Here is a 54,347-nt window from a genome sequence, read left to right as displayed (position 1 = left end):
GCCGCAGGCCCATGCTGTACAGGGCAAAGAAATACACGCGGTAGCGCAGCCGATAGACACTGTTGATCAAACGCTGTACTTCCTCCCGTGTGGGAATATCAGGCAACGATCTGGAGTTGGGTGGCTTGATGATCTCCACCCACTCCATCGGTTGGCCAAGGACTTGTCGAAAGAAGAACGACAACCCCCAGAGATCCACCTTGACGCTGCTCCAGGAGTAGTTCTCCACCATCCAGGCGAAGTAGGTTTTCAGATCAGCGGCTGTGAGGTTGTCAGGGCAGCGGTTGAAGAAGCCTGCGATGCGGCGTACAGCCCTGGCATAGCCGTCGATCGTCTTGCCCCGTTTGCCCTGCAGCGTGAGGGCCTGCAGGTGCTGGGCATAGAGCTGGTCGAATCGCTCCTGTTCGTGTTGTTCCATGGTGAGGTTCCTCCCCAAGGGGATGGAAGAAATGACACACACTTGAGGGTGTGCATCCTTCACTGTGGAACTGAGCAATCGACTGGCGATCGAGTCTGCTGCTACAGCCCAGGCTGCCCGCCAATCAGCTCATCAGTTTCTGGCCGTCTTGCATGACTCTGGCTATGCTGGCTTTGAATCTGCCGCGCAGCGGCTTAGTCCAACATGCCATTGCAGCCGCAGGCGCGTGCTTGCTATAAACGAACATCACGGGAAGGGAACTGTCGCGGTGCAGGTTCACCGTGAGGGTCACCCCCGGCCGGAACGCAAAGGTCTGTCCCGGCTGCATGATGTCGTCCCCAGCCATCGCTTCCATGTTCGGTCTTGGCGTTCGCCTGCTACAGGACAAGCAGGCAAAGCGGATGGGGAGATCGCCACGGAAGCTGGCCGGATCACCCGAAAGAGACTTAGCCGGTAGGGTGAACTAAGTCAGTTCTAAGAATGGGCTTCTTCCGGGGAAAGCCGAGATCACGGCTGATCTCAAGGCTGATTTCAGCGCCGACATCGAGGCGATGTTCGGTTGATGGAGCCTTCGGCTCCGCTCCTGCTCGACACCCATTTGCTCCTTTGGTGGGCTGTTGAACCCGAACGGCTCCTAGGCCCACTCAGGCAGGAACTCAGCGACAGGCGGCAACCGCTCCTGTTCAGTGTGGCGAGCCTGTGGGAAGTGGCGATTAAAGCCTCCCTTGATCGTCCCGGCTTTCAGGTGGATGCCCAGGCGTTGCGGCAAGGCTTGCTGCGGGAGGGCTCACCCTGCTCAGCGCCGATCGCACCCTGCTGGCCTACGGGCCTGAGGTGAGGCTGGCTGCCCTTTGAGAGCATGGGCTGATCTTCCATCGCCCAACGTGACCGAGGCCTCCCTGCCCAAGACCTACGACCCGGCCGGCACGGAAGCCCGCTGGCAGGCCGCCTGGGAGGCCGCCGGCGCTTTCCACCCCGACCCCAACGCCCCCGGCGAGCCGTTCAGCGTGGTGATCCCGCCGCCGAACGTGACCGGCAGCCTGCACATGGGCCACGGCTTCGAGACGGCCCTGATCGACACGATCGTGCGCTTCCAGCGCCTCCAGGGCAAGAACGTGCTCTGCCTGCCTGGCACCGACCACGCCTCGATCGCGGTGCAGTCGATCCTGGAGAAACAGATCAAGGCCGAGGGCGGCAGCAAGGACGACCTGGGCCGCGACGCCTTCCTGGAGCGCGCCTGGGCCTGGAAGGCAGGCAGCGGCGGCACGATCGTGGGCCAGCTGCGGCGGCTGGGCTACTCGGTGGATTGGCGGCGTGAGCGCTTCACGCTCGATCCCGGCCTCAACAAAGCTGTGGTGGAGGCCTTCGTGCGCCTGCACGAGCAGGGGCTGATCTACCGGGGCGAATACCTGGTGAACTGGTGTCCGGCTTCGGGATCGGCGGTGAGCGATCTGGAAGTGGAGATGAAGGAGCTCGACGGGCACCTCTGGCACTTCCGATACCCCTTGAGTGATGGTGCGGCCTCCGATGGCACTGCCTCCGCTGGAATTGACCATCTGGTGGTGGCCACCACCCGTCCCGAGACCCTTCTGGGCGACACCGGCGTGGCCGTGCACCCGGGTGACGCCCGCTATGCGGCCCTGATTGGCCAGACAATCACCCTGCCCCTGGTGGGTCGCCAGATCCCGATCGTGGCCGATGAGCACGTGGATCCGGTCTTCGGCACCGGCTGCGTCAAGGTCACCCCCGCCCACGACCCCAACGACTTCGCGATCGGTGCCCGCCACGGTCTGCCGCTGATCACGGTGATGGCCAAGGACGGCACGATGAATGCGGCGGCCGGACGTTTTGCCGGGCTGGATCGCTTCGAGGCACGGGCGGCGGTGGTGGCGGCGATGGAGGCGGAGGGCTATCTGGTGAAGGTGGAGCCCCACCGCCACAGCGTGCCGTTCTCGGACCGCGGCAAGGTGCCGGTGGAGCCGCTGCTCTCCACCCAGTGGTTTGTGCAGGCCGAGCCGCTGGCAGCCCGCTGCCGTGAAGCGCTAGATCAGGGCGAGCCCCGCTTCGTGCCGCAGCGCTGGGAGAAGGTCTACCGCGACTGGCTCACGGGCATCCGCGACTGGTGCATCAGCCGCCAGCTCTGGTGGGGCCACCGCATCCCCGCCTGGTTCGTGGTGAGTGAAACGGGTGGCGTGATCAGCGAGGCCACCCCCTATGTGGTGGCGCGCGATGCCGAGGAGGCCCGCGCCAAGGCGGAGGCCCAGTTCGGTGACGCCAGCCGGGCGGTGGGCCGCCAGCTGCAGCTGGAGCAGGACCCCGACGTGCTCGACACCTGGTTCTCCAGCGGCCTCTGGCCCTTCTCCACCCTGGGCTGGCCCGATGAGAACGCCGCCGATCTGGCCACCTGGTATCCCACCAGCGTGCTGGTGACCGGCTTCGACATCATCTTCTTCTGGGTGGCGCGGATGACGATGCTCGCCGGCGCCTTTCTGCAGGAGGACGGCGTGCCGGTGGGCGGCCGCGACACCTGGATCCCCTTCCGCGACGTAATGATCCACGGCCTGGTGCGCGATGAGAACAACCGCAAGATGAGCAAGAGCGCCGGCAATGGCATCGATCCGTTGCCGCTGATCGAGCGCTACGGCGCCGATGCCCTGCGCTTCGCCCTGGTGCGGGAAGTGGCCGGCGCCGGCCAGGACATCCGCCTTGACTACGACCGCGCCAGCGGTAGCTCGGCCACGGTGGAGGGTGCGCGCAACTTCGCCAACAAGCTCTGGAACGCCACGCGGTTCGCGCTGATGAACCTGGGTGGTGAAACGCCAGCCAGCCTGGGGGAACCCGATCCGGCGGCCCTCACCCTGGCCGACCGCTGGATCCTCTCGCGGCTGGCACGGGTGAACCAGGAAACGGCCCAGCGCTACGGCAGCTATGCCCTGGGTGAGGCGGCCAAGGGGCTTTACGAGTTCGCCTGGAACGAGGTCTGCGACTGGACGATCGAGCTGCTGAAACGGCGGCTCAATCCCCGCCCTTCCTCAGACGGCGAGGCGCTCAGCCCTGAAGCCCTGGCCGACCAGCGGGTCGCTCGGCAGGTGCTGGCCAAGGTGCTCAATGAGCTGCTGGTGCTGCTGCATCCGCTGATGCCCCACCTGAGCGAGGAGCTCTGGCACGGCCTCACCGGCGCGCCCGAAGCCACCTTCCTGGCCCTGCAGCCCTGGCCAGTGGTTGATGAGCCCGCCCTCAACGCCCCCCTGGAAGCCCAGTTCGCTGAGCTGATCGAGGCGATCCGGGTGGTGCGCAACCTGCGGGCCGTGGCAGGCCTCAAGCCGTCACAGGCAGCGCCGGTGGTGTTCGTCACCGGCCGGCCGGAGCTAGCGGCGGTGCTGCGGGAGGCCACCGGAGACATCACCGCTCTCACCCGCGCCGCCTCGGTGGAGGTGCGCGAGACCAACGCCAGCGCCGCCGTCGATGCGGCCGGAAGCACGCCGGTGAACGCCCGCTGCCTGGCGGCGGTGAGCGGCGAACTGCAGGTGCTGCTGCCGATCGAGGGACTTGTCGACCTCGACGCCCTGCGCGGCCGCCTGGAGAAGGACATCGCCAAGGCCGAGAAGGAGATCAAGGAACTGAGCGGCCGCCTGGCCAATCCCAACTTCGCGGGCAAGGCCCCACCGGAGGTGGTGGCCGAATGCCAGGCCAACCTGGCGGAAGCCGAAGCCCAGGCGGCGCTGGCGCGAGGACGGCTGGAGGGGCTGGGCTGAGCGGTCGCCGCCGATCAGCTCCGCGCTGCCCCTACAGCCCCTTGCGGTCCAGAGCATCCGCCAGGTGGGTCACCGCCGAGGCCAGCTGGGCCTGCACGTCGGGGGCTGCCACCGCCTCTTCCTTACGCTTGCTGGCCTCGATTGCCCGCACGATCAGGTACACCACGAAGGCAATCACCACGAAATTGATCAGCGCCACGATCACGGCACCGGCCGGCCAGGCATTGATCGAATCGACGTTGGCCGCCTTGAGCGCGGGGGTGAGCAGACTGCCCATCACCAGGCTCACCACCGCGTCGACCACCTTGCCGAAGGCGCCGCCGATCACCACCGCCACGGCGAGGTCGACCACATTGCCCTTGTTGATGAACGCCTGGAAATCGGCGAGGAAACTGGATCGGCGGGCCATGGCCAGATGAACAATTAATCCGGCCACCCTGCGCCTGTGTAGTCGGGCACTCAGTTCCATCAAAGCGGTGAGGCCTGAGTGAGGTGATGATGACCAGGGACTGGATCGTCTCCCGATCAGCTCCAAGATTGTTGCTGAGGCCTTCCCTGTATGGATGTTCCGATTCTCTGGAATTTCGTGATCACATCCTTCGCCCTGATGAATCCGCTGGGCATGGTGCCAATTTTCCTCACCTTGACAGCAGGTGAGCGGAAAGACGTTCAGCGGCTGGTGGCGTTGTTCGTTGCGATCACGGTGCTGGCGCTGCTGCTGGTTTTCATGTTCCTGGGAACGCCCATCCTCAACTTCTTCGGGATCTCGCTCGATTCCTTCCGGATCGCAGGTGGCATTCTGCTGCTTGGAATCGGGATCAACATTGTCAACGGCGTGGAGGTGAATCCATCGCGGACATTGATCAACAAAGGGGCTGAAGCTGGAAGCTGGGCCGAGGCCAGATCTGTCTACCAACAGATTGTGATCCCGATGGCGATGCCGCTGCTGGTAGGGCCTGGAGTGATTGCCAATGTCATCCTCTATGCCAATGAGATCGAATCCATGAAGCAAGACCTGCTCAACTTCAAGCTGGTGGGCGGAACGCTTCTGCTGAGCCTGGCCGTCCTGTTGATCTTCTGTTCGGGGAAATGGCTGCAGTTGGTGTTGGGCGACGTTGGGATGAGCATTCTGCAGCGCGTGATGGGCCTGTTCGTTGCGGCGATGGGGGTTCAGTTCATTGCTACTGGTTCTGTCAACACCATTCTCAAGCAGCTGGTTCCGGCGTTCCGTTAGGCCACAAAGGCTGATCGGGACGAACCCCCCGGATGCAGGCCGTGTTAACTACGGCCGAATTCGCCTCCCAGTGCAGCGATGTCGAGTTGGTGATCCACCGGCTCAAGCTGGGGAGCCGGCGGCCGCTCCTCCGCCTCACCGGCCTTCACCTCCAGGGCCTGCTCGATCACACGGTCGGTAAGGGTGTCGAAGTAGGCCGTCAGGGTCTGCTGCAGTTCCAGGAATTCCGGCCAGAGGGTTTCATTCACAAAGCTGCGGCTCAGGCGCGCCATCACGGTGGTGCGTCGCTGGCCGCGGTAGCGGTAGGGGGTGATGCCATAGCGCCGCATCAGCGCCACGAACAGATGGCGCGACCACTGATCGGCGAGGGAGAAGCGGAACTCCACTGGCGGCTCCTCGGATGCCAGCTGGGCGAGGCGGGCCTGGATCCGCTCGCGGGCCCGCTCGGCCGCCACCCGTTCACCTTCGCTGCCGGGCCTGGCGAACAGCGCCTCAATGCGGCGCAGCTTGTCCACAAGCTGGTCTTCCGGGCTGCCCGGAGGGGCGCTGACGGTTCGGATGCGGCGGGCGATGGGGCTTCTCTCCGGGGCGCTGGCCTGCCAACGTAAGGCTGTCTGCCGGGTCAGTCGCCCTTCGTCCGAGGCACTTGACGTTGGTCACGCGGCCCAGCCCAGGGTGTTGGCGATAACCCCCGGGGCAGGTAGAGCGGGTGCGTCGGATGGCCACCCTTGCTGAGGCGAAGACAGTGCAGGCCAGGCAGGCGCGCTGCCAGCTCGGCGTCGCGGCCCAGATGGCGGCCGTGCACTCCCCAGGCGGCCAGCTTCAGAGCGGCCTGGCTGGCTATGGCCAGTAGATGGAGATCGTTCTCAGGGCCAACAGGATCAGCTGCCGCCTTCATGGCTTCAGGACGCCTCGCCCGAAAGGCGAACAGGTTGGTGAGACACAACCCTCCATAGCCCCAGTCCTTCGCGTAACCGATGCAGCGCCGCACGGTTGGATCGTCGCTCTGGGCGTCGGCCGTGCTGGGGTTCAGGCCGATGACCATCACCAAGGCCCCGGCAGGCTCCCACCGCCGCCAGAGGCTGTAGCGGTAGTGGCCACATGGGCTGAAAACAGCGCTCCTCTGCATGGGTCCATCCTCCGGCCATTCCAGCGCCCATCCGGCTCGCTCCGCTCTGGACCTGCGCCTTCCGTGCCTTCAACCTGCCAGTGTTGGGCCATCCGCGCGGTCCTGCTTGTGGACCTCTCCCCCTGGCTTGAGGGGCTGCTGCCAGCCCTGCGTTCACCAGCCGGCGCCGTGGCTTTCGTGCCGCTCTATGCCCTCTGGGTGACGCTGCTGCTGCCCGGTGTCTGGGCTTCGATGCTGGCCGGTGCGCTCTACGGCGCCCTCTGGGGCAGCCTGATCGTGTTCGTGGGGGCGTCGCTGGGCGCCATGGCCGTTTTCATGCTGGGCCGGCACTGGCTGCGCGCCTGGACCCGCCGCCGGCTGCAGGCTTTCCCGAAGCTGTTGGCGATCGAGCGGGCAGTGAGCCGGGAGGGCCTCAAGCTGGTTCTGCTAACCCGGCTGTCGCCGGCCTTTCCGTTCAGCCTGCTCAACCTGGCCTATGGCCTGAGCGAGGTGAGCCTGCGTGATTACGTGATCGGGCTCATCGCGATCCTGCCCGGCACGGTGCTGTTCTGCGCCCTGGGAGATCTGGCCGGCGATGTGGCCCGCTTCGGCGATGTGCTCCATGGCGAGGCCGATGCCGGCACCTGGGCGCTGCGGAGCCTGGGCCTGATCGCCACCGTGAGCTCGATCTGGCTGGCCGGTCGAGCAGCGCAGCGGGCGCTGGAGCGGTTGGATCCGGGCTGAGAGCAATCTTGACGAGCCCTTGCCCGGACCTTATCCGGGTCTTGACCTGTGCATGGCGAACCAAACGGACAGTGGGGACGACTTCTCTCCTGCCAGGGACCTCCACCACCCATGTCCGTTCTCCTCAAGCAGATCACCGGCGTCGATGGTGAGATCACAGCCTTCGCACGAGTTGGCTCCGGCTCCTATCTGGTGAGCGTGGGTGGGGGGAGCACCCTCACGGTCAGCACCATCACCAACGTGGCCAGTGCTGCCGTGCTGGGCACAACGTCGCTGTTCGGGTTCTCAGCCCAGTCGGTGGCCGTGTTCGGCGATCTGGTGGCGGTGGCGCTGCAACCCACCAGCAGTGCGATGGTCCCAGGAACGGTGCGCTTCTACCGGATCGCCGCCAACGGCAGCCTGACCTTCCTCAAGGATCAGGCAGTGGGGGTGCTGCCCGACAGCCTGGCCTTCTCCGCCGACGGCTCCAAGCTCGTGGTGGCCAACGAAGGCCAGCCCAATGCCACTTACTCCTTTGATCCGCTCGGCTCGATCAGCGTGATCAACGTGGCCGATGCTGGCGGCCCCAATCCCGCCAATCTGGGACTCGATGCCGCCCTTCTCGATTTCACGGGCTTCGCGCCGCCGCCCAGCGGTGTGGTCGACGGCACGGCCCTGCGCTTCAGCAGCAGCGTCCCCTTCAGCACCACCTTCGCCCAGGACCTGGAGCCCGAGGCGATTGCCATTTCCGGCAATCGCGCCTACGTGACCCTGCAGGAAAACAACGGGGTGGCGGTGGTGGACCTGGCCACCAGAACCATCATCGAGCTGCTGCCCCTGGGGGCCGTCAACTACAGCGAGCAGTTCGTTGATCTCACCGACGGCAGCGGCATAGCCCCCAAGTTTGGCAATCGCCTCACGCCTGGCAGCGACATCCTCGGCCTGCGCATGCCGGATGGCATCGCCAGCTTCGTGGCCAACGGACAGACCTACTTCCTTACTGCCAACGAGGGGGATAGCCGCACCGACTACGGCTCTACCTTCAACGACGAATTCGTCGCGCCGATCTCAACCAACGACCCTGACGTCAGCACCATCCGCAACGGCACCGCCCCCGGTGGCACTGCCAGCACCACCGCCTTCGGCAGCCGCAGCCTCAGCCTGTTCAGCGCCTCCGGTGAGCTGATCTGGGACAGCGGCGTGCAGTTGCAGAGCTCCGCGATCGGCGCTGGGGTCTACGCCGACTCCCGCAGCGACGCCAAGGGCGTGGAGCCGGAGATGGTGACGCTCGGTCACCTCAATGGGCGCACCTATGCCTTTGTGGGACTGGAGCGCACCACCAGCTCGATGGTGTCGGTGTTTGACGTGAGCGACCCCAGCGCTGTCGATTTCGTCACCAGCGTGGTGCTGCAGGGCAGCACCAGGCCCGAGGGTCTGCTGTTCATCGATCCGGCCAGCAGTCCTTCCGGTCAGGCACTGCTGGTGGTGGCCAATGAAGGCACCAACACCATCGACATCCTCGATGCCGGTGCTCTGGTGGCCCAGGACGCCGACCGCAACCCTGCCGGGACCTACGCCACCTCGATGCTCCGCGATGGGGCTGTGGATCTGAGCTTTAAGCCCCTGTTCACCGTGGGCGAGAGCACCAGGTTGCTGGAAGCCGGCGACAAGTGGAATGGGCAGAACCGCGCGGTCCTGAACAAGGATGACAAGACCAACCGGGGTCAGGCGCCCCAGACGCAGAGCGAGGCCAGCTACGTGCCTCCCGGGATCCTCGATGGCCTAGGCGCCTACGACAACGGCGACGGCACCTACACGGTGCTGGCCAATCATGAACTGGGCAGCACAGCCGGCTATGGCTACGCACTGAAGGATTTCGCTGCCGGAGAAGAGCTCCGGGGAGCCCGGATCAGCCGCTTCATTGTTGATAAGGACATCGACGACAACGCCAGCAATGGATTTCAATCGAAAGTGCTGGCCGCTGGGTTGGCCTACGAGCGCATCTTCGATGCCAAGGGCCAACTGGTCACCGGCGCCGATCAGCTCGGCGGCGGCCTCAGCCGATTCTGCTCCTCCACCTACCTGGAGGCCCGCAGCTTCGGACAGGGCCGGGGTTTCCGCGACGACATCTACCTCACCGGCGAGGAAACGTCGGAAGGTCTGATGTATGCCCTCGACGTGAAGACGGCCGAGCTGCATGCGGTGCCGGCCCTCGGACGCGCCGGCTGGGAGAACGCCACCCTGATCGACACCGGCAAAAGCAAGACGGTGGCGCTGCTGCTGGCCGACGACAACACCGCTGGGCTCTTGCTCTGGGTGGGTACCAAGGGGGGCAATGGCTTCCTCGCCCAGAACGGCATGGCAGCGGAGAGCGGCAGCCTCTACACCTGGAAGCCTGCCGCCGGCGGAATCGGTTCGGCGGGGGGGGCTCCAGGGATCCCGGATTCCGCCGATCTGGCCGTCACCGCCATCGGCTCCTCCCAGGCAGGCTCCTGGGTGAAGGTGGGTTCAGGTAGTGAAGTGGCCAGCTGGTCGGAGGATCAGCTCAAGGCCAAGGTGGTCGATGTGGGTGGCCTGCAGCTCAGCCGCATCGAAGACATCCATACCAATCCACTCAACGGCCGCCAGGCGGTGGTGGCCACCACGGGCAATGGTGATTTCGGCGCTGCTGATCTCTACGGCAACCTTCTCACCCTTGATTTCAGTGGTGCCTTCGATCGCAAGGGCCTGCTGGCGACTGCCAACACCACCTCCCTGCGGGTGATTTACGACGGCGACGAGCTCACGGGAGGCGCGCCCCAGGCGGGCGTCCGCAACCCCGACAACCTGGTCTGGTCGGCCGATGGCTTCATCTACGTCCAGGAAGACCGCTCCGTTCCCGGAGGTGCCGGGGTGGGTCAGTTCGGCTCCAATGAGGCCGCGATCTGGAAGCTAAACCCGCTTGATCCGATCACCAACCCCTCCCAGGGGGTGGCCGCCCAACGCTGGGCCGAGATCGATCCCAGCACCGCTCCGGCTGCCTTCGGCCAGACCAACCTGAGCCCCTCCACTATCTCCGCCAACGTGGGCAACTGGGAGTCGTCCGGGATCATCGATGTGTCGTCGTTGTATGGAACCGCCGCCGGCACGTTCTTCCTGGCGGATGTGCAGGCCCACAGCCTGCGCGACGGCAACCTCGGTGGCGCCAGCTACCTCACCGAGGGCGGCCAGCTCACCTTGATCGGCACCCCCGCGCTGGCCTTCGGTTGAGAGGTTGAGGCCTGAGCCCCCGCTTAAGGCAGCTCAGGCGCCACTTCGCCAGTGGGCTGCTGCAGCCGGCCACCTGCGCGAGGATGGAACCGATCCGCCACCGCTGCGCCAGTTTTCCTGTGCTTCCACGACCCACCGGTTGTCGGGCGGCCCTGGTCTTTGCACCTCTACTGCTCCAACCTGTTGTGCTGGCCTCTCCGGCCATCGGTCCAGCCCCGGTGCTGGCCACCAGCTTCCAGGCCCTTTGTGGTGGCAGTCCATGCGCGATCGTGCTTGACCAGCGTGGGATTGCCGGACCGGCGGGCTTCATTCCCGCTGCGGGGATCCGCCGCTGGATCACCACCGGGGCGGGGGGAGATCCTCCGGGCCTGGGGGAGGTGGTGGGCGCCAGCACGATGAACACGATGAAATCGGCGGCGGCCTTCGTGGTGCCGGTATATATCACCGCGCCCTTGGGCTTGCTCGGTGGTCTGCTGCGCGGGGCTGGTGCCAACCGCGAGGGGGAGGATGGACCGCGCCGCTTCATGGTGGTGGGCCAGGACCGAGACGGGCGGACGATCGAACACCAATTCGAGTTCGTGAACCAGAAGCCGGCCCGCCAGGTGCGCATCGCCCTGGCGATGGTGAGCGGGCTTGCCATGGGTGAAACCCGCCGCCCGGCGGATGAACCGCTGCCATTGGAGGGAACTGTGGCCTCTCCCAGCGGCAGCGGCGACTGGCCGGCCTACCTGCAGGACCGCGGCCTGGTGGAGTGGGCCGCCAGTAACCCGCAACTGGCCGAGGCGTTGCGGCAACGGCTGTTCCCGGCACCCTGAATTCCGCGTCGGACTGGGACTTACCAGCAGAGCGATCTCCACGCATTGCGCACACCTATGTGCACCGCAGCCTTGAGTCCCCTATTACTTCCGCTGGGTGACTCTGTTGCTGCTGGAATAGGCAAGTACTTCAATGCTGGCTCGGCTCCCTTTGCGCCACCTGGCTGGGCAACCGCGAATCGCGGATTGCGGCGATCAGCACAAACCTGGCCAGCCGCAGCTTCGCTGCCAGCCCAGGGCGGGAGGCGAGTTCGGCGTACTTGGCGCGGCCACACTCTGATTTGATCCAGCGGTGAATGGCCGGTTCGCTGAGAGGAGCGCTCATGGGGATATTCGACTCGGGAATAGGGCCTGCTCTTTGCTGGAGTCTGGCTTTTGGACCACTCTGGCGTGCGCCACCCCTGCTCTGGGCAGACCCTTGGCAGTTCCGGCAGGATGCGGCCACCTGCCTGCGGCTGGAATCAGCCCCGACTCCTGGTGCGCCTCCGCTCAGCTGCCCTCGTCGTTCTGCTGGCGCCGGCACCGGCGCTTGCGACCCCATACGCGGCCCTCTGCGGCGACGGGCCGTGCACGATCCGCCTCGATGCCAGCGGCATCGAAGGGCCTTCGGGGTTCATCCCGGCGGGCCGTATTGCCCAGTGGTTCGGCGACAGCGTGCAGCGTCGCGGCAACGGGGTCGGGAATGCGGTCGCAGGCACAGGCAACCTGCTGGTGACGTCCGCGGCCTACGCGGCACCACTGGCCCTGGGCTCCACGTATGTGGCGGCACCGGTGGGTCTGGTCAGCGGCCTGGTGCGTGGGATGTTCTCGGGCTTCCGTTCGGGCGGCAGCCCTGTTTTGAGCTTCAACGTCGTTGGTTATGACCCCAGCGGGCAAAAGATCACCCATCAGTTCCGCTTCGTGAACCCGAAGCCGGCTGGCCGCGTGCAGGCCGCGTTGCCTGTCGTCAGCGGGCTGGCGATGGGGCAGACCAGGTCACTCGATGCACTGCGTCTGGCTGGCACCACCGCGGGGACCGATTCCCTGCTGCCTGATCGGCTCGATTTGATCGACCCGGCTGCCGCTCCTTTCCCCGATCCCGCCTCAGTTCCAGCCCCTGCGCCAGCGTTACGGCCCGTTGACCAGCAACGCCCGTAGCCCCGCTTCATCCAGCACCTGCACCCCCAGGCCTTCGGCTTTGGTGAGCTTGCTGCCGGCTTCCTCGCCGGCCACTAAGTAGCTCGTCTTCTTGCTCACGGATCCGGTCACCTTGCCGCCGGCCGCTTCGATCAGCGCCTGGGCCTGGCTGCGGCTGAGGCTGGGAAGGGTTCCGGTGAGCACGAAGGTGAGACCGGCGAGCGCTGCCCCACCATCCACGCCCGTGGCCTCCACGCCGCCGTTCGCACTGGCCGCCAGCTCTCCTTCGCCGGCGGCCATGGAGAAGCCCAGCTGCTTGAGGTGGTTCAGCAACCCCTGGTTGGAGGGGATGGCGAACCACTGCTGCAGCGACTGGGCGATTTCGCCGCCGATGCCGTGGATGGCGGTGATCCGCTCGGGTGTCTGCTGGGCCGCGCAGGAGAGCTCAGCCGCGCTCGGGAAGCCCTTCGCTAGCAGCTTGGCGTTCACCGCACCCACATGGTGGATGCCGAGGCCGTAGAGCTGGCGATGCCAGGCCTGCTGCTTCGAGGCCTCCAGAGCCGCCACCAGATTCGCCGCCGACTTCTCCCCCATCCGCTCCAGGCTGGCCAGCAACGCCGCGTCGAGGCGGTAGAGATCGGCGATCGAGGCCACCAGGCCCCGGTCCACCAGCTGTTCAATCAATTTGCCGCCGAGGCCGTCCACATCCAGGGCCCCCTTGCTCACCCAGTGGCGCAGCGAGCCGCGCAGGATCGCCGGGCAGCTGCTGTTCACGCAGCGGGTGGCGGCCTCACCCTGCTCGCGTACCAGCGTTGAGCCACATTCCGGGCAGGCGTGGGGCAGCTGCAGCCGCCGGGCGCCGTGGGGCCGCAGCTCGCTCAGTACCCGCACCACCTCCGGGATGATCTCGCCGGCCTTGCGGACCACCACCGTGTCGCCGGCATGGAGATCGAGCTCCTCGAGCCGGTCGGCGTTGTGCAGCGTGGCGCGGCTCACGGTGGTGCCGGCCAGAGGCACCGGCTCGAACTCCGCCACCGGTGTCACCACCCCCGTTCGCCCCACCTGGGCCACCAGGCGCAGCAGCTTGCTTGGCGCTTCCTCGGCGGCGTACTTGAGCGCGATCGCCCAGCGCGGCGCCTTCTGGGTGAAGCCGGCGTCGGCCTGCAGACGCAGGTCGTCGAGTTTCACCACCACCCCGTCGGTGGCATAGGCGAGCTGCGCCCGGCGCGTCTCCCAGTCGCTGAAGAAGGCCTCCACAGCCGCCAGATCGGGGCAGAGGTCGGCATTCGGATTCACCCTGAAGCCGGCGGCGGCCAGCCATGCCAGCGATTCCCACTGGCTGCGGGGCCGCGCCGGGTCGGCCCCGACCGGATTCCAGTCGTCCGGCAGGTGGAGCGTGTAGGCGAAGAAATCGAGCCGCCGGCTGGCCACCACGCCCGGATCGAGCTGGCGCAGGGTGCCGGCGCAGGCGTTGCGCGGGTTGGCGAAGAGGGGCTCGCCGCGGGCCTCCCGTTCGGCATTGATCGCCGCGAAGGTGCCGTCCGGGATGAAGGCCTCGCCGCGCACCTCCACCCACGCCGGCGGCCGCTCCAGCTGCAGCCGCAGCGGCACGGCCTGGATCGTGCGCACGTTGGCGGTGATCTCCTCGCCGCGCTCGCCGTCGCCGCGGGTGGCGGCCCGCACCAGCACACCCTGCTCGTAGCTGAGCGCCAGGGCGTTGCCGTCGATCTTCAGCTCCCCCACCATCGGCAGGGGCGGCAGGGGCTCGCCTGCCTCCGGGGTCCGGTCCAGGACCTTCAGCAGCCGGGCAAACCAGGCTTCGAGCTCTTCGCTGGAGAAGGCGTTGTCGAGGCTGAGCAGAGGGATCCGGTGCTCCAAAGTGCGGAAGCCGTCGGCCGGTGCGCCGCCCACCCTCCGGGTGGGGCTTTCGGGACTGACCAGCTCCGGATGGGCCACCTCGAGATCGAGCAGCTCGCGGTAGAGCCGGTCGTAGACCGGATCCTCCATCTCTGGGGCGTCGAGCACGTAGTAGGCGTGAGCGGCACGGTTGAGCAGGCGACGGAGCTCCTCGGCCCGGCTCGAGTCTGCGGCGGTGGGCGGCATGGCAGGCCGGCGCCCCGGTCTCAGGCCGCGGCCAGTTTCTGGATCCGCTCCACCCGCCAGTTTTCTTCCACCTTCACGAAGGTGAAATCCAGGGGCAGTTCATCCTTGGCTTCGGATTTGAGCTTCACGGTGAGGATGATCTGGCCCTCCTGCAGCCGGGGCCGGCCCGATTTGAGGTTGCGGTACTTGTTGAGCTGCAGCCCCGCCAGGAAGCGGATGAACTGCTGACGGTTCACGTGCGAGCGGTAGTTCTTGGTGGTGAGCAGATAGGCGCCGTCGATCTGACCCGAGGCCACCTGGGTGAAGAACTGCTTGAGCAGCGGGTTGATGCCGCGGGCGCTGATCACCAGGCGCACGGCGGTGTAGGTCCAATAGAGGAGCAGGGCGGTCGCTCCGGCCAGCAGGGCCTTGGTGCCGATCGTTTGGGCCAGACCCCAGTCCATCGTCTGCATACGCACGTTCAGGTTTGAGAGTCTGACCGACGGCCCCGCCGCCTCGGTGGCGAACCCTGCACACTGGGCGCACGGTTGAGTCACCCGTCCGCGGCATGCCCCTGGCGCCCCTGCTGCCCCTGTTCCATCGCCTCGACCGGGAACACTTCGGCGGCGACCTGGCTCCGGGCGGCCGCGCCCTGCTGGATCTGCGCTGGAGCGACGGGCGCATGAGCCGCACCGCCGGTCTCTACCGCCGCGGCCGCCGGCGTGATGGCTCCAGCCTGTGCGAGATCGTGCTCTCCCGGCCGGTCCTGGCGCCCCTGCCCGCCAGCGCCACCCTGGGCACCCTCTGCCACGAGATGATCCACGCCTGGATCGACCGGGTGCTGCAGTCCTCTGAGGTGCACGGTCCCCACTTCCGCGCGGCCATGGCCCGGATCAACGCCGCCCAGGGTGAATTCGAGGTGAGCCTGCGCCACCACTACCCTTTGCCGCTGACATCGGCCCCCTGGATCGCCCGTTGCCCCTGCTGCGGCGTCAGTGCGGCCTACCGCCGCAGGGTGCGGGGCCTGGCCTGCCGGCTCTGCTGCGAGCGGCTCCATGGCGGCCGCTGGGATGCCAGCTGTGCCCTGGTGTACGAAGCGCCTGCGGCCTAGGGTTCCAGCAACCGGCTGGGGCCCTTGGATCTGTTTCTTTGGGTGCTGCAGGGAGGGGGTGTCTCGATCGCCCTGCTGGGCCTGGGGCGAGAGCGCTGGATGCGGGCCCACCGCCTGGGACTGGCTGATTCGTGCGGGCGGCCGGCCGTCGGCCGTTGAGTGGCCGTTAAGGTCGGATCACATCGATTGCGATGGCACAGGCGAGGGCCATGAACGGTTCGGGTGATCCTCCCCGCCGGGGACGCCGCCGCAGCGGCGGTTCTCTGGATCAATGGATTTCGGCGGGTCGGCAACTGGTCGATGGAGTGGCCGGGGCTCGCCCTGGCTCGCGTCCCCAGGCCCGCGGAGCCGAGCGTGGAGCCGGTGGCCGCCCGGGCCTGGAGGGTCTGGGCCGCTGGGTGGAGAACCGCATCGACTGGTTCCTCGAAGGCGACGACGACTGGCCGGAGCCCTGGCAGGAGCGGGCTGAGATTCCAGAGCGCAGGAGGCCCCCGCTGAACTCAGACGCGGCGCCCTGGCAACCCCGGAGCGGGCGTCAACCGACATCGATATCGCCATTGCCATCTCAACCGCAACCCCAGCCGCCGGTCCGGGCATCGGCACCTGTGGAAGGGACCCGCCGTCCCCTGGAGGCCATCTCCCGCCGCACGGCCCCCCTGCTGCCTCCGTCCCGGGTCCAGTCCTCCGTTCAGCTGCCGCCGGCGCAGTTCGAGCCGCCACCGCAGCCGGAGACCAGCGGGGGAATCCCCCCCGGAGCCCGGCCTCTGCCTCGCTCCAGCCGGCAGCCCCGGCGTGAGTGAAGCCCTAGCCTGGGACCCAGTTCCGTCATTCCCCAGCGTCCATGAGCAACCTGATCGTGGTGGGTTTTCCCAAGGTTGATGAGGCCGAAGCCGTGCGCAAGGAGCTGGTCGCCATCCAGCAGGAGCACCTGATCTCCCTGGAAGACGCAGTGGTGGTGGAGCGTGATGCCGATGGCCAGGTGCAACTGCGCCAGGCGATCAACCTCACCGCCGCTGGCGCCCTGGGCGGTGGTTTCTGGGGGTCGTTGGTTGGGCTGCTGTTCCTCAATCCCCTGCTCGGTGCCGCCGTCGGCGCCGGCATGGGGGCGGCTTCAGGGGCGCTCAGCGATCTGGGCATCAATGACGGCTTCCTGCGGGAGCTCGGTGAAACCTTGCCCAAGGGCAGTGCCGCTCTCTGCCTGCTGGTGCGCGATGCCACGCCTGATCGCGTGGTAGAGCGCCTGCGCAGCTTCGCGCCCCACGCCAAGTTGCTGCGCACCAGCCTCAGCCACACCGATGAGGCCCAGCTCAACGAGCTGCTGGAGAGCAGCCGCAAACAGGCAGAAGCCCTGCGCCTGGGCTGAGCGCCCCGGAGCAGGACTGACTATCAGCGCTCAACGGCTATGGCGCACCCTGCTGCGGCCAGGGGCCATCTGGCTGTGGTGCTGGGCGCTCTGCTGTGGCCTGGAGGGATGGTGGCTCACCTGGAAGTCCCAGCCCTTGTCCTGCAGTTGACGGTTCACGGCCCCCACCAGCTCATGGGGGAGATCTTCCGCCATCTGCTCAGCGGAGGTGATGATTGAGGGAGAGCCCTGCTTCAGGGCCCAGAGCAGTTCCGCCCACTGCTCCACCAGGGTTGGCTGAACTACCTGCCCTTGAGAGTCACCCTCAAGGACGGCAGCGCAGCCGCTCTGCTGCCAGAGGGTGGCACGACCCCGCTGCAGGCCCTGGCCACTTGCCTGGGCCAGACCTAGTTGGAGTGCCCGCTCGGTGGGGCGGCCATCAAGCTGGCGCAGCCCGGCCTGAATCAGCAGGCGGCCGCAGCTCACGGCTGAAAGGCCGAGGGAGCGCCCCAGGTCGGTGAGGGAGATCCACCGATCCCCGGATTCGTCGGGCCCGTGCCCGCCTGGGGTCCCAGGCATGGCGGTCGTCATCGTTGAACAGGTGAAACAGATGCCGCCATCCTGTTCAGATTGCCCGAAAGCGCAAGTTGTCAAGTGGAAACCGCCACAGATCGTGCCGATTTCATAAAACTTTATGGAGATCTGCGTTGTGCTGGCTGGGGCCGAGCCAGCGCTCCAGTGCTGGTGAGAACACTTCCCGGATCACCGTGAGTTCCCGTCCCTGCCTGAAAAAGCTGTAGTGGCGGCTCCAGAAGGGACCCTGGGCGGCGAATCCCCGCTCCAGCCAGTCGGCGTTCACCTGGGCCAGGCCGTCCACTTCCCGAAACAGCTCCGCCCGCTCACTGGTCAGGCTCAACCAGATGGGCTGCTGCCGATCGCGCAGAGACTCCTCTGCCTCTTCCTGATTCCACCAGCTCTCGGCCCAGGCCAGAGCCTGGCCGTTGCAGCGCAGCCACACCTGCCGCAGCAGCAGGGGTGGGACCAGCTCAGACACTTCGGCGGGCCGAGTCTGGGCAGTATCAGGGCCTGGTCCTGGACGCCGGAGTTCCTGCTCTGGCCCCATGGCGATCAGATCGATCGTGACCGGCCTGCCGGTGAGCAGGTGCAGATGGCGGGTGGGACTGCCGTCGCCCAGGAGCAGCAGTTTCCAGGCGCCGCTGAGCTGGGCTCCGGCCCGGGCGTTGAGCACCTCGCTGATCGGGGCTTCCCAGAGCGGTGTCGGGGAGACCGATGGCCTGGTGAGCAGGGAGTCAGCCATCAGGCTCAGCTCGGGTCATTCAGGCTAAGGAGTGCCGAGAGGGCACTGGGACTACTGGCCGGGAGCCTGAGCTGCGACGAGGCTGGCCGCGAGCCTGACCCTCAGAAGCCTCCGCTGATGCTCACTCGTTGCTGTTGGCCGTTGCGCTCGATCACGACGGAGTTGCCGCTGGCCGAGCGCAGGCGCCATCCGGTGGAGCCGATCGCGTCCCCCACCGCTGCGCTGGTGGAGCTGCCGCCCATCTGGAAGATCGCGGAGCCGCTCTGGCCAGGTACCTGGACAACACCAACCAGCTCGGGGGAGCCGCTCTCCGCCTCAGCCCCGCCGGCCTCACCTGAGGGACCTGAACCGCTGGATGCTCCGGCTGCCTGTATGGAGGGGGCTGGTGGAGCTTTGCGGGTGATGGTGCCGCTGACTGGAACCCGCAGCGGCGGTGCGGATAAGGCACGGGAGGTGCTCTCCAGTGGCTCCAGTTCCTGCACCCAGGCGTCCTCAGGAGGCGGAGGCGGCAGGCCGTTGACGGCGCCATCGACCCCTTCGCCTGGAGGCTGGGTGGCGGCGGCGGCCGTGGTTCCAGGCTCGGATGCCCCCAGGGGTCCCACCGAGCGCAACCGCTCCAACAGTTGCAGGGTGCGCTCCTGTTGAAGGGCGATGCTCGCCTGGGTCCAGCCCCGCCACACCAGCAGGGTGCTGCCGGCCCCCAGCACTGACAGGAGTGCCATTGCTACCAGCAGTGGACACTGCTGTGGTGACCGTACCGCTGCTGAAGAAGGAGCTGTGGAGCTTCGGGCCCTTGCCACGGATCGGCTCCCGGGCCTGGCTGCCTGCCGCAGGCGCGGTGGGGCGTCGTGCACCACCACATCGATGGCTGCGGGATCGCAGCCAGGCTCCATGGCCAGGTTCGGCTCCGGCTGGTGAGGGTCGCGGCTGTAGCCCTCGAGGGTCATCCGCCCCCCAGAGTGGAGCCCCAGGGCAGGCAGACCGGCTGAAAACACGCGGTCCATCACCTGCTCGGCTTTCAGCTCCCAGTACGCGCGGGACGAGGAGATGGGACGCGGATCACCTCCCATGGCCGATGGGCTCAGGAGTCAAGTTCGGAGAGATTACCGGCGGTTTGCTGATTGGACAATCGTTCCTGCTGAGCACCGCGGCGGCGGCGCAGCTCCAGCCACAGCAGCAGGGCGGTGGTATCCGCCGGGCTCACTCCAGGGATGCGGGAGGCCTGCCCGAGGTTGAGCGGTTGCACGACGGCGAGCTTCTCGCGGGCTTCCTTGGAGAGGGTGGCGATGTTTGTGTAGTCGATGCCCCCCGGGATCGGCCTGTGGTCCTGCTTGCGCACCTGATCGATCTGTTGTTGCTGGCGGGCCAGGTAGCCGCTGTATTTGAGGTCGATCTCCGCCCCCTCACGCACCCCATTCGGCAAGCTGGCCTCCGCCAGGCCCAGCTCCACCAGATCTTTGCTGTGAAAGCCGGAACGGCGGAGCAGATCGGCGAGTGTGATCGATCCCTTGATCGGTGCGCCCGAGCGAGCCTCCACCTCAGGCGCCACCGGGTCACTGACCTTGAGCCGCACCGTCTCGAGGCGCTGCTTTTCGGCGGCGATGGCGGCCTGCTTGGCCTCGAACAATCCCCAGCGGCGGTCGTCGATCAAGCCCAGCTCACGGCCCAGCGGTGTGAGGCGTCGGTCGGCGTTGTCACCGCGCAGCACCAGGCGGTATTCGCTGCGGCTGGTGAGCACCCGGTAGGGCTCATGCAGGTCCTTGGTGACCAGGTCGTCGATCATGGTGCCGATGTAGCTGCCCTCCCGGGGGAAATGCACCGGTTCCTGGCTTCGCAGCAGCCGGGCGGCGTTGAGGCCGGCCACCAGCCCCTGGGCGGCGGCCTCCTCGTAGCCGGTGGTGCCATTGAGCTGGCCGGCGCTGAACAGACCCCGGACCCGCTTGGTCATCAGCGAGGGCAGGCACTGGGTGGCAGGTAAGTAGTCGTACTCGACCGCGTAGGCCGGACGCAGCATCACGCAGTGCTCAAGGCCGGGGAGGGTGCGCAGCAGCTCCAGCTGCAGCCGCTCCGGCAGGCCGGTGGAGAAGCCCTGGATGTAGAGCTCAGGGGTGTCGCGGCCCTCCGGCTCCAGGAAGATCTGGTGGCTCTCCTTGTCTTTGAAGCGCACGATCTTGTCTTCGATCGAGGGGCAGTAACGCGGGCCCTTGCTGTCGATGAAGCCGCCGTAGATGGGGGTGAGGTGGAGGTTGTCGCGGATGAGCTGGTGGGTGGCGGCGGTGGTGCGGGTGAGATGGCAGGCCATCGGCTCACCGCTCACCCAGGCGGCTGGATCGAAGGAGAAGAAACGGCCATCGGCGTCGCTGGGCTGCTCTTCGAGCTGATCGAGGCGGACGCTACGGCGATCCACCCGGGCCGGTGTGCCGGTCTTGAGGCGGTCGGTGTGGAAGCCGAGGGCCTGCAGCGCTTCGGTGAGCCCAACAGCTGCCTGCTCGCCGGCGCGGCCGGCGCTCATCGACTGGTTGCCCACCCAGATCTGGCCCCCCAGGAAGGTCCCGGCGGTGAGGATCACGGCCGGCGCGGCATAGACGCTGCCGAAATAAGTGCGTACGCCGGTGATCCGGCCCACCGCTCCGTGCCCTGCCACGCTGGGGTCGTCTCCCTCCAGCTCCACCTCCAGCCCCGTGATCATCGCCTCGCGCAGCTGCAGGTTGGGTGTGTGCTGAAGCAGCTGCAGCATCTGGCGGGCGTACTGGCGCTTGTCGGTCTGGGCGCGCAGGGCCCAGACGGCCGGGCCGCGGCTGGCGTTGAGCACCCGCTTCTGCAGGGTGGTGGCATCGGCGAGGCGGCCGATCACCCCGCCGAGCGCATCCACTTCATGCACCAGCTGGCTCTTGGCCGGACCCCCCACCGCCGGGTTGCAAGGTTGCCAGGCAATGCGATCGATATTCAGGCTGAACAGGGCCGTGGAGATCCCCAGCCGCGCCGCGGTGAGCGCCGCCTCACAGCCGGCATGACCGCCGCCGACCACGATCAGCTCGAAGGTTTCGCTTGGGACTGCACTGAGGGCCATCAGGTCAATGTATGGCGCTCAGATCGTTGGAGGGCTCCATGGCGTCGTCGTAGCTGGAATCTTCGGTGCCGCCGACCCTGTCCCAGAGCGTGAAGTAGAGCCCGAAGTGCACACCCGGATGGCGATGGTGCAGCGAATGGTGGGCAGGTCCGATCACCCAGCGGCCCAGCCAGTGGTGGGGGAAGCCGCTGGGCAGACGGTCAAGGCCGAGGTGATTGACGATCGCCCAGATCGTCATGGTGCTCAGAACAGCCATCAGGGTGATCAGGTGCAGCGGCACCAGCATCACGAGGAGCACCAGCACCAGCGCCTGCAGGATGGCTTCGGGGAGATCGAAGGCGAAGGAAGTCCAGGGGGTGGGCTGGCGCGTGCGGTGATGACCGTGGTGGCACCAGGAATAAAGCCAGCGGTGGTGGATGAGGCGATGGATGGCGTAATAGATCCCGTCCTGAAGGATCAGCACCACGCCGTAGCTCAAAGCGAGGTACCACCAGCCGTAGGTGTCAGGCCTGGCATAGAGGCGGGTGAGCCCATGGCTCTGGAGCGCCAGCACGGTGATGGTGGCCAGAGCGAACACGGCGGCGGAGAGCACCGAAAGGCAAATGTCGGCGCCGATGCCATTGGAGTCGTTGCGCTTCAGACGTTGTGTGGATCTGGAAGATGTCGCGGGGGAGCGGGCATACAGCCACCACCAGGATCCACCGGCCAGCAGAAAGTAGCGGGCCAGGATGATGCCGAAGAAAACAAGTCCGTAGAACACGAAGGAGTGATCACCAAGTGAACGAACTAGTATTTCGGTGTCGATCTGGGCGATCGGCATGGACTGGTTGCCCTGTCGGCGGCGTGAATACTCAGCCTAGGGACCCCGCAGCTCACGACTGATGGATATGGACCAGTTGCGGCACTCACTGCGTGGTTACTCCGGCCGTTCGCTCGAGCAGCGTGCCGCCTGGTATGGCCCTGCCGCCGAGGCCTATGCAAGGGCTCGCCCCGCCTACGACCCCACCCTGCTCGGCCAGGTGATCACGGCTGCTGGCCTGACGGCCTCTTCCCGTGTGCTGGAGCTGGGCTGTGGCCCGGGTACGGCCACGGCGGGGTTGGCGCCCCTCGGCTGCTCCATGCTCTGCCTCGAGCCCAATCCCGCCTTTTGCTGCCTGGCCAGGCAGCATTGCGGCTCCTTCTCCAACGTCACGGTCGAACCGGTGGCGTTTGAGGACTGGCCGCTGCAGCCCGAGGCGTTCGATGTGGTGCTGGCCGCCAGCTCCTTCCACTGGATCGATCCAGCCGTGGCCTGCGCCAAGGCGGCGGCGGCCCTGCGACCGGGTGGCGGCCTGATCCTGCTCTGGAACAAGGAACTTCAACCCAGCGAAGCATTCCAGCAACGCACCGCCGAGCTCTACGCGGAGCTCGCGCCCCAGCTCCATCGCCGCGAAGAGCGCGCCGACCAGGTGGCGATCCTGAACACCCTGGCTGAGGCGCTGATCGACAGGCGCCATTTTGAGCGTCCCTTGAGTGGTCTTGTGGACACAAGCTTCATCTATTCGGCGGAACGTTATCTGGATCTGCTCGACAGTTATTCCGGCTATCTGCAGCTGGACCCTGCCGTGCGCCAGCTCTTCTTTCAGCGCCTGCGCCTGCTGATCGCGAACGAATGGGAGGGGCGCCTGCCGCTCACGATGCTCTCGTCCTGGCAAGTGGCACGCAAGGCCAGCCCCAGCTGAGCAACTCAGCGGCGGGCAATGCCGCAGCTCAAGTGGTGCGGCCCTCGCTTCAAAAGCCGATGCGGATCCGACGGTGCTCCAGCTGATTGATCACGTTGGCCTCCACTTTCCCCTGCACGGTGGCTCCCACGTCGCCACGCACGGTTGCCCCCACATCACCGGCAACCTGGGCGTTCACCGTGCCACTGACCTTTGCTGTGACCGGGGTGCTGACTGTGGCTTCGACGGGACCCTTGACCGCGTGCCGATGCTACGGTTCAGCTCCGGCACGTTCACGGCCAGAGGAGATGCCACAGCGATCGGTTCCGCCATCGTCACCTTCGCGGTGATCGGAATGGTTTTGATCGGAGCGGTCCGGATCGGTGACTTGATCTCCTGGACCACCAACGGCGACTGAATCGAGCCCAGATCCACCTGACCTGACACCGGCAACGGGCTCTTCATCACCAGTTCGATCTTGATCGGCTCCTGCAGGATCCTGCCCAGGGAGACCGCTCCGATTCCCACCGCGGCCACCAGAGCAACAGGCCAGCGCAGGGCCAGGACCCAGCCCATCGAGGCCGGCGAAGGCCCGTGAGAGCCGACTCCCCCTTCGCTTTGGGGGCTGGACTGGCTGGTTGGGGGCTCGCTCATCGGATGGCGGAGGCGTTGGCCCCATGTTGATGGAGCTGCGGGCGAGTGAGGGTCAGGGCGCCGCCAGGTTGCGGAAGCGGGTGAACTGGGGCTCGAACAGCAGCTTCACCGTGCCCACTGGGCCGTTGCGGTGCTTGGTGACGATCACTTCGGTGATGCCCCGATCGGCCGTTTCCGGGTTGTAGTACTCGTCGCGGTAGATCATCAGCACCAGGTCGGCGTCCTGCTCGATCGAGCCCGACTCGCGCAGATCGCTGAGCATCGGCCGCTTGTTGGTGCGGCTCTCCACGCCGCGGCTGAGCTGGGAAAGGGCAATCACCGGCACGTGCAGCTCCCGGGCCATGCCCTTGAGGCCCCGGGTGATGCGAGAGAGCTCCTGCACCCGGTTGTCGGGGGTGGATCCCTCCATCAACTGCAGGTAGTCGATCACGATCAGGCCCAGTTCCTTACCCTGCTCTGCCATCAGCCGGCGGCAGAGGGAGCGCATCTCCAGCACACCGGCATTGGGCTTGTCGTCGATGAACAGCGGCAGCTGGCCGAGGGTGTTGATGCCCTGGCCGAGCAGCGGCCATTCCTCCTGCTGCAGCCTGCCGGTGCGCAGCCGGCCGCTCTCGATGCCCACCTCCATCGACAGCAGCCGGTAGGTGAGCTGCTCCTTGCTCATCTCCAGGGAGAACACACAGACCGGCAGCTGGTGGATCTGGGCCACGTTCTTGGCGATGTTGAGCACGATCGAGGTTTTGCCCATCGCCGGCCGGCCCGCCACGATGATCAGATCGCTGCGCTGCAGGCCCTGGGTGATGGCATCGAGGTCGTAGAAGTTCACCGGGATGCCAGCCACCGAGGTGCCGAGGGACCGGCTCTCGATCTCGTTGAAGGTGCTGGTGAGGATCTCGGCGGTGGGGGTGAGCCCTACGGAAGGTTTCTCCTGGCTGATGGCGAAGATCTGCTGCTCAGCCTCATCGAGCACCTGCTCCATCGGCTTGGCCTGATCGAAGCCGAGCTTGATCACCTCGTTGCCTGAGCGGATCAGCTGCCGGCGGAGGTATTTGTCCATCACCAGGCGAGCCACCTGGTCGATCGAAGCGGTGCTGAGGGTGCGCTCCACCAGCTCCACCAGCCGATTGCTGCCGCCCACCTTCTCCAGCTGACCGGTGTCGGCCAGCCAGGCGGCCATGGCGGTGAGATCGGTGGGTTTGCCCTGGCTGTGCAGCATCAGGGCGGTGCGGTAAATCTCCCGGTGGGCGCTCAGATAAAAGGCTTCGGGCCGCAGCACGTCGGCGATGCGGCCGAGGGCGTCGGGGTCGAGCAGGATGCCGCCCAGCACGGCCTCCTCCGCCTCCAGGTTCTGGGGCGGCACCTGATCGGGCAGGGCCTCGAAGCGGGCCTCGTCCTGGTCCCGGCCGCGGCGGCGAAAGGCTGGTGTCAGAGCGGCGGCGGCAGCTGCCTGGTCGCTGCGCTCGACAGCCGGCCCCCACTCGGGACCGCCATCAGGGGCCGGCAGGGGAACACTCACCATGGGCTGAGGCTAGGTCGAGGCTGGGGGAGCGGCGGTGTGTGCGGGCGCCAAAAAAAAGCCGGCCCAGCAAGGGCCGGCGTCGACAGGTCTGAAGCTGCGAGCCGAAACGTGCTCAGTGGCTGACCACTTCCAGATTGATCTCGGCGGTGACCTCTGGATGGAGCTTGACCTGCACCTTGTAGGAGCCTGTGCGGTGGATTTCGGGTACCGCGATGTCGCGGCGGTCGAGTTCCTTTTTGGTGGCTGCTTCGATCGCTTCGGCCACATCGCCGTTGGTCACGGTTCCGAAGAGCACGTCGTCGCCGCCGGTCTGTTTCTTGACGGTGAAGCGGCCGATGGTGGTCAGGGCCGTGCGGAAGGCTTCAGCTTCCTGCTTCAGGGCTGCCTGGCGCTCGGCCTCCTTGGCACGGCGGTGCTCCACCTGGCGCAGCACGGCGGGGGTGACGGCTACGGCCTTGCTCTGGGGCAGCAGAAAGTTACGGGCGTAACCGGGAGCCACTTCCACCAGGTCACCCTGTTTACCGAGGCTGTAAACGTCCTCGCTGAGGACGACGGAGACGCGCTTGGCCATGGAAACAGAACGGCGGGAAGGGTGATCGGGCTGGGGCCGCCGGCGTGACGGCCTGCATCCTGAGGCGATCAGCGATCCTAGATCACAGCTTGCGATGGCCTGGCCGCGGCCGCGGGCAGACGCACCTGGGTGGCCAGGCCCAGGGCTCGCAGCAGGCGGATGTGTTGCCACGTGAGGTCGAACTGGCGGGCCCCGAAGCCGTGGCGGGCCGAATGGGGGAAGGCATGGTGGTTGTTGTGCCAGCCCTCACCGAAGGTGAGCGCCGCCACCCAGGGGTTGTTGCGTGACTGGTCGCCGCTCTGATGGGACACGCTGCCCCAGCAATGGGTGGCGGAGTTCACCAACCAGGTGCAGTGGTAGAGCACCACCAGGCGCAGCGGGATGCCCCACAGCACCAGTGCCCAGCCGCCGGCGCCGGTGGCCGTGCCGATCCAGAACAGCAGCAGGCCCACCGGGATCTGCAGCAGCAGGAAGTTGGCGTTCAGCCAGCGGTAGTAAGGATCGCGCTGCAGATCGCCGGTGAGGCGGGGCACGGCGGCCATCGCTGGAATCTCCTCGAACATCCACGCCATGTGGCTCCACCAGAAGCCCCTGTGGCTGTTGTGGTGATCGGCGTCGGTGTCGGAGAACTTGTGATGGTGACGGTGCAGGCCGGCCCAGTCGATCGGACCGTGCTGGCAGCTGAGGGCGCCGCAGGTGGCGAAGAATCGCTCCAGCCACTGGGGTACTCGCAGGGCCCGGTGGGCCAGCAGACGGTGGTACCCCAGGGTGACCCCCAGACAGCCGGTGACCCAATAGAGCACCAGCAGGCTGACCGCGGCCGGCAGGCTCCAGAACTGGGGCAGCAGGGCCACCAGTGCCAGCACGTGGACCACGGCCATGAAGCCGATCGTGGCCCAGCGGGTGCCCTTGGGCGCCTCAGGAGCTGGTTGGCCGGGCCGGGGCCGGTGCAGGGCGCGGGCCTGCTTCAGGGCGGAGGTAGCCGGTGCCAGGCGTGCCACGCCGGGTGGGCGGGTGGCGGGTTGGGTGGTGACCGTCATGCGGGGGGGGCGACTCCTGATCGTTACTTAGAATGGTAGCAGTGCGAATCCAGATCAAGTGGGATATCAGGCAGAAATCGAATCAGGACGCGAAGCTTTTTCGTATCTGATCAGAGCCTGGCATGAGCGCAACGGCTGGTCTCACCGGGTGCTGCCCGGCCTGGCCGAGGTGCTGGATCTGGGCCGGATCCACAACTCCCAGGTCTCGATGCTGCGCAACCGCAAGCTCGCCTCCCCTGGCCCTGAGGTGTTCCTGGCCCTTGGGCGCATCAATCAATGGATGGCCGCCCCCGGCGGGGTCCAGGCTGGCCCCCTGGCCGGCCATCCCGATCTGATCGAGGCCCTGGGCCAGGGGGGGCGGCCCCTGCTCAGCGACAAAGGGGTGCCGCTGGGGCCCGGCGATCTGCTGGAGATTTTTGTAGGGCTGGTGCCTCCACCGCGGGCCTTCGATCTGCGCATTGCCGAGGAAGAGGCCGCCGGCCTCAGCTTCGCTCTGGCGGACCTGCTCTGCGCCGGGCGGCCCTGGCGGCTCTGCCGCGACCAGGTGCTGGCGGCCTATCCAGTGGCCAAGGCCCAGCGCCGGGAGCGCTTCGCGGCGGTGATGAGCGGCCAGCGCGATTACAGCGCCAGTGAGCTCGATGCTGAGCTGATGGACCTGCACCGAACCCTGGAGGGGCTGGGGGTGGCGGCCGAACAGGAGATCAGCGCCGACCGCTTCCTGGATGTCCTCCGCCAGAAAGCCCGCCTGCAGCAGCAGGAGGGCCTTGAGGATCTGGCAGCAGCGATACGTCAGGAGCTGGTGGCAGAGGGCAGTGGCTGACCCAGATGGGCCACCCGGATTCGTTTGGCCAGCCCCAAGGCGCGCAGCACCTTGATGTGCTGCCAGGTCATGTCGAATTCGAACCAGCGCAGACCATGGCGTGCACTGGCTGGATGGGCATGGTGGTTGTTGTGCCAGCCCTCTCCGAAGGAGAGAATCGCCACCCACCAGCAGTTACGCGAAAGATCAGGACTGTCGAAGTTGCGATAGCCGAAAGCGTGGGTGGCACTGTTCACCAGCCAGGTGACGTGATAAACGATCGCCAGGCGCAGGGGAATGCCCCAGAGCACCAGCCCCAAGCCGCCACCAGGCACGCCTGCCCGCTCGCCGTACCACCAGAGGGCAGCTCCGAGGGGCACCTGCAACAGCAGGAACCAGCGATCGAGCCAGCGGTAGAAGGGATCGCGCTGCAGATCGCCGGTGAAACGAGACATCTGGCGCACGGCAGGGATGTCGTGAAGCATCCAATCGCTGTGGCTCCACCACAGGCCACGGCCGGCGTCGTGGTGGTCGTTTGGCTGGTCGGAATATTTGTGGTGATGGCGGTGCAGCCCCACCCACTCGATCGGTCCGCTCTGGCAGGCCAGACTGCCCATCAGCACCAGAGTGCGCTCGAGCCATTTCGGCGCCACGAAGCTGCGGTGGGCCAGCAGGCGGTGCAGCCCCAGCGTCACGCCCAGAACCGTGGTCCAGTAGAGGGCTGCCAGCACCACCACGGCCTGCCAGCTCCAGAAGCGGGGCAGTAGTGCGAAAACGGCACCCACGTGAATCGCCAGCATGAAGCTGGTGGTGCCGAACTTGTACTTGCGCTGGCTGGGCGGCAGGGGCTGACGACGGCCGCTCACCGAAGCGCGGATGGCGGCGTCCTGATGTTCGGCGGCGTGGCCCCGCAGGGCCTGGCCCGCAGGCCCGACCTGGGGCAAAGCGGATGCTGGATCTGAAGCGGCAACCAAATGAACACTCGCGATGGTGGCGCAGGCTCGAGTCCGTCATCTCCCCTGCGGCGGGCTATCCCGTTGCAGGGAACCCATCAGGCTGAGGTGCGACCTTGACCTGGGATGTCGGCTGATATGTAGCCGATGCATCGGTGGGAAATCTAGCGGCGTGGGGGAAGCCCCAAGGCAGCATGGCGATGCGAGCCGGTTTCAGGCCATGGCGACAACGGCAACGAGCGCTGGTGCCCACGCCGGCTGGGCCCGGCAGCGGGTGGCAGCCGCCGCTGAGCGGATAGCGCCCCTGGCAGCGGCGCGCACCGCTGCAGTTCAGCCGGCCCTGGCGAGGGTGTTGGAAGCCTTCGCGGCCGAGCGGCTCGGTACCCATCACTTCGCCTCCGTCAGCGGCTACGGCCACGGCGATCTGGGCCGCGAGGTGCTCGATCGGGTCTTTGCGCGGGTGCTCGGGGCCGAGGCCGCCGCCGTGCGCCTGCAGTTCGTGAGCGGCACCCATGCCATCGCCGCGGCCCTGTTCGGGGTGCTGCGCCCCGGAGATCGCCTGCTTTCCCTCACGGGCCGCCCCTACGACACCCTCGAGGAAGTGATCGGCCTGCGCGGCAGCGGCCAGGGCTCCCTGGCCGAGTTCGGCATCCACTACGACGAGCTGCCCCTCACGGCCGCCGGTGCCGTGGATGCAGACGGCCTGGCTGCGGCCCTGGCGCCGCCCACCCGGATGGTGCTGATCCAACGCAGTTGCGGCTACAGCTGGCGGCCCTCCCTGAGCCTGGAGGCGATCGCTGGCCTTTGCGAGCGGGTGGCGGCCCTCCAGCCCGGCTGTATCCGCTTCGTCGACAACTGCTACGGCGAATTCGTCGAGCCCCTCGAGCCCCCGGCGGTGGGAGCCGACCTGATCGCAGGCTCGTTGATCAAGAATCCCGGCGGCACCATCGCCCCCACCGGTGGTTACGTGGCTGGCCGAGCCGATCTGGTGGAGCAGGCCTGCTGCCGGCTCACGGCACCGGGCATCGGCGGCGAGGGCGGCACCGGTTTCGATCTCTATCGCCTGCTGTTCCAGGGGTTGTTCCTGGCGCCCCAGATGGTGTCTGAGGCGTTGATCGGCGCCGAACTCACCGCTTCGGTGTTCAGCGATCTGGGCTATGCCGTCCAGCCCCGGGTGGGGGAACACCGCAGTGATGTGATCCAGGCGGTGCGTTTCGGTGCCCCCGAGCCCCTGATCCGGGTGTGTCGGGCCTTCCAGTCGTGCTCGCCGGTGGGGAGCTATCTCGATCCGGTGCCTGCGCCGATGCCCGGCTATGCCAGCGAGCTGGTGATGGCCGGCGGCAGCTTCATCGACGGCAGCACCAGTGAGTTCTCCGCCGACGGACCCCTGCGGGAGCCCTACGTACTTTTCAGCCAGGGGGGCACCCACCGTGGTCACGTGGCCCTGGCGCTGGAGAAGGCCCTGGCGGCGCTGGGCCCCGGCTCCGCTCCCGGTGGCGGCCCAGGTGGGATTGGCTGAGCAAGCCGGTCCGCCGGGAGCCACACTGGTCCAAACCGTCTTTCGGTCCGCGATGGCCCTCCAGGTCCCCGACGACTGCCGCTTCGCCGACAGCCATGAATACGTGCGCCCTGAGGGGGAGCTGGTGAGGGTGGGGGTGAGTGCCTTCGCTGTCGATCAGCTCGGCGACATCGTGTTCGTGGAGCTGCCCGAAATCGGCAGCCAGCTGGAGCGAGGCAGTTGCTTCGGCACGGTGGAGTCTGTCAAGGCCGTCGAGGAGATCTACGCCCCGATCAGCGGCACCGTGGAGCGGCGCAACGAGGCGGTGCTCTCCAGCCCTGAAGAACTGCAGAACGATCCCTACGGCGAAGGGTGGTTGCTGCTGCTCCGCCCCAGCGATCCCTCCCAGCTCGACGACCTGCTGGAGCCCGCCAGCTACCGCGCCAAGCTGGAGGCCTCCTGAGCGTCAGCCAGCCGGGCCGAAGTCCCTAGGATCCAGTCGCTAAGCCGGTTCGGGTGGCGTGAGCGTCGAGAGCAGCAGCGACAGCACTGACAGCAGCGTGGCCGGCGCCCCCCGGGATGTCTCCCCCTTCCTGCAACGCCATCTGGGCCCATCCACCGCTGAGCAGGCCCGGATGCTCGAGCGCCTGAGCTGCGCCGATCTTGAGAGCTTCGTGGCCGAGGTGGTTCCCGGCGACATCCTGATCCCAGCCGCAGCCGCCGAGCAGGGTCTGCCCACAGGCGTGGGGGAAGCCGAGGCCCTCACGGAACTGCGCCGGATCGCCTCCCTCAACAAAGTGCGCCGCAGCCTGATCGGCCTGGGGTATTACGGAACCGCCATACCGGCCCTGATCCAGCGCCACGTGCTGGAGAACCCCTGCTGGTACACCGCCTATACCCCTTACCAGGCGGAGATCGCCCAGGGGCGGCTGGAGGCCCTGCTCAATTTCCAGACCCTGATCAGCGAGCTCACGGCACTGCCGATCGCCAACGCCTCGCTGCTGGATGAGGCCACAGCCGCGGCCGAGGCGATGGCGCTCAGTGCCGGTGCCTGCCGGCGGAGTCAGGCGCGCCGCTTCCTGGTGGATGAGCAGGTGTTCCCCCAGACCCTGGAGGTGCTGCGCACCAGGGCCGAGCCCCTGGGAATCCTGATCGAGACCTTCGATCCCGCCAGAGTCGGTGCGGTCACGGCAGCTGGCAGTGAGCAGCCCGTCGCTGACGATGTCTTTGGAGTGTTGCTGCAACTGCCCGGCAGTCGTGGCCAGCTCTTCGATCCAACCACTGTGATCGAGGCGGCCCACCGGGCCGGAGCCATGGTGACTGTGGCGATCGATCCCCTGGCCCAGGTGCTGCTGGCACCCGTGGGTGCTCTCGGTGCCGACATCGCCATCGGCAGCAGCCAGCGGTTCGGGGTGCCCCTGGGTTACGGCGGGCCCCATGCCGCCTTCTTTGCCACCAGCGAGGCCCACAAGCGCCAGATCCCCGGCCGCCTGGTGGGGCGCTCGCTCGATGCCGAGGGCCGGCCAGCACTGCGCCTGGCTCTGCAGACCCGCGAGCAGCACATCCGCCGCGACAAGGCCACCAGCAACATCTGCACCGCCCAGGTGCTGCTGGCAGTGATGGCGGGCTTCTACGCCGTGCACCATGGCCCCGAGGGACTGACGTCCATCGCCAGCCGGGTGCTGCGACTGCGCGCCGCCCTGGCCCTGGGGCTCGTGCGCCTCGGCTTTCAGCTCGACGCCGGCCCCGCCTTCGGCACCATCAGCGTGGTCACAGCCGATGCCGCCGCGCTGCTGGAGCGGGCCGAGGCTGCCGGCTTCAACCTCAGGCCGCTCGCTGCCCAGGGCGGTTCGCTGGAGGGGGTGGCGCTCAGCCTGGATGAGCGCAGCGATGCCGCCGAGCTCGACCAGCTGCTGGGGCTGTTCGCCGCTGGCTCCAGCCAGGGGGAGGGCGCCGCCGCCGCGATCCCCTCAGCCGAGGCCTTGCTGGCGGAGCTGCCGGCTGATCAGGAGCTTCTGGCGGGGCTCCCTCTGCGCCAGGGCCCCTGGCTCCGTCAGGAGGTGTTCCAGCGTTACCGCAGCGAATCCGAGCTGCTGCGCTACATCCAGCGCCTGGCCTCCCGCGACCTCTCCCTGGTACACGGGATGATCCCGCTGGGGAGCTGCACGATGAAGCTCAACGCCGCTGCCGAGCTGGCACCGGTGAGCTGGAGCGAGTTTGCCGACCTGCATCCGCTGGTGCCTCCTGCACAGGCCAGGGGCTATGCCCGTCTGATCGCGGATCTGGAGAGCTGGCTGGCCACGATCACGGGTTTTGCGGGGGTGTCGTTGCAGCCCAACGCGGGATCCCAGGGGGAGTACGCGGGTCTGCTGGTGATTCGCGCCTGGCATCGCAGTCGCGGCGACGACCACCGCGACATCTGCCTGATCCCCACCAGCGCCCATGGCACCAACCCGGCCAGCGCGGTGATGGCGGGCCTGCGGGTGGTGCCCGTGTCGTGCGATGCCCAGGGCAACATCGATCTGGAGGATCTGGAGGCCAAGGCCAAGACCCACTCCGCCTCCCTGGCGGCGGTGATGGTCACCTACCCCTCCACCCATGGCGTGTTCGAGCCCGGCATCCGTCGCCTCTGCGATGTGATCCATCGCCATGGGGGTCAGGTCTACCTCGACGGTGCCAACCTCAACGCCCAGGTGGGTCTGGCCAAGCCAGGCCTCTACGGCGCCGATGTGTGTCACCTCAACCTGCACAAGACCTTCTGCATCCCCCATGGCGGCGGTGGCCCCGGGGTGGGGCCGATCGGGGTGGCCGCTCACCTGGTGCCCTTTCTGCCGGGCCAGGCCCAGGGAATCGGCGCGGTGGCGGCAGCCCGCTGGGGCAGCGCCGGCATCCTGCCGATCAGCTGGATGTACATCCGCATGATGGGTGGCGCCGGCCTGCGCCAGGCGAGCGCCGTGGCTCTGCTGGCGGCGAATGTGATCGCCGAGCGCCTGGAGCCCCATTACCCCGTGCTCTTCCGCGGACCGGGCGGGCGAGTGGCCCATGAGTGCATCCTCGATCTGCGTCCGCTCAAGCGCAGCGCTGGGGTCGAGGTGGATGATCTGGCCAAGCGGCTGATGGACTACGGCTTCCACGCCCCCACCGTGAGCTGGCCCGTGGCCGGCACCGTGATGGTGGAGCCCACGGAGAGCGAATCACTCGAAGAGATCGATCGGTTCTGCGAGGCGTTGATCGCGATCCGCTCCGAGGCCGCGGCGATCGAGGCTGGTCAGGTGGACCCGCTCGACAACCCGCTCAAGCGCGCGCCCCACACCCTGGGCGCTGTGACGGCTGACGACTGGGACCGCCCCTACAGCCGTCAGCAGGCCGCCTTCCCCGCCGGAGACACTCAGCGGGACAACAAGTTCTGGCCAGCGGTGGCCCGCATCGACAACGCCTACGGCGACCGAAACCTGGTCTGCACCTGCCCATCGGTGGAGGAGTTGGCTGCTGCCCTGCCGCTCCAGTCCTTGGCTGGTGAGGGAACCACAGCACCAGTAACCACGGCGCCAGTCCTGGCTGGTCAGGGGCGTTAAGATTCGGCCAAGTTAGATAATCCTTAGATTTTCTTCCGAATCCAGGGGTTGTTTTTCCCCATCGATCAGTAAGTAATGCGCCCGGAAGTTCCGGCCCCGCTGCTCCTTCCGATCTGCCCAATCGCTTCGCAAACCCATTCATGAACGGCAAAAACGACGACACTTCTGGCCCTGCGGCCATTCGTCGCCTGGTGATGGCTGACGCCCTGGCGGCCGGTCAATCGGGATTGCCGTCTCGGCAGGGTCCATCATTGCCGCCAGTTCCCACCACCCTGTCCAATACCCACGACCGGGGAGAAATCTTCCGCGAGGAGGGCACCAACGTGCTGCGGGTTCCCTTCGGGGTGCGTCAGGCCAAGCTCCAGCGTGGGGTGCGCCCTGAGCGCTGGGCCACGTTGGTGCTCCCCTTCCAGGCCGCCGGCGGCCCCACCCCCACGCCACCTCAGGCCGCCTGAGCGAGCGGCGTGGGAGTGGGCTCAGCTCAGCTCAGGCAGCCCGGGTGAGCCGCCAGTCGACCAGGGCCTTGACATCCGCCAGCGAGCTGGCTGGGGTGCGGAATGGCAGCACCGGCATCGGACTGCGTTCGGGTCGCACCAACCAGGTGAGATCGGCCTGGGGCATCAGCACAAAGCCGCGGTAACGCACGATCCAGCGCTTCGGTTCCACATCGGGGAGCACCCGCAGGACAGGAGCGTAGGGATCGTGGGTCGCCATGACCAGATGAGCGATGGGTCAATCGAAATCCATTGCAGTTGCAAGACGGATCAGCGGCAGCATCAGCCGCTGCCTTTCGAGGGAACGGTCATGAATTGTCATCAATTGCCTTGGCGACGGCAGCGGCTGCTTCCAGGCTTGGAGGTGCCCTCAGAAGCGAGAGCCAGGTTGCTGCAGAAAGGCCAGCTCCTCGGCAAAGGCCCCGCTCATGCCAGCTCGAACAGCAGCAGATCGGTGCCGGCAGCCGTGGCCGTGAGCTCCCCTGATCCCCCGGCCAGAAAGCCGATCCCATCACCGGCACTCAGGGGCTGGGACCCATCAGGGCCGCTCAGCTCCACGCTGCCGTCGATCAGCTGCAGCCAGGCCTGGCGCCCCGCCGCGACGGGCAGATCGAGGCTGACACCTTCGCTGGGCTGGGCCCGCCACAGCCGCACCGGCCTGTGGATCGCCATGGCGCCCTCCGCCAGCTGGGGATCGAGCAGCAGGGTCCAGCCTTCGCCGACGGTGAACGACTTCTGCTCATAGGCCGGTTCGATGCCGTGGCTGCTGGGCTCGATCCAGATCTGCAGCAGCCGGCAGGGGCGGTTGGAGTCGTTGATTTCGCTGTGGACCACCCCGGTGCCGGCGCTCATCCGCTGCACTTCCCCCACCATCAGCACGGCGCCATTGCCCATCGAATCGCGGTGGGTGAGTTCCCCCTCGATCATCACCGTGATGATCTCCATGTCGCTGTGGGGATGCATGCCGAAGCCGCGACCAGGGGCGATGGTGTCCTCGTTGATCACCCGCAGGGGTCCGTAGCCCATCCAGGCAGGGTCGTAGTGGTGGCCGAAGCTGAAGCTGTGACGACTCTCGAGCCAGTCGAGCTGGCCATGGAAGCGCTCGGCGGCCGGCCGCAGCAGGGTCTCGCTGCGAGGGGTGGGGGTGGTCATGGCAGCGCGGGGTAGTCGGTGTAACCGGCCGGGCCGGGGGAGTAGAAGGTGGCGGGATCGGGGCTGTTGAGCGCCGCGCCGCGCCGCAGGCGCTCGGGCAGGTCGGGGTTGGCCAGGAAGGCCGTGCCGAAGGCCACCGTGTCGATGGCGCCAGCTGCGATGGCGGCGTTGGCCTCGCTGGCGCTGTAGCCCATGTTGGCGATCAGGGTGCCGCTGAAGCGTTCGCGGATCGGGGTGAGCAGATCCCCCTGCTGCTGGCCGAGCAGATCGCCGCGCATTACATGCAGGAAATCCAGGCCGGTGCCGTTCAGCCGCTCGGCCAGCCAACTGGAGAGGCCGATCGGATCGGAATCGGCCATGGCGTTGTAGCTGTTGAGGGGGGAGATGCGCAGCCCCACCAGATCAACCTCCGTTTGCACCGCATCGATCACCTCGAGCAGCAGCCGTGCCCGGTTCTCAATCGGACCGCCGTAGGGCCCGGTGCGGCGGTTACTGCCATCGCGCAGGAATTCATCGAGCAGGTAGCCGTTGGCCCCGTGCACTTCCACACCGTCGAAACCGGCGGCGATGGCGTTGCGGGCGGCAATGCGGAAGCCCTCAACGATGGCCGGCAGTTCCTCGTCGGCCAGCTCGCGCGGCACCACGTAGGGCTTCTTGCCCTCGGGGGTGTGGATCTCGTCGCCGCTGATGGCGATCGGGCTGGGAGCCACCGGCTGGCGGCCGCCGTTGAGGAGCGGATGGCAGGCACGGCCGCCGTGCCAGATCTGCAGGACGATCCGTCCACCGGCGTTGTGGACTGCCTCTGTAACCAGCCGCCAGCCGGCCACCTGGGCGGCGGAGTAGATACCGGGCTCACGGATGAACGATGAATGGCCCTCCATCGCCATGGTGGCCTCGGCGATGATCAGCCCGGCTGAGGCGCGCTGGGCGTAGTACTCGGCCATCAGCGGCCCGGGCACGTGATCCTCCTCGGCCCGCGAGCGGGTGAGGGGCGCCATCAACACCCGGTTGGGCAGCTCCAGGGGGCCGAGCGGGAAAGGCGTGAACAGGCTGGCGGTCATGGTGGATCAGGCGGCGAGCAGTTCGGGTTCGCGGTAGGGCTCGAAGCTGACCTTGCGGGCGCCGCAGATCGGGCACTCCCAGTCGTCGGGGATGGCCTCGAAGGGGGTGCCGGCGGCGATGCCGGAATCGGGATCGCCGATGGCGGGGTCGTAGATCATCGAGCAGACCTTGCAGATCCAGAGGCCGGGCAGCGGCTCACTGGCCTCACCGGCCTTGCCCTCACCGGAGAGGGCCTTCAGGGCGATGCCGTAGCGGTCGGCGTGGTGGTGCTCGATCGGGGTGAGGAAGCCGAAGTTGCTGGCGGCCTTGCGGAAGAGTCCGGCGTGGTCTTTCGATTCCGCGATCTGCCCATTGAATTCGCTCTCGGCGCTGGCGTCATGGTCGGCGCGGGCGGCTGCGGCGAACTCCGGATACATGGTGGTGTACTCGTAGGTTTCACCCTCGATCGCCAGCTCAAGGCAGCGGGTGAGCACCGTCTGCTTCTGCTCCTCGCTGAGGGATGCAGGATCCTCCACCACCAGCTCTGGATGGAGCAGGCGGAAGTGGGCGAAGGCGTGCTCGGTTTCCTGGGCGGCGGTGTCGCGGAAGAGCTTGGCCAGTTCGGGGTTGCCGAGCTTTTTGGCCACATCGGCGAAGAAGAGGTATTTGCGGTTAGCCATGCTCTCGCCACCGAAGGCGGCTTCGAGATTGGCAGTGGTGGCGGGGTTGGAGAGATCCATGGGCGAAGAGGGCTGAATGCGCCTGATTTGCCACACGATACCACTAAGTCGGAGTGAGTATGAGTTAGCTGACTCAGTAGTTGGCTCCGCTGCGCCGCTTGTGCACCGCCGTGGTGCCCGCAGGATCCAGCAGCGCGCCGTGGCTCACTTCGGCATAGATCAGCCAGTGATCCCCGCATTCCATCCGCTGGCTCACCCGGGCCTCCAGCCAGGCCAGGGCCTCAGGCAGCACCGGTTGCCCCCCCGGGCTGCTCTCCAGTTCCAGGCCTGCAAAGCGATCGGCACCGGGGGGGAAGGGTTGCAGGAACTGTTTCATCGGGCCGGTCTCCCGGCCAGCGGCCAGCACGTTGAGGGCGAAGCCATCGCCCACATGCAGCAGCGCCTCGACGGCGCGGTCCTTGGCCACGGCCACGGTCAGACCCGGCGGACTGAAGCTGGCCTGGCTGACCCAGCTGGCCACCATCGCTCCTGCCAGGGCCTCCTCCCCCTCCCCCTTGCGGGTGGTGAGGACGCAGAGGGAACCCACCACCCGCCCGAGGGCCAGCACGGCCGGGTTGCTGCGGCTTTCGCTCAGGCCACCGCCTGCCACCCGCTTCTGGCGTTTGTGCTGTTGCTGCAGGTCCCGCCCCAGGGCCGTGCCGGTTTCCTCCAGCCGTTTGAGGGTGGCGCCATCGGGGCTGAACTTCACCCGAATCGGCTCGAAGGCGAAGCGGAAGCCGCCGTCGCGCAGCTTGCTCTCGAGCAGGTCGATCGCTTCCCCACTCCAGCCGAAGCTGCCGAACACGCCCACGGGCTTGTCCCGGTCGCCCTCTGCCAGCAGGGTGCCCAGGGCGGAGACGATCGGCGTGGGGGCATGGCCCCCGAGGGTGGGGGAGCCGATCATCAACGCGTCGCAGCCGCGGATGGTCTGCAGGAGTTGCTCCGGCGGCGCGAACTCACAGTTCAGGCTCTCGACCCTGACCCCCGTGCGCGCCACTCCCTGGGCAAGGGCATCGGCGATGGCGGCGGTGTTGCCGTAGGCGCTGGCATAGAGAAGGGCCACCGACAGCTGCGCCTTCTCCTGGCTCTCACCCCAGCGGCGGTAATCGGCCAGCAGGCTGCGCCAGCTTTCGCTGATCGCCGGGCCATGGCCCGGCGCGATCGTGCGGATCGGCAGCTCATCGAGGCGGTCGACCACCGTTTCCACCTGGCGCGCCATCGGCGCCATCAGGCAGTCGTAGTAGTAACGGCGATCCTCCTCGGTGCTGTCGCGGTTGGCTTCGGCCCAGCTCTCGCTGCAGAGGTGGGCAGCGAAGAACTTGCCGCTCATCAGCAGGCCGGTGCTCTCCTCAAAAGCCACCAGGGCACTGGGCCAGCGGGGTGTGGGTGTGGGGATCAGGGTGAGGCGGTAACCGGCCGCCAGCTCCCGGCTCGCCTCCTGCTTCACCACGTCGATCGGGGGCAGGGGCGGTAGGGGTGGCTCCGGCTCCGCACCTGCCGCCGCGGGCCGGCGCTGGCTCCAGAGTTCCTCCAGAAGCCGGGCACCGGCGTTGGAGGCCACCAGCATCAGGGCCGGCCAGCGCAACGCCAGCTGGTGCAGCAGTGCCACCCGGTTGGGGTTGAGGTGGCCCACCACCACCTTCAGGGCCGCCTCGCTGGGCACCAGCTCCGCGAGCTGATCCAGAAAGGGTTGCGCGAAAGAGGCCCCAGGTGGATGGATCAGCACCGGTGGCACCGGCTGGCCAGCGCTGGTGACGCCGGCCGTGAACAGAAAGGCGTTGGCGGTGGTGCCGCGCTCGAGGCCGTACTCCACCTCGAAGCGCAGGCGCTTGGGGCTGAGGCCCCTCAGGCAGAGCAGGTCGGCCTCGATCGGCAGCACGATCACACGCCGGTCGGTGCCCGCGGCAGCGGCGGTGGGTGCGGCGGCAGAGGAGGAGGCCATCAGTAGTGGTTGCCCACCTTGCGGTGGTGCACGGCGGTGGTGGCTTCACTGTCGGCCACGGTGCCCTCCTCCACCTCGGCGTAGATGATCCAGTGGTCGGGGCCCTCCATGCGCTGGGCCACCCGGCAGCCCAGGTAGGCCAGGGCATCGCCCAGCACGGGACCGCCCGCTGAGACCCCATCGAGGGTGGAGACCCCAGCGAAACGATCGGCCCCGGGCGGGAAGCGCCTGAGGAAATGGCGCAGCAGCTCCTGGTGGTTGTCGTCCCGCAGGATGTTGAGCACGAAGCGGTCGCCCACCTGCATCAGGGCCTCGATCGCCCGGTCCTTGGCCACGGCGATCGAGAGGCCGGGAGGATCGAAACTGGCCTGACTCACCCAGCTGGCCACCATGGCGCTGCTGCGTTCCCCCTGGCGGGCGGTCACGATGTAGAGGCCCCCGCTGAGGCGTCCGAGGGCCTTGTCGAGGTCGCCATCAAGAGACTTCATCGCTGCGATCGTGCGGGCGCGGGTGAGCAGCTGGCCCAGGTCGGTGCCGGCTTCCTCGCAGCGCTGGTAGTCGTTGCCGTCGGGCACCTGGCGGATGCGCAGGGGCTCGAAGGCCTCCTTCTGGCCCACGCTGCGCAGCTGGGCTGCAACGCTGTCGATCGGCTGGTCATTGCCGCCGTAGGCGTCGTAGGCCGCCACCCACTGCTTGGGTTTGAGGGCGGCCAGCAGGGTGCCGATCGATTGCTGCAGCTCCGGGTCGGGATTGGCGGGCCAGGTGGGCACCACCACGGCGCTGGCGTCCCCCGCCAGGGCGGCCAGTTCCTGAGCATCAGTGGCGCGCAGATCCACCAGTTGAACCTGGGCCTCGGCCTTGCCGATGCCGCGGGCGATCGCCTGGCTGAGGCGGTCGCAGAAGCCGTACTGGCTCACGTAACAGACGGCGGCATAGGTCTCGCCGGCACTGCGCTGGCTGCTCCAGTCGCGGTAGTCACCGATCCAGAGGTTGAGGTGGTCGCGCAGGAGCGGCCCGTGGCCGGTGGCGATCATCCGGATCGGCGGCAGGGCATCCATGCGCTTGAGGGCCTGCAGCACGCTGCGGGCGTTGGGGCCCATCAGACAGTCGTAATAGAAGCGGAAATCGGGGGCGATGGCGCCGGGATCCACGTCGTAGATGTCTTCGCCGCAGTAATGCAGACCGAAGGCATCGCAGGTGTAAAGGATGCCGGTGCCGTGATCCAAGGAGAAGATCGTGTCGGGCCAGTGCAGGTTGGGCGCGCTCAGGAACTCGAAGCGGTGCTGCACCCCGCTGGTGGGATTGACGCCCAGGTCGAGCTCTTCGCCACTTTTCACGGCCCGGCTGCGGAAGGGCCTGTGCACCTGGTCGGCCAGGAACTGGATCGCCACCTTGGAGGCCACGATCTCGATCTCGGGATTGCGCTCCAGCAGGTGACCGATCAGGCCGCTGTGGTCGGGCTCGGTATGGGACACGATCAGGTGATCGATCGCCAGCGGATCGATCTGCTCCTCGAGCAGCGGCAGCCAGGTGGCTTCGAATTTGAGGTGGCTGGTGTCGATCAGGGCGGTGCGCTCACCCCGCACCAGGAAGGAGTTGTAGGTGGTGCCATTGCGCAGGCCGAACTCGATGTCGAAGCGGCTGCGGTCCCAGTCGAGCGAGCGGATGGTGGTGGTGTCGGGCCCGATCGCGGCGCACTGGAGCGAGAGGCGAGGGGGTGCAGCGGTGGCGACAGTCATCGACGGCGTCTGCGAAGGCGACGACTCTAGAAACGCCGCTGGGATTTCCCTGGCTCCAGAGCTGCCCAGGAGGTGCCGGATCGATTCGGCCATCTGATGACAGCCATAGGCGCGGCTGTCGTGGTCTCAGGGCTCCATGGCCGGCGGTGGAGGCCGCGCTGGGCGATGAAAACCGCTTCAACCCCCAGTGCGTGGGCAGACGAGTGAAGAACCATATCGGCCGGGTCCAGTCCTGCCAAAAGTATTACCCCCTGACTTTTATAGTTTCCACGATTTGGCGTGCCAAAACAACAGAGGATTTGACTTGTCCGATTTCATCACACTGTTTCTTGAGCAGCTTCAGTCTCCAACGCTGGGCTTCCTGATTGGTGGCATCGTTGTCGCCGCATTAGGCAGCCAGCTGGCCATTCCAGATTCGATCTACAAGTTCATCAGCTTCTTTCTGCTGATGAAGATCGGTTTAACTGGCGGGATCGCCATTCGCAATTCCAATCCCACCGAGATCTTTCTCCCGGCGCTCGCAGCTGTGGGGATTGGCATCGCGATCGTGTTCATCGGTCGTTACACCCTGGGGAAACTGCCAGGCATCAGCGTTCCTGACGCCGTGGCCACCGGTGGTCTGTTCGGCGCGGTGAGTGGCTCCACTCTCGCGGCCGTTCTGCCGCAGTTGGATTCCGCCAAGATCCCCTATGAGGCCTGGACGGCGGCCCTCTATCCCTTCATGGACATTCCGGCGCTGGTGACGGCGATCGTGGTGGCCAGTGTTTACATCAGCAAGAAGACCGGCAACGCTTCCGAGAAAGTCGACATCTGGCCGATTATCAAAGAAAGCGTGCAGAGCTCGGCCGTCACGTCGCTGCTTCTGGGCGTGGCCCTTGGCATTCTCACCAAGCCAGAGCCCGTCTACGAGAGCTTCTTCAATCCTCTGTTCCGCGGCTTCCTCGCGATTCTGATGATCATCATGGGGATGGAGGCCGCCCAGCGCATGAACGAGCTGCGCAAGGTTGCCCAGTGGTTTGCCATCTATGCATTCATTGCACCCATCGTGCATGGTTTTCTTGCCTTTGGCGTTGGCCTGATCATTCACAAGATCACGGGCTTCAGCATCGGTGGCGCTGTTGTGTTGGCGGTGATCGCCGCGTCGAGCTCTGATATCTCGGGCCCGCCAACGCTTCGCGCTGGCATTCCCTCGGCGAATCCCTCCGCCTACATCGGCGCCTCCACAGCCATCGGCACGCCAGTGGCGATTGCAATCTGCATCCCGCTGTTCATTGGAATTGCCGAGATGATGCTCGGTCGTTAGAACTTTAAAACCAAAATCGATCGGAGGCTAAGTCCATGAGTCAACAAGTTTGGAAGCTGGTGATCGTTGCAGAGGAAATCCTCTCCAAAAAACTCATCAAGCTGATCAAGGCGGCAGGTGCAACCGGCTACACAGTGAATGCAGCCGGTGGTGAAGGAAGCCGCAATGTGCGCTCCACGGGAGAGCCCAGCGTGTCACATACCCTCTCCAATGTGAAAATTGAGGTGCTCACCGGCACCCGCGAGCTGGCCGACAAGATCACCCATGAGATCGAAGCCAAGTTTTACTCGGACTACTCGATCATCACTTATATCTACCAGGTGGAAGCCCTGCGCGATCACAAGTTCTGACCTGATCTGATCAGAGCTGTTTCGTGTCCCCGGCTGTGTGCCTGCACATTGCCGGGATTTTTCGTTTCAGCTTGTCTTGACTGCGGCGGGCCCTGCATACGTGGTGGTGATGTTCAGGGATTGCACAGCGGGCAGTGCTGCGGATCGGCCTCAGCCAATCCATCGGGGCGGGGGTGCTCTTCTGTGTGGGAGCAGCTGACGCAGCCGAACCGCTCGCGGTGCGTCAGGGGTGTGGGCATGCCGCACCAGCTGCAAGGCAGACCAGGCACCACGTCCAGTCGCCCCCAGCCCGGGGCACCACAGGAGGGGCAAGCGGAGGCGATCCGGCGCGCCAGCCTGTTGGCCAGGACCCGCAGGGAGGCCATGCGTGTGGGGTTGCGGTGGGCACGCATGTCCGTCTCCACCTGGGCCCGGCCGTTGCTGGAGGCGGCCGCGGCTGCGTCGATCGCTCTGGCGAGTTGCGGGTGATCAGGCAAGTCTTTGAACAGAAGCGTTTCGGCGCCACTGCAGGGGTGCTCGGGGCGCACCATCAGGCCATGGGCGGGGAAGCCCACCTGTGCGAGCCAGCCCTCCAGCTCCGCCGGCTCTGCGGCGCTGCGGTGATTGAAGTTGGTGCGCCGGGCGACCAGCCGCTCCCAGATCTCCAGGCCGCGCTCCTGATCGAGGAACACCATCACTTCCAGGCCGGCGGCGAGGAAGGGCATCCCTGGGTGGGGCCCGAAGCTGCCTTCACTGGCCAGGCCCAGCGGCAGGCCGAGGGCAGCCATGCCCACGAGGGCCTTGCGGCGGCAGGCATGCTCGGCGCCGCCTTGGCGCAGCACCAGGCCGTCGAAGCTGCCGAGCTGGTCGGTGTCGATCCCTGCTGGCAGCTCCAGCTCAAGGCCGAGCAGGGAATGGAATGGGCGGGCGAGGGCCTTCTCCTTGCCATGCATGGTGGCTAGGGCGACCTTGCTGCCGAGGTAACGCTCCACGACGGCTGGGGATTCCAGCTGGAATCCATGGGATTGGGGGGTAACAACTTAAGGAAGTCGTGCCAAATCCAGCTTGCGAGCTTGTGGCGGATGAGCCGAAAGCCTGCGGATTGGCGTGATTGATCGCCTGGGCTTATCACAGGCATACGAAATCCTTCCGAACGCGAATACCCAGACGCCAGGACAGGCCATTAAGGTCTCTCGACCGCCGCAACGGTGACCCCATGCTCCATCCCTGAGGCCCCCGATTCGGCCATTGGTATCCTCGCCAGGTGAGCCGCTTCCCCTAGGTATTACTCACACTTCAATGTCACTTTGTAGATCGACAGGATGTCGATCTGTTGTTTCCCTTCGCCGTTAAATCCATGTCCAAGCGTCGTCAATTTCTTGCTCTGATGAGCGCAACCCTGGTCGGAAGCGTGATGCTGGGGGGTTGTCTTGGAAACCCGCCTGACAGGGGAGGTGGAGGGGGTGACACCTCCGCACCGGTGGCTACCGCCGACAAGGGCCTTGAGACCAAGACGATCAGCCTCGGTTTCATTCCCATCCTTGAGGCCGCCCCCTTGGTGGTGGCCGTCGAGAAAGGGTATTTCGCCAAGCATGGCCTGGAGGTGAACCTCACCAAGCAGGCCAGTTGGCCTTCCGCACGCGACAACGTGGTGCTCGGTTCCGCCGGCGGCGGCATCGACGGCGGCCAGTGGCAGATGCCCATGCCCCAGATGATCAGCGAAGGCGCGATCACTGATGGCAAGAAGGTGCCGATGTATGTGCTGGCGATGCTGATGAGCCAGGGGAACGGCATCGCCGCCTCCAATGCAGTCAAGGATGGCAACCTCAGCGTTGACCTAAAGACCAGCTCGCCGGGCTTCTTCGACGCCTTCGCCAAGAAGAACGGCAGCAAGTTCAAGGCCTCCTACACCTTCCCGAAATCCAACCAGGAGATCTGGATCCGTTACTGGCTTGCCGCTGGCGGCGTGGACCCCGACAAGGACGTGGAGCTGCTGACGGTGCCCGCCACCGAAACCCTCCAGGGAATGAAGAACGGCACGATGCAGGCCTTCTCCACCGGCGACCCCTGGCCCTCACGGATCGTCAAGGACGGGGTGGGCTACCTGCCGGCGATCACTGCCCAGATCTGGAAGTCACACCCCGAGGAGTATCTGGCAGTACGGGCCGACTGGGTGGACAAGCATCCCAAGGCCACCGTGGCCTTGCTCAAGGGGCTGATCGAGGCCCAGATGTGGATGGACAAGGCCGAGAACCGTTCGGAAGTGGCCAAGATCCTGAGCTCCCGCAAGTGGTACAACATCCCTGTGCCGGTGCTGGAAGAAGCTCTCAAGGGCCAGTACAAGCTGGGCGCCGACATGAAGCCGGAGACCAATCCGGCCATGGGCCCCCTTTATTGGGCCAGCGATCGCGGTGTGATCTCCTATCCCTATAAGAGCCTCACTCTCTGGTTCCTGCTTGAGTCCATGCGCTGGAAGTTCTATCCCGGCGTTGTCGATACTGTCGACAAAGCCAAGGCGATCAATGACAAGGTGACGCGCGAAGATCTCTGGCTTGAGGCGGCCAAGGAACTGGGCCTTCCCGCTGCCGACATTCCCACCGGCTCCAGCCGAGGCAAGGAAACCTTTTTCGATGGCGTCACCTACGACCCGGAGAATCCTCAGGCCTACCTCGACAGCCTGAAGATCAAGAAGTGATCGTGGAGTGATCCTTCTCCGGGGGCTGTTAGCTCCCGGAGTCTTTTCGATAGAAGCGTAGCCAGCCAGTTGCTAACCCGTCTAAGGTCATTTGCCCGGTCACGGCCGCTGCGGACCGATCCCTTTCCCATTCATCAATCTACGGAGCATTCCATTCATGGTTCCCACTTCACCGCGCCGCCCGGGGGTTGCCTCCAATCCCCTGGAGTGGCTCACCCGGAGCTCCGGCACCTGGCTGCCGCCACTACTGGGTACCGGCGGGTTCCTGTTGCTCTGGCAGATTCTCTCTTCGGCAGGGGTGATCGCCCTGCCCGCTCCCTCCAGCCTGTTCACAGAGGAGCGGACCCGCACCCTGATTCTCTATCCCTTCTACGATCGCGGTGGCCTTGATAAAGGCCTGTTCTGGCAAACGATGGCCAGCCTGTCGCGGGTGGCCCAGGGCTATACCCTTGCAGCCCTGGTGGGTATTGCCGTGGGGATCACGATCGGCCTCAAGCCCACGATCAACCGCGCCTTTGATCCCCTGTTCCAGTTCCTGCGCATGGTGGCGCCACTGGCCTGGGTGCCGATCGCACTGGTGCTGTTCCAGAAGAACCAGCCGGCGGCCATCTTCGTGATCTTCATCACGGCGATCTGGCCGATCCTGATCAACACCGCTGAAGGGGTGCGTCAGATTCCTCAGGACTACCGCAACGTGGCCCTGGTGCTGCAGATGTCGAGCCGGCGCTTCTTCACCAAGGTGCTGATCCCTTCCGCTCTCCCCTACATCTTCACGGGCCTGCGCATTTCGATCGGTCTGGCCTGGCTGGCGATCATCGCGGCTGAGATCGTGATGCCCGGCACCCTGGGCATCGGTTTCTTCATCTGGGATGCCTACCAGCAGAACTATGTGGGCGAGATCGTGCTCGGCGTGATCTGGATCGGTGCCATCGGCCTGGTGCTCGATCGCCTGATGGCCTGGCTGCAGACACGCATCTCCCCCGGCCAGTGATGGTCCTTTCTCACCCCGCTTCGTTCCCGCGGCCTGCCTACGCCCCTCTGCACAGGATTCAGCCATGACCACCACCACAGCGCCGTCCCTTGTGGATGTGCGTGCCATCGACAAAAGCTTCGCCCTAAAGGGCGGTGGCACCTACCTGGCCCTGCAGGGGATCGATCTGGAGATCCGCAAAGGGGAATTCATCTCACTGATCGGCCACTCCGGTTGCGGCAAGAGCACCCTGCTCAACATGATCGCCGGGCTCGACCTCCCCACGGAGGGCACCGTGCTGCTCGACGGCGAAGCCGTCAAGCGCCCAGGCCCCGACAAGATGGTGGTGTTCCAGAACTACTCCCTGCTGCCCTGGCTCACGGTGCGGGAGAACATCGCCCTGGCCGTCGATGAGGTGATGGGAAAGATCAGTTCCAGTGAGCGCGATGCCCTGGTCCAGGAGCACATCGACATGGTGGGGCTCGGCCCGGCGGCCACCAAGTTGCCCCTGCAGCTTTCCGGTGGCATGCGCCAGCGGGTGGCGATCGCCCGGGCCCTGGCGATCCGCCCCAAGCTGCTGCTGCTCGATGAACCCTTCGGCGCGCTCGACGCGCTTACCCGGGGGAATCTGCAGGAGAAGCTGATGCAGATCTGCAACGAGCACGAGCTCACCGCGGTGATGGTCACCCACGACGTGGATGAGGCGGTGCTGCTCTCCGACCGCATCGTGATGCTCACCAATGGCCCCGGCTCGAACATCGGCGGCATCCTCGAGGTGGACATCCCCCGGCCGAGGCAGCGCCTGGAGGTGGTGCACCACCCCAGCTACTACAGCCTGCGCTCGGAGATCATCTACTTCCTCAACCGCCAGAAGCGGGTGAAGCAGTGGCGGGCCCGGCCCCACCAGGTGGTGGCTCGCCATGGGCTGGAGAAAGTGAACCTGGATCTGGGTTTCCTGCCCCTGGCAGCAAGTGCTCCCCTGGCGGTGGCCGAGGCCCATGGCCTGTTCACCAAGCACGGCCTCGATGAGGTGCAGCTGATCCGCGAGCCCACCTGGCGCGGCATCGTCGACGGGCTGGTCGACGGCACCCTTGATGCCTCGGTGATGCCGGCGGGTATGCCCACCTGGATGACAGCCGGTGGCCACGGCGGTGCGCCCTTGCCGATCGTGACGGCGCTCACCCTCAGCCGCAACGGCAACGGCATCACCCTGGGCCGCCGCCTGGCGGAGCAGGGTGTGCACACGGTGGACGACTACCGCGCTTATCTCAAAAGCCACGAGCGCGAGCCCCACACGATGGGGATCGTGCATGAGGCCTCGATGCACAACCTGCTGCTGCGCTACTGGCTGGCGGCCAATGGCATCGACCCCGACAAGGACGTGCATCTGCAGGCGCTGCCGCCGGCCCAGATGCTCGCCGACCTCAAGGACGGCAGCATCGATGGCTACTGCGTGGGTGCCCCCTGGCTCGATCGGGCCATCCGCGACGGCCATGGCATCGCGGTGGCGGGCGACCTGGCGATCTGGCCCGGTCACCCCGGCAAGGTGCTGGGCGTGCGCGAAGACTGGGCGATCACCTATCCCAACACCCACATCGCCCTCACCAAGGCGCTGCTCGAGGCCTGCCGCTACTGCGCCGATCCGGCCCATTGGGGCGAACTGAGCGAATTGCTCAGCGATCGCCGCTATCTCGGCATCAAGCCGGAGCTGATCCGCTTCAGCGAAGCCAGCACCGACGTGGACCGGGGCGGGCCGGAGAGCGAGAGCGCAGTGCCCCATCACCTGTTCTTCGGTGAGGGACTGAACAGGCCCAGCCGCACCGAACACCTCTGGATGATGACCCAGATGGCCCGCTGGGGGGAGATTCCCCTGCCGCGCAACTGGGTGGAGATCCTGGAGCGCGTCTGCCAGGTGGGGGTGTTCAGCACCGCAGCCCGCGAACTTGGCCTGGATGCGATCAGCTACCAGCGCCAGGGCATCGAGCTGTTCGACGGCAAGCCGTTCAATGCCGACGACCCGATCGGATATCTCAACGCGCAGACGATCAAGCGCGATTTCAGCATCGCCGAGATCCCTCTGGCCCCACCCCGGCGCAGTTGAGGCCACACGCCAACTGGGCCTGCTGCCCAGGTTGGCGCTTTCCGTGCCTTGCTCGCGATTTCTTTCAGCTCGAGATTTCTTTCAGGTCCCAATTCCTCATCGAGACCCTCCATGTCGACTCTGATCCAGCCTGCCCCGATGGGAGCCCCGGCCTCGGCGGCACCTCCGCCCGGCGATGCCTTCCTGCGTTTCGAGAACGTCAGCAAGGTGTATCCCACCGCCACTGGCCCTTACACGGTGCTCGATGGCATCGACATGGCCGTGAACCAGGGGGAGTTCATGTGCGTGATCGGCCACTCCGGTTGCGGTAAATCCACCCTGTTGAACATGGTGTCGGGCTTCGCCACCCCCACCGAAGGTCAGGTGATCCTTCACGGCAACCGGATCACCAAGCCAGGCCCCGACCGCATGGTGGTCTTCCAGGGCTATGCCCTGCTGCCCTGGTTCACCGCCTACGAGAACGTGTATCTGGCGGTTGATTCGGTTAAGCCGGATCTGCCGGAGCGTGAGAAGAAGGAGATCACCCGGGAGCACCTGGCAATGGTGGGGCTCACCGAGGCGGCCGAGAAAAAGATCCTGCAGCTCTCCGGTGGCATGAAGCAGCGCGTGGCGATCGCCAGGGCGCTGGCGATCCGGCCGGAGGTGCTGATTCTTGACGAACCTTTCGGGGCCCTAGATGCGATCACCAAGGAGGAGTTGCAGGAGGAGCTGCTCACCATCTGGAACACCCAGAAGTGCACTGTGCTGATGATCACCCACGACATCGATGAGGCCCTGTTCCTGGCTGATCGGCTGGTGATGATGACCAACGGCCCTGCCGCCAAGATCGGCGAAATCATGGACATCAAATTCCCGCGGCCGCGCAACCGCGAGGAAATCATGGAGGACCCTCTCTACTACGACCTGCGTAACCAGGCGCTGGATTTCCTCTACAGCCGCTTCGCCCACGACGACACAGCGGACTGACGCAAAAAAAGCTCCGGCCGTAAGACCGGAGCTCGCTCAGCTCTCCTCGTGTCGACTCCTATGGGGGTCTGGTTCAGCCGACCCCCGCTTCCATTCAGCTCTCCACTTTCACCACCACGGTGCTGTGGGTCTGGGCCTTGGGGGCCGTCACGGTCAACAGGCCGTCGCGGTAGCGGGCTTCGATGCCCTCCCGCTGCAGGCCGGCTGCAAAACGGAAGCTGCGGCTCCAAGTGCCATAGCGGAATTCGCTGTGGATGGGGCCGGCTTCCTTGGCGTTGTCGTTGCCGCTGCTGGTCTGGGAGCGGCGCTCGGCACTGATCAGCAAGGAGCGATCGGTGGCCTTCACTTCGATCGAATCTTTGTCGACGCCGGGCAGCTCCAGCACGACGACGTAGGCCTCAGCGGTTTCATGCACTTCGGCGGCTGGTACACGCTCGGCCTGATTGACCTGTTGCTCCAGACGCTCGAGCAGATCGAAGGGAGAATGGCGCAGGGTCAGCATGGTGATGTCCTTCACAGATAAATGATCAGGGTGTTTCCGGATCACCCGTCCAATCAATGTGGCTGATCTAGATGAGATCCTGGAGGGCAGAAACCGTCCATCTCGGTACGGGCTGCACGCCTTGGTCGGTCTCTACACCAGAGCAGGGGGGAGAACCGACAAAGGTTGCAGCCAGGAGTTGCTGCCAAGCGCTAATTCAGAAGCCACCACCAGTTGGAGAAGGCAGCGGCCTGGCCGCAATCGCGGCCGTCGCGATCGCGCAGGGTCCAGAGGCGGGCGCGGCTGATCACGAAGCGACGGCCGTGGCTGTCGATGCGGATGCCGGTGTAACCGCTGATCGCCTCCAAGGCCCGGGCGCTGGTCAGCAGGCGGGCTCGGCTTGAGCGCTCAGCGGGCTCCGCCGTGAGCCGGGAGGGCATGCCGACCATCTCGTGCCAGGGGCGGCGCCAGAGCGCCAGGGCGGAGCGATTTGCGTAGATCAGGCGGGGGTCGTGATCAGGCCGGTCCGCACTGCCGTCGTGGGCGAGCACCACGGTGGCTGCGGCGAACAGCTCCTGGGCCCACTGCCGCGCTTTACCCGGGGACGGCCCTGGCGTGGCAGGGGTGGGGGTGGCGATCAGGGGCCGGCCGAAGGCCTGCTGGTGAGATGCAAGCAGGCAAGCGGCCCGCTCGATCCCAGCGGGGCTGAGCCAGGGGGCTTCGTCGAGGGATGCCCCGGGCTCAGTCAGCGGCATCGCTGTTGCCGCCACCCATGGCCTGGGCCAGGGCCAGCTGGCTTACCCGGCTGGCCTGGGCCTGCAGTAGCGAGAGGAAGCGCCGGTTGGCATCGGGGAAGAGGGGCTCGGTGGCCAGGGGCAGCTCACCGGCTTCATCAAGCCCGGTCTCCCCCTCCATGGCCGGGGTGATCACCACCAGATCCGGATCCAGGGCCGATGCGTACGACCACCAGCGGCTCGGGTCGCCCACGGCTGGGTGGACGGGGTGCGGCACATGAACGGCGGCCTGGCGCCGGCCGCCTGCGGCTGCAGCCAGCTGTTTCCGTCTGCGCTTGGCCAGGTCGGAGAGCAGCTGTGTTCTGGAGCGGCCGCGCAGCTGGAAGAGCACGAACGGGTCTTCGCTGAAGCGATCACCCATCAGGTAGTAGACGGCGCTGACGTGCTTGCAGGGGTTGGCCTTGTCGGGGCAGCTGCACTCGCTGCGCACCTCCTGGAGCTTGAAGGGAAAAAGGCGGCGGCCGCTGGCGGCGAAGGCGCGCTCGATGTCCTGGGGCATCACCCCGGCCAGCAGCTGGGCCGACCAGCGGGCCTTCTGGCCGAGGGCCTCGAGCACGTAGCCCCAGTCGTCGTCGCTGAGCACATCCAGCCAGAGCTTCACCTTGTAGGGCTCCTCCTCGGTGCCCTGCACGCGGGCATGAACCCGCCTCCCCTCGAAGCGGATCGAGAGCACGTTGCCCTCACGCACATACGACCAGGCGCGCTCAAGCCGTTTCTTGTAGCGATAGGAGTTGATCAGCTCCATCCACTGCTCCACCCACCAGGGCTGCTGCCCCAGGCCTTGCTGGCCCAGCTGGGTGGTGATCGCGCTGCCGCCGAAGGCGCCGCCGGTGCCGGTGATGGTCATGGAGAAAGTATGCCGAGCGACCGGATCAGCGGCCGCTGATGGTCCGCGCTCGCCAGGCTGGATCGGTCCTGGAGTCTGGCCATGGCCAGTGCCGCCGAGCGTCTGGCTGTCAATGCGGACGGTCCCTTCTATGTGGATACCAGCTGCATCGACTGCGGCACCTGCTGGCAGTTCGATCCGGCCCACTTCGCGCCGACCGGCCGCACGTCGCATGTGTGGACCCAGCCGGTCGGGGAGGAGGAGACCCGGGCGGCGTTGCTGGCGCTGCAGGCCTGTCCGGTAGCGGCCATCGGCACCACCCGGGAGCTGCTGGCGCTCACGCCCGCCGATGGCTTCCCATCCCTGGTGACGAGCCTTGCGCAGGGGGAGGTGTATTACTGCGGCTGGGCGTCGCGCAAGAGCTTCGGGGCCAGCAGCTGGCTGATCACCCGGCGGCGACCCGATGGCAGCCCCGACAACTTGCTGATCGATTCCCCGCGCTGGAGCGCAGCCCTGGCCCGCCGAATCGAGGCCATGGGTGGCGTCAGCCGCATCCTGCTCAGCCACCGCGATGACGTGGCCGACCACCATGCCTGGGCCCGGCGTTTCGGCGCCGAGCGCTGGATCCACAGCGCCGATGCCGATGCGGCCGCTGAGGCGGAGCACCGCTTCGAGGGCACTGAGCGCCTGCGGCTCGATGACGATCTGCTGGTGATTCCGGTGCCGGGACACACGGCCGGCTGTGTGGCGGTGCTGTTCGCGGATCAGGTGCTGTTCAGCGGCGACCACCTCTGGTGGGGTGTGGATCCGCCGGGTGTGGTGGCCTCTCGCCGCGTTTGCTGGTGGAACTGGGAGGAGCAACTGCGGTCGGTGGAGCGGCTGCTCGATCTGGATGTGCGCTGGCTGTTCCCCGGCCATGGCCGCTGGCATTCCTTTGCCCCTGGCGAGTGGCGGCGGGAGCTGGAGGCCACGCTGGCGCGGGAGGGACAGGGCGGGGAACTCTGAAGGTGGATCTGCGTTGAACGCATGGCTCAGGCTTCAGGCCCACGGCTGATGGATCGTTTCCGTGAGGAGATGCAGGTGAGGCATTACGCCCGGCGCACGATCACCAGCTACGCCCAGTGGGTGAAACGCTTTCTGCGCTTTCACGGGATGCGGCATCCCAGGGAGATGGGCGAGCAGGAGATCAATGCCTTCCTGTCGCATCTGGCCACGGTGGGGCAGGTGAGTGCTTCCACGCAGAATCAGGCGCTGTCGGCCTTGCTGTTTCTCTACAGAACGGTGCTTGGGGGTGATGTCGGCAACCTGGACGGTGTAGTGCGTGCACGGCAGCCCAAGAGGCTGCCGGTGGTGTTCACGTTGAAGGAGACGAGGGATGTTCTGCAACAGCTCAAGGGCACCGAACAACTCGTGGCGCAGCTTCTATACGGCAGCGGTCTGCGGCTCATGGAAGCACTGCGGCTTCGGGTGAAGGATGTGGAAATCGAGGCCCGGCGGCTGACCGTTCGCAGCGGCAAAGGGGACAAGGACCGGGTCACCGTTCTCCCAGCCAGCCTTCTGGAGCCGTTGCAGGAACATCTGGAGGCGGTGCGACAGATTCACCGGAGAGACCTGGCGGCAGGTTGGGGAAGGGTGATGCTGCCGATGGCACTGGGACGGAAGTACCCCAACGCGGCCTCGGAATGGGGTTGGCAGTGGGTCTTTCCACAGTCGCACCGCTGGTTTGACAACAAGACCCGAACGGAAGGCCGGCATCACATCGATCCATCCGTGATCCAGAAGGCCGTGAAGCGGGCGATCCTGCGGGCCGGCATCAGCAAGCCGGCCAGTTGCCACACATTTCGCCACTCGTTCGCGACTCACTTACTTGAGCGTGGCCAGGACATCCGCACCATCCAGGAATTGCTTGGACACAGCGACGTGAAGACCACGATGATCTATACCCATGTGCTGAATCGTGGCCCATGTGGGGTGTTGAGCCCAGCGGACCTTTTGTAGCAAACTGAAAATTCGGTTTGCGGACCCGCCTATGAACCCAACGCCGATGAGCCAAATCCCTCAAAGGCCTTACGCTGGTGAGAGCTCCACGAAAGGCTGCCGGCTTTGGGGGATTCTTATGCGGCCAGTGAGCCGGGCTAGGGATGGATACCGGACCCGCCGAAATACTGTTATGCATACAGTGACATCGGGTAACTACGGATGAAAGAGGACATCCTAGAGCAACTCGCCTCTGACTATTTAGAGGCTTTGGGGTACTTCACTCTGACTAATGTAAAGTTCCGGCCCGATCCAAGTGATCCCGCCTTCGATTCGAAGCAGGATTCAGTTCATAGTGATATTGATGTTCTAGGCTATTGCCCAAAACGGGCAGGGGTAGATAGAGTCATTGCTGTGAGTTGCAAGTCGCTCCAAGAAGGATTCTGGCCGGAATGGGAAGTGAATGCAATTGAGAAGAACAAGCTCGTGTCAGGTCGAGAGGCTTGGAGGCGATATCGTGAATTGGTAGTGCCAAAGTGGGCGCGAGCATTCCGCAAGTGCATCAGTGACCTGACAAACGAATCAACCTTTGTCTACGTTACTGCCGTGACTAAAGTGAATGGCGATCGAAGTCCATGGGAGAACAACTCCAAGTTTCGTGAAACGCTCGGAGCTGAGATCAGGTTGTTGTCATTAAACGAGATGGTCGAGGCGGTTCTTCCAGCCCTCTCAAACACCGTAGCCAACTCCGAGCTAGGTCGCACTCTTCAACTTTTCAAGGCCGCAGGCATTCTCGGAGGCAAAGATGCATAACATCAAGATCCAGCGGGCGGGAGTTAATGCTCTTGATGAATCCTTTGGGGTTCTGCCCGCCGCTGATCTTGAGCGTTCGAAGGATGTGTATTTCTAGAAGTGAGCCAGCAAGGTAATGTTAATTTGCCTTAGTCGAGGTGTTGCATCGGCCGGCTGATTCAGACGCCAATGGAAATCCAAACGCCAGGCAAGGCCAAGGGCTGCCAGATTGACTTCACGAAGGGATGTGAAGACATGAGCGATTACTTCACTTAAGTGGGGCCTCCTGAGAAAGTGAAAACCAGCCCCAGGGCAACAAAGTGGGGGATCCAGGTTCACCTCTGAGTATTCCTCAGGCTGCAGCTGCCTGATGGCC

The 54,347-nt window shown here is 66.1% G+C and carries 55 protein-coding genes (1 of these 55 running past the window's edge); 25 read left to right on the top strand and 30 right to left on the bottom strand.

Going from position 1 to position 54,347, the window contains the following annotated elements:
* Together CJZ82_RS12825 and CJZ82_RS12820 are read right to left on the bottom strand one after the other, a co-directional pair.
* On the bottom strand, positions 1–418 hold the 5' end (the start) of the coding sequence (locus tag CJZ82_RS12825; RefSeq protein ID WP_094556166.1) for a site-specific integrase. It extends 488 nt beyond the left edge of the window; 418 of the gene's 906 nt are visible here — the first part of the coding sequence; the start codon lies at positions 416–418; its stop codon lies beyond the left edge, outside the window.
* Positions 419–542: 124 nt separating this feature from the next.
* Positions 543–764, bottom strand: coding sequence for a hypothetical protein (locus CJZ82_RS12820; protein WP_143593666.1), 222 nt, complete (start codon positions 762–764; stop codon positions 543–545).
* 538 nt (positions 765–1,302) lie between these two features.
* Here CJZ82_RS12820 and CJZ82_RS12810 point away from each other — a divergent pair.
* A complete protein-coding gene (locus CJZ82_RS12810) occupies positions 1,303–4,173 on the top strand; it encodes a valine--tRNA ligase (protein WP_198949767.1) in 2,871 nt (956 codons plus the stop codon).
* Positions 4,174–4,204: 31 nt separating this feature from the next.
* On the opposite strand, the gene mscL is transcribed toward CJZ82_RS12810, so the two are convergent.
* Positions 4,205–4,582 (bottom strand): large conductance mechanosensitive channel protein MscL, encoded by a 378-nt coding sequence (gene mscL / locus CJZ82_RS12805; RefSeq protein WP_094556163.1) that lies wholly within the window; start codon positions 4,580–4,582, stop codon positions 4,205–4,207.
* Between the two features lie 150 nt (positions 4,583–4,732).
* Between mscL and CJZ82_RS12800 the strand changes: the two genes are divergently transcribed.
* Entirely contained in the window at positions 4,733–5,407 is a 675-nt protein-coding gene (locus CJZ82_RS12800) for a MarC family protein (protein WP_094556162.1), read from the top strand.
* Between the two features lie 44 nt (positions 5,408–5,451).
* Here CJZ82_RS12800 and CJZ82_RS12795 read toward each other — a convergent pair whose 3' ends face one another.
* Both CJZ82_RS12795 and CJZ82_RS12790 read right to left on the bottom strand, forming a co-directional pair.
* A complete protein-coding gene (locus CJZ82_RS12795; RefSeq protein WP_233130234.1) occupies positions 5,452–5,922 on the bottom strand; it encodes a hypothetical protein in 471 nt (156 codons plus the stop codon).
* A 107-nt stretch (positions 5,923–6,029) separates the two neighbouring features.
* Positions 6,030–6,536 (bottom strand): DUF1643 domain-containing protein, encoded by a 507-nt coding sequence (locus tag CJZ82_RS12790; protein WP_094556160.1) that lies wholly within the window; start codon positions 6,534–6,536, stop codon positions 6,030–6,032.
* Between the two features lie 102 nt (positions 6,537–6,638).
* Between CJZ82_RS12790 and CJZ82_RS12785 the strand changes: the two genes are divergently transcribed.
* The 3 genes from CJZ82_RS12785 to CJZ82_RS12775 all read left to right on the top strand — a co-directional run bounded on the left by CJZ82_RS12785 (position 6,639) and on the right by CJZ82_RS12775 (position 11,302).
* Positions 6,639–7,259: a TVP38/TMEM64 family protein gene (locus CJZ82_RS12785; protein WP_369820062.1), complete on the top strand. Its 621-nt coding sequence runs from the start codon at positions 6,639–6,641 to the stop codon at positions 7,257–7,259.
* A gap of 111 nt (positions 7,260–7,370) precedes the next feature.
* Complete coding sequence (locus tag CJZ82_RS12780) at positions 7,371–10,487, top strand: choice-of-anchor I family protein (RefSeq protein ID WP_094556159.1); 3,117 nt, start codon at positions 7,371–7,373, stop codon at positions 10,485–10,487.
* An 83-nt stretch (positions 10,488–10,570) separates the two neighbouring features.
* Positions 10,571–11,302 carry a hypothetical protein gene (locus CJZ82_RS12775; RefSeq protein WP_094556158.1) on the top strand — a complete coding sequence of 244 codons (732 nt, stop codon included), beginning with the start codon at positions 10,571–10,573 and terminating at the stop codon, positions 11,300–11,302.
* A 130-nt stretch (positions 11,303–11,432) separates the two neighbouring features.
* Here CJZ82_RS12775 and CJZ82_RS12770 read toward each other — a convergent pair whose 3' ends face one another.
* Positions 11,433–11,627, bottom strand: a complete 195-nt coding sequence (locus CJZ82_RS12770; RefSeq protein ID WP_094556157.1) for a hypothetical protein — start codon at positions 11,625–11,627, stop codon at positions 11,433–11,435.
* 152 nt (positions 11,628–11,779) lie between these two features.
* Between CJZ82_RS12770 and CJZ82_RS12765 the strand changes: the two genes are divergently transcribed.
* Positions 11,780–12,439 carry a hypothetical protein gene (locus tag CJZ82_RS12765; RefSeq protein WP_143593665.1) on the top strand — a complete coding sequence of 220 codons (660 nt, stop codon included), beginning with the start codon at positions 11,780–11,782 and terminating at the stop codon, positions 12,437–12,439.
* Here the strand turns inward: CJZ82_RS12765 and ligA are convergent.
* The gene (ligA, locus tag CJZ82_RS12760; RefSeq protein ID WP_094556155.1) at positions 12,410–14,521 is read right to left on the bottom strand and encodes an NAD-dependent DNA ligase LigA; all 2,112 of its coding nucleotides are present in this window, start codon (positions 14,519–14,521) and stop codon (positions 12,410–12,412) included. The two genes, CJZ82_RS12765 and ligA, sit on opposite strands and share 30 nt — an antisense overlap.
* Before the next feature lie 20 nt (positions 14,522–14,541).
* A complete protein-coding gene (locus CJZ82_RS12755; protein WP_094556178.1) occupies positions 14,542–14,964 on the bottom strand; it encodes a hypothetical protein in 423 nt (140 codons plus the stop codon).
* A gap of 104 nt (positions 14,965–15,068) precedes the next feature.
* Here CJZ82_RS12755 and CJZ82_RS12750 point away from each other — a divergent pair, with 104 nt between their 5' ends.
* From CJZ82_RS12750 to CJZ82_RS12740, 4 genes are read left to right on the top strand one after another with little or no spacing between them, the layout of a single operon-like run.
* Positions 15,069–15,611, top strand: a complete 543-nt coding sequence (locus CJZ82_RS12750) for a SprT family zinc-dependent metalloprotease (RefSeq protein WP_094556154.1) — start codon at positions 15,069–15,071, stop codon at positions 15,609–15,611.
* A 24-nt stretch (positions 15,612–15,635) separates the two neighbouring features.
* Positions 15,636–15,770, top strand: coding sequence for a hypothetical protein (locus tag CJZ82_RS19385; protein ID WP_255380931.1), 135 nt, complete (start codon positions 15,636–15,638; stop codon positions 15,768–15,770).
* Positions 15,771–15,820: 50 nt separating this feature from the next.
* Positions 15,821–16,411, top strand: a complete 591-nt coding sequence (locus CJZ82_RS12745; RefSeq protein WP_094556153.1) for a hypothetical protein — start codon at positions 15,821–15,823, stop codon at positions 16,409–16,411.
* Positions 16,412–16,452: 41 nt separating this feature from the next.
* A complete protein-coding gene (locus tag CJZ82_RS12740) occupies positions 16,453–16,974 on the top strand; it encodes a DUF1269 domain-containing protein (protein WP_094556152.1) in 522 nt (173 codons plus the stop codon).
* A gap of 30 nt (positions 16,975–17,004) precedes the next feature.
* Here CJZ82_RS12740 and CJZ82_RS12735 read toward each other — a convergent pair whose 3' ends face one another.
* The 5 genes from CJZ82_RS12735 to CJZ82_RS12715 all read right to left on the bottom strand — a co-directional run bounded on the left by CJZ82_RS12735 (position 17,005) and on the right by CJZ82_RS12715 (position 22,161).
* On the bottom strand, positions 17,005–17,532 hold the full coding sequence (locus CJZ82_RS12735) for a hypothetical protein (protein ID WP_198949766.1): 528 nt from the start codon (positions 17,530–17,532) through the stop codon (positions 17,005–17,007).
* A gap of 103 nt (positions 17,533–17,635) precedes the next feature.
* Complete coding sequence (locus CJZ82_RS12730; protein WP_094556151.1) at positions 17,636–18,271, bottom strand: chorismate lyase; 636 nt, start codon at positions 18,269–18,271, stop codon at positions 17,636–17,638.
* Positions 18,272–18,372: 101 nt separating this feature from the next.
* The gene (locus CJZ82_RS12725) at positions 18,373–19,341 is read right to left on the bottom strand and encodes a hypothetical protein (RefSeq protein ID WP_094556150.1); all 969 of its coding nucleotides are present in this window, start codon (positions 19,339–19,341) and stop codon (positions 18,373–18,375) included.
* Positions 19,342–19,352: 11 nt separating this feature from the next.
* Positions 19,353–21,341, bottom strand: coding sequence for a tRNA uridine-5-carboxymethylaminomethyl(34) synthesis enzyme MnmG (gene mnmG, locus CJZ82_RS12720; RefSeq protein WP_094556149.1), 1,989 nt, complete (start codon positions 21,339–21,341; stop codon positions 19,353–19,355).
* Positions 21,342–21,345: 4 nt separating this feature from the next.
* Entirely contained in the window at positions 21,346–22,161 is an 816-nt protein-coding gene (locus tag CJZ82_RS12715) for a sterol desaturase family protein (RefSeq protein ID WP_094556148.1), read from the bottom strand.
* 61 nt (positions 22,162–22,222) lie between these two features.
* Between CJZ82_RS12715 and CJZ82_RS12710 the strand changes: the two genes are divergently transcribed.
* Positions 22,223–23,062 (top strand): bifunctional 2-polyprenyl-6-hydroxyphenol methylase/3-demethylubiquinol 3-O-methyltransferase UbiG, encoded by an 840-nt coding sequence (locus CJZ82_RS12710; protein ID WP_198949765.1) that lies wholly within the window; start codon positions 22,223–22,225, stop codon positions 23,060–23,062.
* Between the two features lie 49 nt (positions 23,063–23,111).
* Here CJZ82_RS12710 and CJZ82_RS19380 read toward each other — a convergent pair whose 3' ends face one another.
* The 5 genes from CJZ82_RS19380 to CJZ82_RS12690 form a co-directional block, all read right to left on the bottom strand.
* Positions 23,112–23,240, bottom strand: a complete 129-nt coding sequence (locus tag CJZ82_RS19380) for a hypothetical protein (RefSeq protein ID WP_255380929.1) — start codon at positions 23,238–23,240, stop codon at positions 23,112–23,114.
* Positions 23,237–23,695: a hypothetical protein gene (locus tag CJZ82_RS12705; RefSeq protein WP_094556146.1), complete on the bottom strand. Its 459-nt coding sequence runs from the start codon at positions 23,693–23,695 to the stop codon at positions 23,237–23,239. The genes CJZ82_RS19380 and CJZ82_RS12705 overlap by 4 nt, the downstream gene beginning before the upstream one ends.
* 52 nt (positions 23,696–23,747) lie before the next feature.
* Complete coding sequence (dnaB, locus tag CJZ82_RS12700) at positions 23,748–25,214, bottom strand: replicative DNA helicase (RefSeq protein ID WP_094556145.1); 1,467 nt, start codon at positions 25,212–25,214, stop codon at positions 23,748–23,750.
* Between the two features lie 112 nt (positions 25,215–25,326).
* Complete coding sequence (gene rplI / locus CJZ82_RS12695) at positions 25,327–25,785, bottom strand: 50S ribosomal protein L9 (RefSeq protein ID WP_094556144.1); 459 nt, start codon at positions 25,783–25,785, stop codon at positions 25,327–25,329.
* Between the two features lie 77 nt (positions 25,786–25,862).
* Complete coding sequence (locus tag CJZ82_RS12690; RefSeq protein ID WP_094556143.1) at positions 25,863–26,825, bottom strand: fatty acid desaturase; 963 nt, start codon at positions 26,823–26,825, stop codon at positions 25,863–25,865.
* A 58-nt stretch (positions 26,826–26,883) separates the two neighbouring features.
* Between CJZ82_RS12690 and CJZ82_RS12685 the strand changes: the two genes are divergently transcribed.
* Positions 26,884–27,645 (top strand): hypothetical protein, encoded by a 762-nt coding sequence (locus CJZ82_RS12685; protein ID WP_094556142.1) that lies wholly within the window; start codon positions 26,884–26,886, stop codon positions 27,643–27,645.
* Here CJZ82_RS12685 and CJZ82_RS12680 read toward each other — a convergent pair.
* A complete protein-coding gene (locus CJZ82_RS12680) occupies positions 27,615–28,538 on the bottom strand; it encodes an acyl-CoA desaturase (RefSeq protein ID WP_369820061.1) in 924 nt (307 codons plus the stop codon). The two genes, CJZ82_RS12685 and CJZ82_RS12680, sit on opposite strands and share 31 nt — an antisense overlap.
* Positions 28,539–28,797: 259 nt before the next feature.
* Here CJZ82_RS12680 and CJZ82_RS12675 point away from each other — a divergent pair, with 259 nt between their 5' ends.
* From CJZ82_RS12675 to CJZ82_RS12660, 4 genes are all read left to right on the top strand, one after another.
* On the top strand, positions 28,798–30,096 hold the full coding sequence (locus tag CJZ82_RS12675; RefSeq protein ID WP_094556140.1) for a methionine gamma-lyase family protein: 1,299 nt from the start codon (positions 28,798–28,800) through the stop codon (positions 30,094–30,096).
* Positions 30,097–30,148: 52 nt separating this feature from the next.
* Complete coding sequence (gene gcvH, locus CJZ82_RS12670) at positions 30,149–30,538, top strand: glycine cleavage system protein GcvH (RefSeq protein WP_094556139.1); 390 nt, start codon at positions 30,149–30,151, stop codon at positions 30,536–30,538.
* A 172-nt stretch (positions 30,539–30,710) separates the two neighbouring features.
* Entirely contained in the window at positions 30,711–33,650 is a 2,940-nt protein-coding gene (gcvP, locus tag CJZ82_RS12665; protein ID WP_233130239.1) for an aminomethyl-transferring glycine dehydrogenase, read from the top strand.
* 140 nt (positions 33,651–33,790) lie between these two features.
* Positions 33,791–34,105, top strand: a complete 315-nt coding sequence (locus CJZ82_RS12660) for a hypothetical protein (protein ID WP_233130233.1) — start codon at positions 33,791–33,793, stop codon at positions 34,103–34,105.
* 31 nt (positions 34,106–34,136) lie between these two features.
* Here CJZ82_RS12660 and CJZ82_RS17955 read toward each other — a convergent pair whose 3' ends face one another.
* The 6 genes from CJZ82_RS17955 to CJZ82_RS12630 all read right to left on the bottom strand — a co-directional run bounded on the left by CJZ82_RS17955 (position 34,137) and on the right by CJZ82_RS12630 (position 40,737).
* Complete coding sequence (locus CJZ82_RS17955) at positions 34,137–34,364, bottom strand: hypothetical protein (protein ID WP_143593664.1); 228 nt, start codon at positions 34,362–34,364, stop codon at positions 34,137–34,139.
* Between the two features lie 206 nt (positions 34,365–34,570).
* Positions 34,571–35,296, bottom strand: coding sequence for a pirin-like bicupin family protein (locus CJZ82_RS12650; RefSeq protein ID WP_094556138.1), 726 nt, complete (start codon positions 35,294–35,296; stop codon positions 34,571–34,573).
* Positions 35,293–36,357, bottom strand: coding sequence for an alkene reductase (locus CJZ82_RS12645; protein ID WP_094556137.1), 1,065 nt, complete (start codon positions 36,355–36,357; stop codon positions 35,293–35,295). Before CJZ82_RS12645 ends, CJZ82_RS12650 begins: the two co-directional genes overlap by 4 nt.
* Positions 36,358–36,363: 6 nt before the next feature.
* Positions 36,364–37,077: a rubrerythrin family protein gene (locus tag CJZ82_RS19490; protein WP_094556136.1), complete on the bottom strand. Its 714-nt coding sequence runs from the start codon at positions 37,075–37,077 to the stop codon at positions 36,364–36,366.
* 73 nt (positions 37,078–37,150) lie between these two features.
* Complete coding sequence (locus CJZ82_RS12635; protein ID WP_094556135.1) at positions 37,151–38,998, bottom strand: diflavin flavoprotein; 1,848 nt, start codon at positions 38,996–38,998, stop codon at positions 37,151–37,153.
* Entirely contained in the window at positions 38,998–40,737 is a 1,740-nt protein-coding gene (locus tag CJZ82_RS12630; protein WP_094556134.1) for a diflavin flavoprotein, read from the bottom strand. Before CJZ82_RS12630 ends, CJZ82_RS12635 begins: the two co-directional genes overlap by 1 nt.
* Before the next feature lie 304 nt (positions 40,738–41,041).
* On the opposite strand from CJZ82_RS12630, the gene CJZ82_RS12625 reads away from it, so the two are divergent.
* Both CJZ82_RS12625 and CJZ82_RS12620 read left to right on the top strand, forming a co-directional pair.
* Positions 41,042–42,040 (top strand): sodium-dependent bicarbonate transport family permease, encoded by a 999-nt coding sequence (locus tag CJZ82_RS12625; RefSeq protein WP_094556133.1) that lies wholly within the window; start codon positions 41,042–41,044, stop codon positions 42,038–42,040.
* Positions 42,041–42,075: 35 nt separating this feature from the next.
* Positions 42,076–42,390 (top strand): hypothetical protein, encoded by a 315-nt coding sequence (locus tag CJZ82_RS12620; RefSeq protein WP_094556132.1) that lies wholly within the window; start codon positions 42,076–42,078, stop codon positions 42,388–42,390.
* Positions 42,391–42,503: 113 nt separating this feature from the next.
* Here CJZ82_RS12620 and CJZ82_RS12615 read toward each other — a convergent pair whose 3' ends face one another.
* The gene (locus CJZ82_RS12615; RefSeq protein ID WP_233130232.1) at positions 42,504–43,361 is read right to left on the bottom strand and encodes a DUF6671 family protein; all 858 of its coding nucleotides are present in this window, start codon (positions 43,359–43,361) and stop codon (positions 42,504–42,506) included.
* A 365-nt stretch (positions 43,362–43,726) separates the two neighbouring features.
* Here CJZ82_RS12615 and CJZ82_RS12610 point away from each other — a divergent pair, with 365 nt between their 5' ends.
* The 4 genes from CJZ82_RS12610 to CJZ82_RS12595 all read left to right on the top strand — a co-directional run bounded on the left by CJZ82_RS12610 (position 43,727) and on the right by CJZ82_RS12595 (position 49,101).
* Positions 43,727–45,064, top strand: coding sequence for a CmpA/NrtA family ABC transporter substrate-binding protein (locus CJZ82_RS12610; RefSeq protein WP_094556131.1), 1,338 nt, complete (start codon positions 43,727–43,729; stop codon positions 45,062–45,064).
* A gap of 157 nt (positions 45,065–45,221) precedes the next feature.
* Positions 45,222–46,055, top strand: coding sequence for a nitrate ABC transporter permease (gene ntrB / locus CJZ82_RS12605; protein ID WP_094556130.1), 834 nt, complete (start codon positions 45,222–45,224; stop codon positions 46,053–46,055).
* Between the two features lie 64 nt (positions 46,056–46,119).
* Entirely contained in the window at positions 46,120–48,135 is a 2,016-nt protein-coding gene (locus CJZ82_RS12600) for a nitrate ABC transporter ATP-binding protein (RefSeq protein WP_094556129.1), read from the top strand.
* A 138-nt stretch (positions 48,136–48,273) separates the two neighbouring features.
* Positions 48,274–49,101: a nitrate ABC transporter ATP-binding protein gene (locus CJZ82_RS12595; protein WP_233130231.1), complete on the top strand. Its 828-nt coding sequence runs from the start codon at positions 48,274–48,276 to the stop codon at positions 49,099–49,101.
* Between the two features lie 94 nt (positions 49,102–49,195).
* Here the strand turns inward: CJZ82_RS12595 and CJZ82_RS12590 are convergent, their stop codons facing one another.
* The 3 genes from CJZ82_RS12590 to CJZ82_RS12580 form a co-directional block, all read right to left on the bottom strand.
* Positions 49,196–49,603, bottom strand: a complete 408-nt coding sequence (locus tag CJZ82_RS12590) for an Hsp20/alpha crystallin family protein (RefSeq protein ID WP_094556173.1) — start codon at positions 49,601–49,603, stop codon at positions 49,196–49,198.
* A gap of 191 nt (positions 49,604–49,794) precedes the next feature.
* Positions 49,795–50,337 (bottom strand): MEKHLA domain-containing protein, encoded by a 543-nt coding sequence (locus CJZ82_RS12585; protein WP_094556127.1) that lies wholly within the window; start codon positions 50,335–50,337, stop codon positions 49,795–49,797.
* Positions 50,324–51,223: an SWIM zinc finger family protein gene (locus CJZ82_RS12580; RefSeq protein ID WP_094556126.1), complete on the bottom strand. Its 900-nt coding sequence runs from the start codon at positions 51,221–51,223 to the stop codon at positions 50,324–50,326. The genes CJZ82_RS12585 and CJZ82_RS12580 overlap by 14 nt, the downstream gene beginning before the upstream one ends.
* A gap of 81 nt (positions 51,224–51,304) precedes the next feature.
* Here CJZ82_RS12580 and CJZ82_RS12575 point away from each other — a divergent pair, with 81 nt between their 5' ends.
* The 3 genes from CJZ82_RS12575 (at position 51,305) to CJZ82_RS12565 (ending at position 53,992) form a co-directional block, all read left to right on the top strand.
* Positions 51,305–52,207, top strand: coding sequence for an MBL fold metallo-hydrolase (locus CJZ82_RS12575; protein ID WP_094556125.1), 903 nt, complete (start codon positions 51,305–51,307; stop codon positions 52,205–52,207).
* Between the two features lie 21 nt (positions 52,208–52,228).
* Positions 52,229–53,200 (top strand): integron integrase, encoded by a 972-nt coding sequence (locus tag CJZ82_RS12570; protein ID WP_094556124.1) that lies wholly within the window; start codon positions 52,229–52,231, stop codon positions 53,198–53,200.
* A 201-nt stretch (positions 53,201–53,401) separates the two neighbouring features.
* Entirely contained in the window at positions 53,402–53,992 is a 591-nt protein-coding gene (locus CJZ82_RS12565; RefSeq protein ID WP_094556123.1) for a hypothetical protein, read from the top strand.
* A 93-nt stretch (positions 53,993–54,085) separates the two neighbouring features.
* On the opposite strand, the gene CJZ82_RS19035 is transcribed toward CJZ82_RS12565, so the two are convergent.
* The coding region (locus CJZ82_RS19035; RefSeq protein ID WP_233130230.1) for a hypothetical protein at positions 54,086–54,347 on the bottom strand (262 nt) is incomplete at its 5' end.

Origin of the sequence: Synechococcus sp. 1G10, assembly GCF_002252625.1 — a bacterium.
Taxonomy (GTDB): domain Bacteria; phylum Cyanobacteriota; class Cyanobacteriia; order PCC-6307; family Cyanobiaceae; genus Regnicoccus_A.
The sequence above is the reverse complement of the archived record's forward strand: the minus strand, read 5'-3'. Positions and strand labels throughout refer to the sequence as shown.

What these genes read in the sequence shown, in the direction of transcription:
- CJZ82_RS12820 (WP_143593666.1), bottom strand. Translation starts at nt 764, where the DNA reads ATGGCTGGGGACGACATCATGCAGCCGGGACAGACCTTTGCGTTCCGG.
- mscL (WP_094556163.1), bottom strand. Translation starts at nt 4,582, where the DNA reads ATGGCCCGCCGATCCAGTTTCCTCGCCGATTTCCAGGCGTTCATCAAC.
- CJZ82_RS12800 (WP_094556162.1), top strand. Translation starts at nt 4,733, where the DNA reads ATGGATGTTCCGATTCTCTGGAATTTCGTGATCACATCCTTCGCCCTG.
- CJZ82_RS12790 (WP_094556160.1), bottom strand. Translation starts at nt 6,536, where the DNA reads ATGCAGAGGAGCGCTGTTTTCAGCCCATGTGGCCACTACCGCTACAGC.
- CJZ82_RS12780 (WP_094556159.1), top strand. Translation starts at nt 7,371, where the DNA reads ATGTCCGTTCTCCTCAAGCAGATCACCGGCGTCGATGGTGAGATCACA.
- CJZ82_RS12775 (WP_094556158.1), top strand. Translation starts at nt 10,571, where the DNA reads ATGGAACCGATCCGCCACCGCTGCGCCAGTTTTCCTGTGCTTCCACGA.
- CJZ82_RS12770 (WP_094556157.1), bottom strand. Translation starts at nt 11,627, where the DNA reads ATGAGCGCTCCTCTCAGCGAACCGGCCATTCACCGCTGGATCAAATCA.
- ligA (WP_094556155.1), bottom strand. Translation starts at nt 14,521, where the DNA reads ATGCCGCCCACCGCCGCAGACTCGAGCCGGGCCGAGGAGCTCCGTCGC.
- CJZ82_RS12755 (WP_094556178.1), bottom strand. Translation starts at nt 14,964, where the DNA reads ATGGACTGGGGTCTGGCCCAAACGATCGGCACCAAGGCCCTGCTGGCC.
- CJZ82_RS12750 (WP_094556154.1), top strand. Translation starts at nt 15,069, where the DNA reads ATGCCCCTGGCGCCCCTGCTGCCCCTGTTCCATCGCCTCGACCGGGAA.
- CJZ82_RS12745 (WP_094556153.1), top strand. Translation starts at nt 15,821, where the DNA reads ATGAACGGTTCGGGTGATCCTCCCCGCCGGGGACGCCGCCGCAGCGGC.
- CJZ82_RS12740 (WP_094556152.1), top strand. Translation starts at nt 16,453, where the DNA reads ATGAGCAACCTGATCGTGGTGGGTTTTCCCAAGGTTGATGAGGCCGAA.
- CJZ82_RS12735 (WP_198949766.1), bottom strand. Translation starts at nt 17,532, where the DNA reads ATGCCTGGGACCCCAGGCGGGCACGGGCCCGACGAATCCGGGGATCGG.
- CJZ82_RS12730 (WP_094556151.1), bottom strand. Translation starts at nt 18,271, where the DNA reads ATGGCTGACTCCCTGCTCACCAGGCCATCGGTCTCCCCGACACCGCTC.
- CJZ82_RS12725 (WP_094556150.1), bottom strand. Translation starts at nt 19,341, where the DNA reads ATGGGAGGTGATCCGCGTCCCATCTCCTCGTCCCGCGCGTACTGGGAG.
- mnmG (WP_094556149.1), bottom strand. Translation starts at nt 21,341, where the DNA reads ATGGCCCTCAGTGCAGTCCCAAGCGAAACCTTCGAGCTGATCGTGGTC.
- CJZ82_RS12715 (WP_094556148.1), bottom strand. Translation starts at nt 22,161, where the DNA reads ATGCCGATCGCCCAGATCGACACCGAAATACTAGTTCGTTCACTTGGT.
- CJZ82_RS12710 (WP_198949765.1), top strand. Translation starts at nt 22,223, where the DNA reads ATGGATATGGACCAGTTGCGGCACTCACTGCGTGGTTACTCCGGCCGT.
- CJZ82_RS12705 (WP_094556146.1), bottom strand. Translation starts at nt 23,695, where the DNA reads ATGAGCGAGCCCCCAACCAGCCAGTCCAGCCCCCAAAGCGAAGGGGGA.
- dnaB (WP_094556145.1), bottom strand. Translation starts at nt 25,214, where the DNA reads ATGGTGAGTGTTCCCCTGCCGGCCCCTGATGGCGGTCCCGAGTGGGGG.
- rplI (WP_094556144.1), bottom strand. Translation starts at nt 25,785, where the DNA reads ATGGCCAAGCGCGTCTCCGTCGTCCTCAGCGAGGACGTTTACAGCCTC.
- CJZ82_RS12690 (WP_094556143.1), bottom strand. Translation starts at nt 26,825, where the DNA reads ATGACGGTCACCACCCAACCCGCCACCCGCCCACCCGGCGTGGCACGC.
- CJZ82_RS12675 (WP_094556140.1), top strand. Translation starts at nt 28,798, where the DNA reads ATGGCGACAACGGCAACGAGCGCTGGTGCCCACGCCGGCTGGGCCCGG.
- gcvH (WP_094556139.1), top strand. Translation starts at nt 30,149, where the DNA reads ATGGCCCTCCAGGTCCCCGACGACTGCCGCTTCGCCGACAGCCATGAA.
- gcvP (WP_233130239.1), top strand. Translation starts at nt 30,711, where the DNA reads ATGCTCGAGCGCCTGAGCTGCGCCGATCTTGAGAGCTTCGTGGCCGAG.
- CJZ82_RS12660 (WP_233130233.1), top strand. Translation starts at nt 33,791, where the DNA reads ATGAACGGCAAAAACGACGACACTTCTGGCCCTGCGGCCATTCGTCGC.
- CJZ82_RS17955 (WP_143593664.1), bottom strand. Translation starts at nt 34,364, where the DNA reads ATGGCGACCCACGATCCCTACGCTCCTGTCCTGCGGGTGCTCCCCGAT.
- CJZ82_RS12650 (WP_094556138.1), bottom strand. Translation starts at nt 35,296, where the DNA reads ATGACCACCCCCACCCCTCGCAGCGAGACCCTGCTGCGGCCGGCCGCC.
- CJZ82_RS12645 (WP_094556137.1), bottom strand. Translation starts at nt 36,357, where the DNA reads ATGACCGCCAGCCTGTTCACGCCTTTCCCGCTCGGCCCCCTGGAGCTG.
- CJZ82_RS19490 (WP_094556136.1), bottom strand. Translation starts at nt 37,077, where the DNA reads ATGGATCTCTCCAACCCCGCCACCACTGCCAATCTCGAAGCCGCCTTC.
- CJZ82_RS12635 (WP_094556135.1), bottom strand. Translation starts at nt 38,998, where the DNA reads ATGGCCTCCTCCTCTGCCGCCGCACCCACCGCCGCTGCCGCGGGCACC.
- CJZ82_RS12630 (WP_094556134.1), bottom strand. Translation starts at nt 40,737, where the DNA reads ATGACTGTCGCCACCGCTGCACCCCCTCGCCTCTCGCTCCAGTGCGCC.
- CJZ82_RS12620 (WP_094556132.1), top strand. Translation starts at nt 42,076, where the DNA reads ATGAGTCAACAAGTTTGGAAGCTGGTGATCGTTGCAGAGGAAATCCTC.
- CJZ82_RS12610 (WP_094556131.1), top strand. Translation starts at nt 43,727, where the DNA reads ATGTCCAAGCGTCGTCAATTTCTTGCTCTGATGAGCGCAACCCTGGTC.
- ntrB (WP_094556130.1), top strand. Translation starts at nt 45,222, where the DNA reads ATGGTTCCCACTTCACCGCGCCGCCCGGGGGTTGCCTCCAATCCCCTG.
- CJZ82_RS12600 (WP_094556129.1), top strand. Translation starts at nt 46,120, where the DNA reads ATGACCACCACCACAGCGCCGTCCCTTGTGGATGTGCGTGCCATCGAC.
- CJZ82_RS12595 (WP_233130231.1), top strand. Translation starts at nt 48,274, where the DNA reads ATGGGAGCCCCGGCCTCGGCGGCACCTCCGCCCGGCGATGCCTTCCTG.
- CJZ82_RS12590 (WP_094556173.1), bottom strand. Translation starts at nt 49,603, where the DNA reads ATGCTGACCCTGCGCCATTCTCCCTTCGATCTGCTCGAGCGTCTGGAG.
- CJZ82_RS12585 (WP_094556127.1), bottom strand. Translation starts at nt 50,337, where the DNA reads ATGCCGCTGACTGAGCCCGGGGCATCCCTCGACGAAGCCCCCTGGCTC.
- CJZ82_RS12580 (WP_094556126.1), bottom strand. Translation starts at nt 51,223, where the DNA reads ATGACCATCACCGGCACCGGCGGCGCCTTCGGCGGCAGCGCGATCACC.
- CJZ82_RS12575 (WP_094556125.1), top strand. Translation starts at nt 51,305, where the DNA reads ATGGCCAGTGCCGCCGAGCGTCTGGCTGTCAATGCGGACGGTCCCTTC.
- CJZ82_RS12570 (WP_094556124.1), top strand. Translation starts at nt 52,229, where the DNA reads ATGGCTCAGGCTTCAGGCCCACGGCTGATGGATCGTTTCCGTGAGGAG.
- CJZ82_RS12565 (WP_094556123.1), top strand. Translation starts at nt 53,402, where the DNA reads ATGAAAGAGGACATCCTAGAGCAACTCGCCTCTGACTATTTAGAGGCT.